General features: G+C 45.8%; 51 protein-coding genes, 1 tRNA gene and 1 pseudogene (2 of these 53 cut by a window edge). 40 read left to right on the forward strand and 13 right to left on the reverse strand.

Annotated elements, in window-relative coordinates:
- From ACYVD3_RS05315 to ACYVD3_RS05335, 5 genes are all read right to left on the reverse strand, one after another.
- Positions 1 to 507: the 5' portion of a response regulator gene (locus ACYVD3_RS05315; RefSeq protein WP_460641472.1), read on the reverse strand. Its footprint begins 204 nt before the window's first position; 507 of the gene's 711 nt are visible here — the first part of the coding sequence; it begins with the start codon at positions 505 to 507; its stop codon lies beyond the left edge, outside the window.
- A complete protein-coding gene (locus ACYVD3_RS05320; RefSeq protein WP_460641473.1) occupies positions 500 to 1591 on the reverse strand; it encodes a sensor histidine kinase in 1092 nt (363 codons plus the stop codon). The genes ACYVD3_RS05315 and ACYVD3_RS05320 overlap by 8 nt, the downstream gene beginning before the upstream one ends.
- A 23-nt stretch (positions 1592 to 1614) precedes the next feature.
- The gene (locus ACYVD3_RS05325) at positions 1615 to 3168 is read right to left on the reverse strand and encodes a serine hydrolase (RefSeq protein ID WP_460641474.1); all 1554 of its coding nucleotides are present in this window, start codon (positions 3166 to 3168) and stop codon (positions 1615 to 1617) included.
- 169 nt (positions 3169 to 3337) lie between these two features.
- Positions 3338 to 4033 (reverse strand): TIGR01906 family membrane protein, encoded by a 696-nt coding sequence (locus tag ACYVD3_RS05330; protein WP_460641475.1) that lies wholly within the window; start codon positions 4031 to 4033, stop codon positions 3338 to 3340.
- A gap of 20 nt (positions 4034 to 4053) precedes the next feature.
- The gene (locus tag ACYVD3_RS05335) at positions 4054 to 4704 is read right to left on the reverse strand and encodes a trimeric intracellular cation channel family protein (protein ID WP_460641476.1); all 651 of its coding nucleotides are present in this window, start codon (positions 4702 to 4704) and stop codon (positions 4054 to 4056) included.
- Between the two features lie 276 nt (positions 4705 to 4980).
- On the opposite strand from ACYVD3_RS05335, the gene ACYVD3_RS05340 reads away from it, so the two are divergent.
- The 18 genes and pseudogenes from ACYVD3_RS05340 (at position 4981) to ACYVD3_RS05425 (ending at position 24856) form a co-directional block, all read left to right on the forward strand.
- Positions 4981 to 6339, forward strand: coding sequence for a citrate/2-methylcitrate synthase (locus ACYVD3_RS05340; protein WP_460641477.1), 1359 nt, complete (start codon positions 4981 to 4983; stop codon positions 6337 to 6339).
- A 184-nt stretch (positions 6340 to 6523) separates the two neighbouring features.
- Positions 6524 to 7531: pseudogene (gene selD, locus ACYVD3_RS05345) on the forward strand (selenide, water dikinase SelD); the annotation flags it as partial.
- A gap of 211 nt (positions 7532 to 7742) precedes the next feature.
- A tRNA-Sec gene (locus ACYVD3_RS05350) sits at positions 7743 to 7836 on the forward strand.
- A gap of 76 nt (positions 7837 to 7912) precedes the next feature.
- Entirely contained in the window at positions 7913 to 9787 is a 1875-nt protein-coding gene (gene selB, locus ACYVD3_RS05355; protein ID WP_460641478.1) for a selenocysteine-specific translation elongation factor, read from the forward strand.
- Positions 9788 to 9800: 13 nt separating this feature from the next.
- A complete protein-coding gene (gene trxB / locus ACYVD3_RS05360) occupies positions 9801 to 10742 on the forward strand; it encodes a thioredoxin-disulfide reductase (RefSeq protein WP_460641479.1) in 942 nt (313 codons plus the stop codon).
- A gap of 1 nt (position 10743) precedes the next feature.
- Entirely contained in the window at positions 10744 to 11076 is a 333-nt protein-coding gene (trxA, locus tag ACYVD3_RS05365) for a thioredoxin TrxA (protein ID WP_460641480.1), read from the forward strand.
- Between the two features lie 118 nt (positions 11077 to 11194).
- Entirely contained in the window at positions 11195 to 11659 is a 465-nt protein-coding gene (grdA, locus tag ACYVD3_RS05370; RefSeq protein ID WP_460641481.1) for a glycine/sarcosine/betaine reductase complex selenoprotein A, read from the forward strand.
- A gap of 209 nt (positions 11660 to 11868) precedes the next feature.
- Positions 11869 to 13407 (forward strand): glycine/sarcosine/betaine reductase complex component C subunit beta, encoded by a 1539-nt coding sequence (gene grdC, locus ACYVD3_RS05375; protein WP_460641482.1) that lies wholly within the window; start codon positions 11869 to 11871, stop codon positions 13405 to 13407.
- A 4-nt stretch (positions 13408 to 13411) separates the two neighbouring features.
- Positions 13412 to 14572 (forward strand): glycine/sarcosine/betaine reductase complex component C subunit alpha, encoded by a 1161-nt coding sequence (gene grdD / locus ACYVD3_RS05380; protein WP_460641483.1) that lies wholly within the window; start codon positions 13412 to 13414, stop codon positions 14570 to 14572.
- 54 nt (positions 14573 to 14626) lie between these two features.
- The gene (selA, locus tag ACYVD3_RS05385; protein ID WP_460641484.1) at positions 14627 to 16012 is read left to right on the forward strand and encodes an L-seryl-tRNA(Sec) selenium transferase; all 1386 of its coding nucleotides are present in this window, start codon (positions 14627 to 14629) and stop codon (positions 16010 to 16012) included.
- A 25-nt stretch (positions 16013 to 16037) separates the two neighbouring features.
- On the forward strand, positions 16038 to 17363 hold the full coding sequence (locus tag ACYVD3_RS05390) for a glycine/sarcosine/betaine reductase component B subunit (protein ID WP_460641485.1): 1326 nt from the start codon (positions 16038 to 16040) through the stop codon (positions 17361 to 17363).
- A gap of 13 nt (positions 17364 to 17376) precedes the next feature.
- Positions 17377 to 18696 carry a betaine reductase selenoprotein B gene (gene grdH / locus ACYVD3_RS05395; protein ID WP_460641486.1) on the forward strand — a complete coding sequence of 440 codons (1320 nt, stop codon included), beginning with the start codon at positions 17377 to 17379 and terminating at the stop codon, positions 18694 to 18696.
- Between the two features lie 225 nt (positions 18697 to 18921).
- Entirely contained in the window at positions 18922 to 20397 is a 1476-nt protein-coding gene (locus ACYVD3_RS05400; protein ID WP_460641487.1) for a glycine betaine uptake BCCT transporter, read from the forward strand.
- 205 nt (positions 20398 to 20602) lie between these two features.
- Entirely contained in the window at positions 20603 to 21508 is a 906-nt protein-coding gene (locus ACYVD3_RS05405; protein WP_460641488.1) for a selenium metabolism-associated LysR family transcriptional regulator, read from the forward strand.
- Positions 21509 to 21581: 73 nt separating this feature from the next.
- Positions 21582 to 22280, forward strand: a complete 699-nt coding sequence (locus tag ACYVD3_RS05410; protein ID WP_460641489.1) for a GntR family transcriptional regulator — start codon at positions 21582 to 21584, stop codon at positions 22278 to 22280.
- 58 nt (positions 22281 to 22338) lie between these two features.
- Entirely contained in the window at positions 22339 to 22896 is a 558-nt protein-coding gene (locus tag ACYVD3_RS05415) for a DUF3841 domain-containing protein (RefSeq protein WP_460641490.1), read from the forward strand.
- Positions 22872 to 23459: a DUF3841 domain-containing protein gene (locus tag ACYVD3_RS05420; RefSeq protein ID WP_460641491.1), complete on the forward strand. Its 588-nt coding sequence runs from the start codon at positions 22872 to 22874 to the stop codon at positions 23457 to 23459. The genes ACYVD3_RS05415 and ACYVD3_RS05420 overlap by 25 nt, the downstream gene beginning before the upstream one ends.
- Before the next feature lie 314 nt (positions 23460 to 23773).
- The gene (locus ACYVD3_RS05425) at positions 23774 to 24856 is read left to right on the forward strand and encodes a substrate-binding domain-containing protein (RefSeq protein WP_460641492.1); all 1083 of its coding nucleotides are present in this window, start codon (positions 23774 to 23776) and stop codon (positions 24854 to 24856) included.
- 54 nt (positions 24857 to 24910) lie between these two features.
- Here the strand turns inward: ACYVD3_RS05425 and ACYVD3_RS05430 are convergent, their stop codons facing one another.
- On the reverse strand, positions 24911 to 25609 hold the full coding sequence (locus tag ACYVD3_RS05430; protein WP_460641493.1) for a GntR family transcriptional regulator: 699 nt from the start codon (positions 25607 to 25609) through the stop codon (positions 24911 to 24913).
- A 187-nt stretch (positions 25610 to 25796) separates the two neighbouring features.
- Between ACYVD3_RS05430 and ACYVD3_RS05435 the strand changes: the two genes are divergently transcribed.
- From ACYVD3_RS05435 to ACYVD3_RS05515, 17 genes are all read left to right on the forward strand, one after another.
- Positions 25797 to 26873 (forward strand): mandelate racemase/muconate lactonizing enzyme family protein, encoded by a 1077-nt coding sequence (locus tag ACYVD3_RS05435; RefSeq protein WP_460641494.1) that lies wholly within the window; start codon positions 25797 to 25799, stop codon positions 26871 to 26873.
- Positions 26874 to 27177: 304 nt separating this feature from the next.
- The gene (locus tag ACYVD3_RS05440) at positions 27178 to 28515 is read left to right on the forward strand and encodes an ABC transporter substrate-binding protein (RefSeq protein WP_460641495.1); all 1338 of its coding nucleotides are present in this window, start codon (positions 27178 to 27180) and stop codon (positions 28513 to 28515) included.
- Between the two features lie 83 nt (positions 28516 to 28598).
- Positions 28599 to 29546 carry a carbohydrate ABC transporter permease gene (locus tag ACYVD3_RS05445; RefSeq protein ID WP_460641496.1) on the forward strand — a complete coding sequence of 316 codons (948 nt, stop codon included), beginning with the start codon at positions 28599 to 28601 and terminating at the stop codon, positions 29544 to 29546.
- Positions 29543 to 30382: a carbohydrate ABC transporter permease gene (locus tag ACYVD3_RS05450; RefSeq protein ID WP_460641497.1), complete on the forward strand. Its 840-nt coding sequence runs from the start codon at positions 29543 to 29545 to the stop codon at positions 30380 to 30382. Before ACYVD3_RS05445 ends, ACYVD3_RS05450 begins: the two co-directional genes overlap by 4 nt.
- Before the next feature lie 9 nt (positions 30383 to 30391).
- Positions 30392 to 31516 (forward strand): enolase C-terminal domain-like protein, encoded by a 1125-nt coding sequence (locus ACYVD3_RS05455; protein ID WP_460641498.1) that lies wholly within the window; start codon positions 30392 to 30394, stop codon positions 31514 to 31516.
- Entirely contained in the window at positions 31513 to 32253 is a 741-nt protein-coding gene (locus tag ACYVD3_RS05460) for an SDR family NAD(P)-dependent oxidoreductase (RefSeq protein WP_460641499.1), read from the forward strand. Before ACYVD3_RS05455 ends, ACYVD3_RS05460 begins: the two co-directional genes overlap by 4 nt.
- 21 nt (positions 32254 to 32274) lie before the next feature.
- Positions 32275 to 32940, forward strand: a complete 666-nt coding sequence (locus ACYVD3_RS05465; RefSeq protein ID WP_460641500.1) for an RraA family protein — start codon at positions 32275 to 32277, stop codon at positions 32938 to 32940.
- A gap of 14 nt (positions 32941 to 32954) precedes the next feature.
- Positions 32955 to 33290, forward strand: coding sequence for a UxaA family hydrolase (locus tag ACYVD3_RS05470; RefSeq protein ID WP_460641501.1), 336 nt, complete (start codon positions 32955 to 32957; stop codon positions 33288 to 33290).
- A gap of 10 nt (positions 33291 to 33300) precedes the next feature.
- Entirely contained in the window at positions 33301 to 34521 is a 1221-nt protein-coding gene (locus ACYVD3_RS05475) for a UxaA family hydrolase (protein WP_460641502.1), read from the forward strand.
- 3 nt (positions 34522 to 34524) lie between these two features.
- Positions 34525 to 35295: an SDR family NAD(P)-dependent oxidoreductase gene (locus tag ACYVD3_RS05480; RefSeq protein WP_460641503.1), complete on the forward strand. Its 771-nt coding sequence runs from the start codon at positions 34525 to 34527 to the stop codon at positions 35293 to 35295.
- A gap of 28 nt (positions 35296 to 35323) precedes the next feature.
- Positions 35324 to 36724: a glucuronate isomerase gene (gene uxaC / locus ACYVD3_RS05485; RefSeq protein ID WP_460641504.1), complete on the forward strand. Its 1401-nt coding sequence runs from the start codon at positions 35324 to 35326 to the stop codon at positions 36722 to 36724.
- 442 nt (positions 36725 to 37166) lie between these two features.
- Positions 37167 to 37757, forward strand: a complete 591-nt coding sequence (locus ACYVD3_RS05490; RefSeq protein ID WP_460641505.1) for a TetR/AcrR family transcriptional regulator — start codon at positions 37167 to 37169, stop codon at positions 37755 to 37757.
- 220 nt (positions 37758 to 37977) lie between these two features.
- Positions 37978 to 39522, forward strand: a complete 1545-nt coding sequence (locus tag ACYVD3_RS05495; protein WP_460641506.1) for a sodium/proline symporter — start codon at positions 37978 to 37980, stop codon at positions 39520 to 39522.
- Positions 39523 to 39665: 143 nt separating this feature from the next.
- Positions 39666 to 40082 carry a MarR family winged helix-turn-helix transcriptional regulator gene (locus ACYVD3_RS05500; RefSeq protein ID WP_460641507.1) on the forward strand — a complete coding sequence of 139 codons (417 nt, stop codon included), beginning with the start codon at positions 39666 to 39668 and terminating at the stop codon, positions 40080 to 40082.
- 22 nt (positions 40083 to 40104) lie between these two features.
- Entirely contained in the window at positions 40105 to 40785 is a 681-nt protein-coding gene (locus ACYVD3_RS05505) for a DUF554 domain-containing protein (protein WP_460641508.1), read from the forward strand.
- Positions 40786 to 41012: 227 nt separating this feature from the next.
- The gene (locus tag ACYVD3_RS05510) at positions 41013 to 41945 is read left to right on the forward strand and encodes a DMT family transporter (RefSeq protein ID WP_460641509.1); all 933 of its coding nucleotides are present in this window, start codon (positions 41013 to 41015) and stop codon (positions 41943 to 41945) included.
- Complete coding sequence (locus tag ACYVD3_RS05515) at positions 41878 to 42516, forward strand: lactate utilization protein (protein WP_460641510.1); 639 nt, start codon at positions 41878 to 41880, stop codon at positions 42514 to 42516. Before ACYVD3_RS05510 ends, ACYVD3_RS05515 begins: the two co-directional genes overlap by 68 nt.
- A 78-nt stretch (positions 42517 to 42594) precedes the next feature.
- Here ACYVD3_RS05515 and ACYVD3_RS05520 read toward each other — a convergent pair whose 3' ends face one another.
- Positions 42595 to 43185 (reverse strand): class II aldolase/adducin family protein, encoded by a 591-nt coding sequence (locus ACYVD3_RS05520; protein WP_460641511.1) that lies wholly within the window; start codon positions 43183 to 43185, stop codon positions 42595 to 42597.
- 45 nt (positions 43186 to 43230) lie between these two features.
- On the reverse strand, positions 43231 to 44505 hold the full coding sequence (gene otnK, locus ACYVD3_RS05525; protein WP_460641512.1) for a 3-oxo-tetronate kinase: 1275 nt from the start codon (positions 44503 to 44505) through the stop codon (positions 43231 to 43233).
- A gap of 278 nt (positions 44506 to 44783) precedes the next feature.
- Between otnK and ACYVD3_RS05530 the strand changes: the two genes are divergently transcribed.
- From ACYVD3_RS05530 to rpoN, 5 genes are all read left to right on the forward strand, one after another.
- On the forward strand, positions 44784 to 46694 hold the full coding sequence (locus tag ACYVD3_RS05530) for a sigma 54-interacting transcriptional regulator (RefSeq protein ID WP_460641513.1): 1911 nt from the start codon (positions 44784 to 44786) through the stop codon (positions 46692 to 46694).
- A gap of 301 nt (positions 46695 to 46995) precedes the next feature.
- Positions 46996 to 48321 carry a GntP family permease gene (locus ACYVD3_RS05535; RefSeq protein WP_460641514.1) on the forward strand — a complete coding sequence of 442 codons (1326 nt, stop codon included), beginning with the start codon at positions 46996 to 46998 and terminating at the stop codon, positions 48319 to 48321.
- Positions 48322 to 48380: 59 nt separating this feature from the next.
- Positions 48381 to 49370: a zinc-dependent alcohol dehydrogenase gene (locus ACYVD3_RS05540; RefSeq protein WP_460641515.1), complete on the forward strand. Its 990-nt coding sequence runs from the start codon at positions 48381 to 48383 to the stop codon at positions 49368 to 49370.
- A 76-nt stretch (positions 49371 to 49446) separates the two neighbouring features.
- Positions 49447 to 50814, forward strand: coding sequence for a homoserine dehydrogenase (locus ACYVD3_RS05545; RefSeq protein ID WP_460641516.1), 1368 nt, complete (start codon positions 49447 to 49449; stop codon positions 50812 to 50814).
- Positions 50815 to 50930: 116 nt separating this feature from the next.
- On the forward strand, positions 50931 to 52310 hold the full coding sequence (gene rpoN / locus ACYVD3_RS05550; protein ID WP_460641517.1) for an RNA polymerase factor sigma-54: 1380 nt from the start codon (positions 50931 to 50933) through the stop codon (positions 52308 to 52310).
- 81 nt (positions 52311 to 52391) lie between these two features.
- Here rpoN and ACYVD3_RS05555 read toward each other — a convergent pair whose 3' ends face one another.
- The 5 genes in view from ACYVD3_RS05555 to ACYVD3_RS05575 are tightly spaced (at most 16 nt apart) and all read right to left on the reverse strand, a layout consistent with a single transcriptional unit that may run on beyond the window.
- Positions 52392 to 53192, reverse strand: a complete 801-nt coding sequence (locus ACYVD3_RS05555; protein WP_460641518.1) for an ABC transporter permease subunit — start codon at positions 53190 to 53192, stop codon at positions 52392 to 52394.
- Positions 53193 to 53194: 2 nt separating this feature from the next.
- Positions 53195 to 53992 carry an ABC transporter permease subunit gene (locus ACYVD3_RS05560; RefSeq protein ID WP_460641519.1) on the reverse strand — a complete coding sequence of 266 codons (798 nt, stop codon included), beginning with the start codon at positions 53990 to 53992 and terminating at the stop codon, positions 53195 to 53197.
- Positions 53993 to 54002: 10 nt separating this feature from the next.
- The gene (locus ACYVD3_RS05565) at positions 54003 to 54875 is read right to left on the reverse strand and encodes an ABC transporter ATP-binding protein (protein WP_460641520.1); all 873 of its coding nucleotides are present in this window, start codon (positions 54873 to 54875) and stop codon (positions 54003 to 54005) included.
- Between the two features lie 16 nt (positions 54876 to 54891).
- The gene (locus ACYVD3_RS05570; RefSeq protein ID WP_460641521.1) at positions 54892 to 57372 is read right to left on the reverse strand and encodes a phosphoenolpyruvate synthase; all 2481 of its coding nucleotides are present in this window, start codon (positions 57370 to 57372) and stop codon (positions 54892 to 54894) included.
- Positions 57372 to 57671: the 3' end of a TetR/AcrR family transcriptional regulator gene (locus ACYVD3_RS05575; RefSeq protein WP_460641522.1), read on the reverse strand. The gene runs 312 nt beyond the window's last position; only the last 300 of its 612 coding nucleotides appear in the window; its start codon lies off the right edge, out of view; it ends in the stop codon at positions 57372 to 57374. The genes ACYVD3_RS05570 and ACYVD3_RS05575 overlap by 1 nt, the downstream gene beginning before the upstream one ends.

Genomic DNA, 57671 nt, shown 5'->3' on the forward strand with positions numbered 1-57671 from the left:
GGAAACCAGCTTGTATTCGATCTGGGTCAGATGAATTTTATTCCCTTCCAGTGTGACCAGGCGCTTGGCAAAATCAATGACCAGGCCGTCGCTGCTGTATGGAGTGGGTATGACAGAACCGTCCACCGTACTGACCGTAGGCCTTCCGTGGCGCAGGGCAGTGCGGATCCTGGCTAACAGTTCGCTGGTTCCAAAGGGCTTGGTAATATAATCGTCGGCGCCGAAATCAAGGGCTGCCACCTTTTCATGCTCCTGTGTCCTGGCGGAAATGACGATGATGGGAATGGAAGTCCAGCTTCGGACGCTTTTTATGATATCGATTCCGTCCAGATCCGGAAGTCCCAGATCCAGAAGGATCACATCCGGGCAGAGGGAGTTGATCAGGGCCAGGCCATCCCGGCCGTTATGGGCCGTATCCACTTTATAGTCATGTCTTTCTAAAGCGCTTTCAATAAAGTTGCAGATATTCTTTTCGTCTTCAATCATGACGATTGTAAACTTACTCATATGCATTCTCCCCTAATGGTAGTGTAAATGTAAAAACTGCGCCATGCTCTTCATTGGCTGCTGTGATTTTCCCGTCGTGGGCAGTGACAATGGCCTTGCAGATAGAAAGCCCGATCCCCATTCCCTTATGGGAATCATAGCTGCTGTTGGGTGATGAGGTATAGCCGTCAAATAATGTGTTCAGCCGTTCCGGGGAAATTCCCACGCCATGATCCCGTATCTCAAACCAGGCATACCCATCCCGCACGAAGATGGACAGGCTGATAGGTTCCGTTGAATTGGAATGATAGACGGCATTTTCCAGAAGATTCATGATGACCTGTTCGATCAATATGGCATCCATGGGAACCATGACAAACTCATCCGGAACTTTCACCCGGACAATGGATTCAGGAAGTCTTTTGTGAAAGCGTTCAATGGCTTCGGAGGCCACCTCTTCCAAAGGCTCAGGGCGCTTTGAAACCGGGGTGACCGTATCGCGGATCCTGGTGACGCTTAAAAGGTTTTCCACCATATTTAAGAGCCAGTTGGCATCTTCACGGATATTGGAAACCAGGCTGGTTTTTTCTGATTCAGGCATGTTGCTGGAATTTTCCAGGTATGTGCTGCTGGCACCGATGATCCCTGTAAGAGGAGTCCGGAGATCATGGGAAATGGCCCGTAGGAGATTTGCCCTCAAGGCTTCCTTCTCCGCCTCCATCAACAATTTTTCCCGTTCATTCAAAATACGGCTTTGTTCTTTTAAGTGGGTCGTCGTAGCGCTTGTAATGGTTGAAATGACCAGCAGTGCAATGAAGGTAACTGGGTATCCTTCCATTGTAAAGTTAAAGGCCATAAATGGGTAAGTAAACACAAAGTTTACACAAATCACGCTGATAAAAGAGGCAATGACTCCCGGTATATAGCCGGTGGAATAGCGGGAGATCAAAACCACTGCCATCATATAAATAATTCCTACATTGTTAGTGTACCCTCCCAGTATGTGCATCATGTAAGAGAGAGCGGTGGCCAGCAGGAGGGAAATAAAGGTGATCAGAAAGTTCCGAAGCACGTCCTTTCTGGATAGTTTTTGATGTTTGTTCATGAAATCCCCCTTGGTATCTAAGGTCATTTGAAACGGCCGCCCCGCCGTCTTTTCCGCTTTGATGAATAGGAACTGCGCCTTTGTTCCATAATGCTGTTGAATTCATCGGCTGAAACTCCTGAGTCCTGAAGACGTTTCATGCGCTGCTCCCGCCGGATAAGGAAATCATGTTCATCCCTGTGCTTCTGGTATAAAAAGAAGACAATGGCTCCGCCGATGACTGCCGCGGCTCCCACACTTCCTAATATGAGCCAGGCCGCCAGTGGAATCTCAAAGGGCCTTAAAGCCTTTTCCCGGTAATCTTCCGCTTCTTTTTCCAGGCTCTTCCCGGTAGGTCTGGTGGAAGTCTGGGCAGCAGACGGATCCAAAGCTTCTCCGGATCCGGAATGGGTTTCGGCCTGGGGAACGGTGGCTGCTTTGGTCTCCTGTGCCTTATTCTGGAATAAGGCATCATTAACCTCCAGGAAGGTACAGCCCACCACACGGTCGTTGTAACGGTAGTTTATTTTTGCGATGGCATTTTCAGGGTCGCCGGAAGAGATATCATAGCTGAGCTCCGGCTTTGCATCGGAAAAATTTGCTGTTTTAGGCAGGATGATCCGGCTGTCGTGGTCCAGTATCAGGGCCTCCGGCTTTGTGATGGACAATCCGCTGAAGTTTAAGTCACTGGTAATGGAGCTGTAGGTTTTTTCATAATCCGCAGCCTTTAAGGAAACAAAATTTTCAAAACCAAAATCCAGGAGGTTTTTGGTATCAGACCAATACTGGGGGGTTGATCCCTTTAAGATGATGGTAATCAGCTTTAACCCGTTTTTTTTCGCACAGGTGATCAGGGTGTTGCCGGCCAGTGTGGTGTAGCCTGTTTTGCCGCCGACAATGCCCGGATAGTAGTAAGGCGTGCTTTTTCGCATCATCTTATGGCCGGGATAGATGGTAAGCCCTTCCTTATTAATGGAGTTAGGCGGAAGCTTATAATAGGTTGTGGAGTCGATCTCTTCAAAAACCGGATTGTTAAATGCTGCCCTTGCAATAAGGGCCATGTCGTAAGGGGAAGTATAATGCTCCGGGTTATTTAAGCCGCTGGGATTGGAAAAATTGGTGTTTGTACATCCCAGTTCCTTTGCCCGGGCGTTCATCATATCGGCAAAGGCTTCCGTGCTTCCGGCCACATGCTCTGCAAGCGCGTTGGCTGACTCATTGGCTGATTTCAGCAGCAGGGCATAGAGACAGTCTTTCACAGACAGCTTGTCCCCTTCATTGATTCCTGCGTTGCTGCTTCCGGATTCCACATTGAATACGGCGTTATGGGAAAATGTTACGGTTTCGTCCAGACTGCAGTTTTCGATGACCAGAAGCGCAGTCATGACCTTGGTAATGCTGGCGGGAAAATATTCGTTGTGTATGTTCTGGCCCCACAAAACGGTCCCGGTGTCCGCATCCATCACAATAGCCCCCTGGGCCTGGACCGACATGCCGGAAGGCCAGTCTGCAGCCGCAAGAGAAGTCCTTGTATAGGAGGAGACAAGAAAAAGCAGGCACAGAAAAAATATAGAAATCTTTTTTGTATATTGAGTCATATTGAGCAATCTCTCCATAAGTGTTCCTTCGGTTTCAGGCAATACTTCAACCTACAGTATAGGTTATTTGATGTTACAAGTAAAGATTATTTGACATTTTTCCCGTATTTATATGGGAATGAATCCAGGGGATCTGCCTGCATATCCAGACGGTTTACATGCTTTTGGCTCAGAGTTGTTTTCTTTTAGCCTTGCCCATAAGAAAAAGACAGGCAGCGAAGATGAGCAGGATGGAGAAAAGGTAGATAGAACCGATGAGAAAAACCGTGTCCCTAAAAAAGCCTTCCGGAACGATGTTAATCAGCATATCTGTGGAAGGATCCAGCATCCATAAGTCATTTTTGAAGAAGATATGGTGGAACAGGATAAAATACCTGGTAAAGTCTGTGGAAATTATAAAAGCTATGACAGCAGCCAGGAAAAAAAAGATCCCGGTTCCCGCGCACACGGCCTTTGGAAAGGTACTCTTAAAGCTGGTTCTTAATAAAAGCAGGATCATAAGGCATAAAGCCATGACCATGAGACAGCCTCTGCGTATGGAAAGGGCGCCCAGAAACAATCCCCGGACATCCTCCATATGGGCGATTTCCCTGGCATTGAAAAATTCCCGTTTCACGCCCCCCATGGTGGTTTCCACGTGGAGATCATCTCTCGTTCCACGGAGATAGGACATCATTTCACCCGTAACATCAAGAAGATCCTCCATTTTCATTGAGACGGATTCGGTCACGTTATATTTGGCATATTCTTTTTCAAAGTATCCCGGCACCCAGTAAACGGCTGCCTCCACGGAGGTAAATAAAAGCACGGTCATGAGACAGAGGGAAAAAATGATTCCGGCAGTATATTGAAGCAAACGGTTCATAGGAGTCCTCCTTGAGGAAATTATTTTTTTGTTGCGGTAGGCAGATTCCAGCAAAAACGGGTGGCCAGCAGACGGATCAAAACCACGGAACAGGCGCCGGCCAGCATGGCGATATTGCCGTTTATGCAGTTCATAAGCTTTGCATAAAGGATTGCGCCTGCAATAGAAGCACAGGCATAAATGTGTTTTCTAAGGACATAAGGAGTTTGTCCGGCCATAATGTCCCGCAGAATGCCGCCTCCTACCCCGGTGATGACGCCTAAAAAGATAATGAGAAAATCATAATCCCCATAGCCGGAAAGCACCGCCGTATCGATTCCCACTACGGTAAAAGCACCAAGGCCAATGGCATCAAATATGTTCATGACCTTTTCATAGGTTTCTATGGAACGTCCGGCCAGGATCTTCTGGTTCATCCTTACGATGATAAATAGAAGCATAACCGTTATAAAAGCCAGCAATACATAAATGGGGTCCTTAAAAAGGGCAGGAGGTACATTTCCTATGATAATATCCCTTAACATACCGCCTCCCACGGCGGTGGTGACGCCAAGAACAATAACACCAAGAAGATCCAGCCGTTTTTTAATGGCAACCATGGCCCCGGAAGAGGCAAAAGCAATGGTTCCGATGGCTTCTACAAAGAAAAACAGGGAAAGATCTATTTTCATGAACAACCTCCGATAGATTCCCATAAGGGAAATTAAAGCAAGTATAAGTTTTGGAGGGACATTTGTCAATATATCCTGGAGTCATAAACGGCAGCATGATCAGTATGCTTAAAATTTACTTGCTTTTTTAAATAAAATTATATATTATATTGAAAAGTTCAAAAATGAATCTTTACATAATTCTGTAATAAAAGGAAAGGGGTTGACGCAGGCATAGGGAGCCAATGGGAGGAAAGCAGTGAAACTTGACGACCTGATTTGAGAAAGAGGTGTTGCATGATGAACCAGAAAGAATTTATGAAAAATGTGGAAGAGTGGTCCGATATCTGTTTAAATGATGAAAGGATCGACCTGGAAGCATATGACAGGTTTGAGGTAAAGCGGGGACTTAGGGACAAAAGCGGAAACGGTGTTGTGGCAGGCTTAACCAAGGTGTCGAAGATTTTATCAAACAAGGTCGTAGACGGGGAAAAGGTCCCATGTGAAGGCCAGTTGTTTTACCGGGGATATAACATTCATGACCTGGTAAACGGTGTTGTGGGAGAAGCTCGTTTTGGTTTTGAGGAAATTGCCTATCTCCTTCTTTTTGGAGATCTGCCGGACGAGAGTCAGTTGCAGCACTTTACCGAGACCCTGGGCTACAGCCGGACTCTGCCTACCAATTTTGTCAGAGATGTGGTCATGAAAGCGCCCAGCCAGGATATGATGTCCTGCCTTGCCAGAAGTATCCTGACTCTGGCCTCTTACGATGATAAGGCCAGCGACATATCTGTTCCCAATGTGCTCCGTCAGAGCCTGATGCTCATCAGCGTCATGCCTATGCTGGCGGTTTATGGATATCACTCGTTCAATCACTATGAAAGAGGGGAAAGCATGTACATTCACAGGCCGGATGAGAAGCTGTCTACGGCTGAGAATATCTTACGGCTTTTAAGGCCGGATATGAACTATTCCATGGTGGAAGCCCATGTTCTTGACCTGGCCCTCATCCTTCATATGGAGCATGGAGGCGGAAACAACTCCACCTTTACGACCCATGTGGTCACTTCCTCCGGTACGGACACATACAGCGTGATTGCGGCTGCTCTCGCATCTTTAAAGGGGCCGAAGCATGGCGGCGCCAACATTAAGGTAGTGGAAATGATGGATGACTTAAGAAAGGAAGTCCAGGACTTAAAGGATGAAGAGGAAGTAGAGAATTACTTAAGAAAGCTTCTCCATAAGGAAGCATTTGACAGGAAAGGCCTTATTTACGGTATGGGACATGCAGTTTATTCCAAATCCGATCCCCGTGCAGAAGTATTCAAAGGCTTTGTGAAACAATTGTCAGAGGAAAAAGGCCGTATAGATGACTTTAATCTTTATTCCATGATCGAGCGCCTGGCGCCCCAGGTGATCGCAGATGAAAGAAAGATTTACAAGGGCGTAAGCGCCAACGTGGACTTTTACAGCGGTTTTGTGTACAGCATGCTGGACATCCCCAATGAATTGTTCACCCCTATCTTTGCCATTGCAAGAATCGTGGGATGGAGCGCCCACCGGATCGAAGAGCTGATCAACATGGACAAGATCATCCGTCCGGCTTACATCAGTGTAATGCAGGAAGAAGATTATAAGCCCCTGGGAGACAGATAGAAACAGGGGAGATAAGAAACATCCGGACCTGCTTTGGCTGGAAATACCCGGTTAAAAAGGGATCTGCCCGGGAAGGGGCGGGAAACCGGCATAAAATTACAAATATTATCAGTTTTCAGAAAGGCGGTACTTCAATATGGAGCAGAAAGGATTGCTCACGAAATTCGTTTCAGGAGGAGGGTGAGCGGCTAAATTAGGGCCGGGAGCTCTTTCAAATATTATCGGCGATCTGCCGAAGCTGTCAGATCCGGCATTGATCGTTGGCTTTGATACGGCGGATGATGCCTGTGTTTATCAGATCAGTGAGGATATGGCAATCATACAGACGGCGGACTTTTTTCCGCCCATGGTGGATGATCCTTATTTATTCGGAAAAATTGCGGCTGCCAACGCCTTTTCAGATGTCTATGCAATGGGCGGGGTGCCCAAGTTAGCCTTAAACCTTCTTTGCGTAAACCCCTGTCTGGGAGATGAGGTGGTAAAAGAAATCCTGCGGGGAGGATCGGATCAGGCCATAAAGGCTGGGTGCATCATAACCGGAGGACATACCATTGAGGACAAGGTTCCCAAATACGGATTAAGCGTTACGGGATTCGTCCATCCGGGAAAGGTACGGAAGAATGTGGGAGCAAAACCCGGTGATGTGCTGGTTCTGACCAAGCCTATTGGTTCAGGGATCCTCTTAACTGCCTTGAAAGCGGAATTTATTGAACCAAAGGACTGTGAGGTCATGTTTGAGAGCATGGCTGCATTGAATCAGGAGGCAGGAGCCGCCATGGAAGGTCTTTCCGTCCATGCATGCACCGATATTACGGGCTTTGGCCTTTTAGGGCATCTATATGAAATGGCAGCAGGCAGTGAAGTTACTATATCTGTTTTTGCAGATGAACTGCCCCTGTTTCCTTTGGCAGAGGAAATGGCACTTACCGGCCTGGTTCCTGTCGGTGCTTACCGGAATTTTGATTATATCAAACCCTTTGTTAAAATTATGCCAGATGTAAACCAGGCATTGATTGATATTGCTTCTGACGCACAAACCTCAGGAGGCCTGTGCATTGCCCTGCCGGAAGAAGAGGCGGACATCCTAATAAAGAGGCTTAAGGATGCCGGGGTCATGGGATATAGAATAGGGGTGGCCAAGGCGGAGTCTGATAAAAAAATTGAATTGATGAATATACAAAAACACAAGTGATTTTAAGCTTGTGTTTTTTTGATGTTTAAAAATATACTAAAAATGTTTTTGATATTCCTTATTTTATAAGTTTTTACCTATAAAAGTTTTTGACTTATAAAAAAATGGAATAAAGGCTGTCGAAGATATAAAAAACACTTTCTTGATATGGATAGGAAAAATGGTATAATGTAAAAGTGGATTGTAGACAATCTACAATTTAATACTTCAAGGAAGCAGACAGGTAACTGGTGTGCCTACCGGTCTTCAAAACCGTGTTGCGGCTAATGGTCGTGGGTGGGTTCGATTCCCATATGCTTCCGCCAAAAATAATTTCCATTAACATAAATTGCGGCCATATTGTTAAAAAAATATCAATACGTGGATCTGGGTGAGGAAAGAATGGACAGCATAATTATAGGAACGGCAGGACATATCGATCATGGGAAAACGGCATTGGTAAAAGCCCTTACAGGTCATGATACGGACACCCTGGCCGAGGAAAAGAAAAGAGGGATTTCCATTAATCTTGGATTTACCGGATTTCAGCTTCCTAACGGGCGCACTCTTGGCATTGTGGACGTTCCGGGGCATGAAAAGTTTATTAAGAACATGCTGGCCGGAGCCACAGGCATTGATGCCGCTCTCATCATTATTGCGGCCAATGAGGGGATCATGCCCCAGACCAGGGAACATATGGACATTCTCAGTTACCTGGGGATACAAAAATATTTGATCGTGCTCACGAAAATTGACCTGGTAGATGAGGAATTTAAGGAACTGGTGATCGATGATATCCAGTCGTTTATAAAAGGAACCTTTTTGGAGGGGACAAAGATCGTTGAGGTGGATTCTGTCAGCAGAAAGGGTTTTGACGGATTGATCAGGGAGCTTGAGATCCTGACTTCCCATATCCGGGAGCGGAGTTTCACGAAAAAACCCCGGATGAACATAGACCGGGTTTTTTCCGTAAAAGGATACGGGACCGTAGTCACCGGGACCCTGATGGAAGGGATTTTAAAGGCTGAGGATGAACTGGTGGTCTATCCTCAGGGGATCCTGACCAAGGTAAGAAATCTGCAGGTCCATGAACATAACGTGGAATCTGCATATGCCGGACAGAGGACGGCCATCAACCTATCTAACATTGCGGTGGATGAATTAAAGAGAGGAAACACGGTTGCAACAAAGGACGGCGTGTACGTAACGGACAGGATTGATGTCAGGTTTTCCATTGTAAAGACGACAAAGCTTGAAATGGGCAGGTTTTATAAGTTAAAGCTTTATGTGGGGGCAGCGGAGGAAGTGGCCAGGTTTGTTCCCATCACCCATAAAAAGGTAAAGGCAGGGGATGAGGGATATGCCCAGATTCTTCTGGATCATGAAATATCCGTTTTAAAAGGCGACCGTCTTGTGCTCAGAACCATTTCTCCGGTGACCACCATCGGGGGAGGGGTCATCATAGATCCCAAAGCCGGGAAATATAAAAATAATCCTGAGGAACGGCTTAAGTCCCTTCAGATGAAGGATTCGGCATCTTCCAAAGAGATCATGGAAGAATATATTAAAAACAATCCGTTTTCCACCTTTGAACAAATAGCCGCCTTTTTAAATAAGGATATTCAGGAAGACGAGCTGAAGGAGCTTGAAGGAGATGGAACTGTTTTATTCATAGAAAAGCAGTACATACATGCAGAGTATCTGATGCATTACAGGTATATGGTGGAAGACATCTTAAGGGATTATCATAAGAAAAACAGGCTTCGGCGGGGGATTCCAAAGGCGGAACTGCTGGAAAAACTGGATCTGTCCCATAAGAAACAATGTGAATCCATGCTGAAATATCTGGCTGGAAAGAACCTGGTGAGGCTGGAGCAGAACCTGGTTTCCGGCTTTGATTTTGAGCCTGCCCTTACGGAAGAGCAAAAGAAAGTGATGGATGGACTGGCTGAAAAGATCATGGAAAGCGGCTACACACTTGTGACGGCCTCAGAGCTGACGGAAAATGCCAGGGAAAAGCAGCAGGTGCTTGAATTCATGCTGCAAGGAGGCTACATGATCCTTCCCGGACAGTATATTCTGGCAGAAGACCAGTATAAAAAGGCCAGGGAAACGGCAAAAAGGCTCTTTCAGGAAATGGGTGTGTTAAAGCTTCCGGATTTCAGGGATTCCATCGGAACCAGCCGGAAGTTTGCCTTAATGCTTCTGGAACGGTTTGATCAGGAGAAGTTCACCAGACGCCAGGGAGATGACAGGATATTAAATACTAAAAAATAAATGGAGGTGCGCCTTGAAGATTTACGATGTCGTAATAATAGGTGGAGGGCCTGCCGGCTTGTCCGCAGGTCTTTATGCAGGAAGAGCAAGATTGAATGCGCTGCTGATCGAGAAGGAAAAGGATGGAGGACAGATCGTCATTACTTCTGAAATCGAGAATTATCCGGGATGTCTTCCCGAGGAATCAGGCAGTTCCCTGGTGCAGAGGATGACAAGGCAGGTAGAGAAATTTGGAATTGACCGAACATCTGACTGCATTCAGGAAGTGGACTTTTCAGGAAATATCAAGATATTAAAAGGAAAAGAAAATGAATATCATGCCAAAACTGTGATCATTGCCACAGGAGCCTTTCCAAAGCCCATCGGCTGTCCCGGGGAAAGGGCATTGATCGGAAAAGGGGTATCTTACTGTGCCACCTGCGATGGAAACTTCTTCGAGGATTTTGATATTTATGTGGTGGGCGGGGGAGATACAGCCGTTGAAGAGGCCCTCTACTTAACAAAATTTGGCCGGAAGGTGACCATCATCCATCGACGGGATGAGCTTCGGGCCGCAAAATCCATTCAGGAAAAGGCATTTGAAAATCCGAAAATCGATTTCATGTGGGATTCTGTGGTAAAAGAGATAAACGGAGACGGAATGGTCCAGAGCATGTCCGTGGAGAATGTGAGGACAGGAGAAGTGACGGAAGTTGTTGCCGATGAGGATGACGGTACTTTCGGGATCTTCGGATTTATCGGATACCTGCCCCAGTCAAAATGTTTTGAAGGCATTTTGGACATGGAATACGGGTATATCAAAACAAATGAAAATATGGAAACAAACATACCAGGAGTTTTTGCCGCCGGGGATATCAGGATTAAGAGCTTAAGACAGGTTGTTACCGCATGTGCAGATGGAGCCATCGCAGCCGTTATGGCTGAGAAATATATAGAAAATAATGGAGGAGATTAGGATGTTAGTTGTAGATAAGGATACCTTTGTACCAGAAGTGCTGGAAGCGGAAGGAGTTGTATTTGTAGACTTTTTCGGAGACGGGTGTGAGCCATGCAAGGCTCTGCTTCCTCATGTTGAGAAATTTGCCGAGGAGTACAGTGATAAGATCAAATTCACAAAGCTGAATACCACAAAGGCCAGAAGGCTTGCCATATCCCAGAAGATTCTGGGGCTTCCGGTCATGGCCATCTATAAAGGAGGGGAAAAGGTGGAAGAACTGGTAAAAGACGATGCAACCCCTGACAGAATCGAAGAAATGATAAAGAAATATGCATTGTCCGCACCAACTTAAGTTTTTTTGTAAAACCATTTGGAACATAGCGTGGAACATATGATGTTTTCAGTCTGCAAAGCGGAGCAATCTGCCTTGGGGACACACGTTATAATATATGAAAAAAGGAGGTAATAAGATGCTGAAAGACAAAAAGGTCATCATTATCGGTGACAGAGACGGCATTCCCGGTCCGGCCATTGAACAGTGTATCAAAACAGCCGGTGCGGAAGTAGTATTTTCGTCAACAGAATGCTTTGTCTGAACGGCTGCGGGTGCTATGGACCTGGAGAATCAAAAGAGGGTAAAATCTTTGGCGGAACAGTACGGCCCTGAAAACATTATCGTTGTTTTAGGAGCCGCAGAAGGTGAGGCTGCCGGCCTTGCCGCTGAAACTGTTACGGCAGGAGACCCTACTTATGCAGGACCATTGGCAGGAGTCCAGTTGGGACTAAAAGTATACCATGCTTGTGAGCCGGAAATCAAAAGTGAAGTGGACAGCGATGTCTATGACGAGCAAATCAGTATGATGGAGATGGTATTGGATGTTGATGATATCCGAAAAGAAATGTCAACAATAAGGGACGAGCATTGTAAATATTAACATTCATCCCTTCACAGATCAATTCTTGTGAAATGGTGACCCAGTTTTTCCGTTTGAATAAAAATGGTATATTGGCACCGCATTTTGCAGGAATTGATTTATTATTAGGACCTGATATAAGGTGCAGGGGTGAAAACATTTTTCAACCTTGAATTTGAAAATCAAATGAACAGGGTTTCCTGTCAATTTGATTCAGTAGGAGGCAAAATATGTACAGCGTCTTAAAAGGGGCAAGCTACATCCTTGCCCATACGCCGGATATGGTAATTCATAATGGCACAACCCAGACGACCCAGAGAACCATTGATCCGAATTCGGAATATTTAAAAAATCTGGATAAAAGTCTGCGTTCTTATGAAGAGTGTAAGGCATATCTGCCGAACCAGACTTACATAGGAAATGTTACGCCTGATGAACTGGCCGGTTATGCGCAGCCATGGTTTCAGCAGAAATCCGATTACGATCAGAGAGAAGGCAGGTTTGGAGAAATCATGCCGGAAGATGAATTCATCGGCCTGATCGCAATCTGCGATGTATTTGATCTTGTAAAACTGGAAGTTCAGTTTGCTGATTCCGTGAAGAAAAAATTAGAATCTCACAGCCTTATTGATCCATTGCTTTTAAAACCCTTAGAAAAAAGCTTTGAATTATCAGAAATTAACCGTTTGATCACAGAGGAACACGGGGAGCCCTTGTATTACCAGGGTACCATTGTGGGCTGTATCAAGGCGGCACATGATATTGACGATACCCTTTCGGCCCACGTCATTTTTGAAAATCTCGTTTCAAAAGCTTCCTGCGTTTTATCGCTGCTGCATTTAATCCATAAGAATGATATCAAAAAAGAAGAAATTGAATATGTGATCGAGTGTTCGGAAGAAGCCTGCGGTGATATGAACCAGAGAGGCGGAGGAAACTTTGCAAAAGCAGCGGCTGAGATCGCAGGTTTAACCAATGCCACAGGCTCTGATGTAAGAGGCTTCTGTGCCGGCCCGGCCCATTCCCTGATCCACGGGGCGGCCCTGGTAAAGGCAGGGATCTTTAAGAATGTGATCGTTACGGCTGGAGGGTCTACCGCAAAGCTTGGGATGAATGGAAAGGATCACGTAAACAAAGGGATGCCCCTGCTGGAGGACTGTGTAGCCGGCTTTGCCGTGCTCATCAGTGCCAATGACGGCATCAGCCCGGAGATCAATACGGATATCGTGGGCAGGCATATGGTGGGGACCGGGTCTTCCCCTCAGAATGTCATTTCTTCCCTGACGGCAGCGGCTCTTGAAAAAGCAGGGCTGAAGCTGACGGACATTGATAAGTATTCTGTGGAAATGCAGAATCCGGATATTACGAAACCTGCAGGAGCCGGCAACGTGCCGGAGGCAAATTATAAGATGATAGGGGCTCTTGCCGCCATGCGGAAAGAGATCGAAAAATCCCAGTTGGCAGATTTCGTGTCAAAGCACGGCATGGTAGGCTGGGCGCCCACTCAGGGGCATATCCCTTCCGGAGTTCCTTACCTGGGATTTGCCAGACAGGAGCTGATGGATAAGAAAATCACCAGAGCCATGTTTATTGGAAAGGGAAGCCTGTTCCTTGGAAGAATGACCAATCTCTTTGACGGGGTGTCCTTTGTCCTGCAGCAGAACAGCGGCGCAGGCCAGGAGGAAACCGTGTCCGAGGAAAGGATCAAAAAGCTGATTGCAGCATCCTTAAAGGACTTTGCCAGGCATCTTCAGGAAGACGAGGGGTGATGGTATGCAGGAAGGTAAGATGAAACGCATAATTGCAGAGACCTTTTTGGATATGGCTCACATGCTTGAGACAGGCCAGTCCGGCAAAAAAATGCCCATCGCAGTTACTGCCATAGGCAGTGAGCACGGGGAAGAGGCCATTTATCAGGCAGCCTGTGCAGCGGCAAAAAAAGGGATATTTGTGAAAGTAATCGGAACCATGGCAATGGAAGGGGAAAACCTGGAGGTCATACCGGTCGCTTCGGAAGAAGAGGGCCATAAAAAGATGGATGACATGCTTAAGAACCAGGAAGCTTACGGGGCAGTAACCATGCACTATCCTTTTCCCATCGGAGTCTCTACGGTCGGCCGGGTGATTACCCCGGCAGCCGGAAAACAGATGTATATTGCATCCACAACAGGAACGTCAGCCGTGAACCGGGTGGAGAGCATGGTAAAGAATGCCATATACGGAATCATTGCGGCTAAGGCCAGCGGGGTGGAAAACCCCACCGTAGGCATTTTAAATGTGGATGGAGCCCGTCAGGCAGAGATTGCACTGCAAAAGCTTAAGAAAAATGGATATGACATCCGGTTTGCCGTTTCCCAAAGAGCGGATGGAGGCATTGTCATGAGAGGTAATGACTTACTGACAGGTTCTGCGGATGTAATGGTCATGGACTCTCTCACCGGAAATGTACTCACAAAGGTGTTTTCCGCCTATACCACAGGAGGCAGCTATGAGTCGGTTGGTTTTGGATACGGTCCGGGAATCGGCGAAGGGTTTGACAAGCTGATCCTCATTGTTTCAAGGGCATCGGGAACACCTCTGGTCACAGGGGCCATTGAATTTGCAAAAGAACTCCTTGACGGCAATTATCAGAAGGTCATGGCTGAGGAGTTTGGAAAGGCGAAGAAGGCAGGCCTTACTGAGATTCTGGAGGAACTAAAGCCCGGTAAGGCTTCAGAGCCGGCAGAGGAAGTAAAAGCGCCTCCAAAGGAAGTGGTAACAGAGGAGATCCTTGGAATTGAGATCATGGATTTAGAAGCTGCGGTTTCCTGCTTATGGGCTGCAGGTATTTATGCGGAAAGCGGAATGGGCTGTACAGGACCTGTGGTTCTCATGGCGGAACACAATCTTAAAAAGGCCAGGGAAATCCTTTCCTGCAATCAGTTTATCGGCTGACCCAGCCGGAAGACAGCTTTGAAGGTTTGAAAAACAATTTGAGAGGTTCGGAAAATGACAGATAAAAACAGTCTCATGAGACAATTGCCTAAAGTGGATGAAATGATGCGTTCCATGGCTTTAGAAGGAATCACCAATGTTCCGGCAGTTTTGGTAAAGCTTGCCTGTCAAAAGGAAATCGAGCTGGAACGGCAAAAAATTTTATCCGGAGAATCCTGTCAGCTCTCAAAGGATGATTTAATCAGACGGATCAAGGCTGAAATCCAAAGGCAGAACCAGCCCCATCTGCGAAGGGTGATCAATGGGACCGGCATTGTGCTCCATACCAATTTAGGGAGAGCAAGGCTTTCCCAGACGGTTTCGGAAAGCATGAAGGAAATCAGCGGATCCTACTCCAATCTGGAGTATCATCTGGAAACAGGGGAAAGAGGCTCCAGGTACGACCATGTGGAGCAGCTTCTTACCTTTTTGACCGGCGGGGAGGCAGCCCTTGTTGTCAACAACAATGCGGCGGCCGTGTACCTGGTGCTGAATTCCATGGCAAAGGGAAAAGAGGTCATCGTTTCAAGGGGAGAGCTGGTGGAGATAGGCGGAGCATTCCGTGTTCCTGAAATCATGACGGCCAGCGGATGCAGGCTTACAGAGGTGGGAACCACCAACAAGACCCATGAAAGAGATTATGAAGATAACATCAGTGAGAATACCGGGGCATTATTAAAGGTCCACACCAGCAATTATAAGATCATCGGCTTCACAGAGGAGGTTTCTCTGGAACAGATGAAGGCGGTGGGGGAAAGACACGGGCTTCCGGTGATATACGATCTGGGATCAGGGCTGTTGGCCGACTTAAAGGCGTATGGGATCGGTGATGAACCAACGGTCAAAGACTGTCTGGAACAAAGGGCTGATATTGTATGCTTCAGCGGTGATAAGCTCCTTGGCGGACCTCAGGCCGGTATCATAGTAGGGAAAGCCCGGTACATCAATGAGATGAAGAAAAATCATCTGCTCCGGGCGCTGCGGATCGATAAACTGACCTTGAATGCCCTGGAATTAACTCTCAGGCAGTATTTGTCCCCGGAAACGGCAATGGAGCAGATCCCTACCTTAAAAATGATCACAGAGCCTTTGGAACGTTTAAGGGAAAAAGCAGAGCATTTACATAGCCTTCTGGTGAAACAGCCGGGGGTACAGGCCCAGGTGCTGGAAACGGAAGGGCAGATCGGCGGAGGAACCATGCCGGGTGTCAATCTTCCATCTTATGCAGTAGGAATAAGCGTGGAAGGGGTATCCCCGGATATGCTGGAAAGCATGCTTAGAAATAACCCCGTTCCCATGATAGCAAGGATCTGGAAAAACAAGGTACTGCTTGATGTAAGGACCATGAGTGAGGAAGACCTTTTGGTGGCGGCGGATTTTTTTAATAAGACAGTATTTTAAGTATTAATTTGAAAGGAGATATGGAATGAAGCTGGAATTGGGAAATTTTTATGTAAAAGATATTTGCTTCGGCGATCAGACTTCTTTAAAAGACGGGCTTCTTACGGTGAATAAAGAAGAAGCTCTTGCAGTAATAAAAGAAGACGAACATATCACGGAAGCAGAACTCTATATAGTATCGCCTGGGGATCAGGTCAGGCTTGTTCCTGTAAAGGAGGCCATTGAGCCCCGTTACCGTGTGGGAGGAGGCCCGGTATTTCCGGGAGTGACCGGCGAATTGATGCAGGCCGGAAACGGAACTACCTATGCACTGAAGGATATGAGCGTTCTGGTGGTGGGAAAACACTACGGCGGTTTCCAGGATGGACTGATTGATATGGGCGGAGAAGGTGCCAAATACACCTACTTCTCACAGTTGAAAAACCTGGTTTTGGTTGCCGATTCTGATGAGGTTTTTGAGCAGAAGGAACAGCAGAAGAAGAACAGGGCCTTAAGATGGGCAGGCATGCGCCTTGCCGAATACATCGGCGCCGCAACAAAGGATTTAACGCCGGATGAGGTGGAGACTTTTGAACTGGAGCCGGTTACAAAAAGAAGCGAAGAAGTAAACAAGCTTCCAAGCGTGGTATTGGTGCTTCAGCCTCAGTCTCAGATGGAAGAAGGCGGCTATAATGACTTAAATTACGGATGGGATACCAACCGGATGCTTCCCACCTTCATGCATCCCAATGAGGTGCTTGATGGGGCAATGATCAGCGGATCCTTTATGCCATGCTCTTCCAAGTGGGCTACCTATGATTTCCAGAACCTCCCCATGATCCGCAGGCTTTATAAGGAGCATGGAAAGACCATTAATTTCCTTGGAGTGATCATGTCCAACTTAAATGTGGCCCTGGATCAGAAGGAAAGAGCTGCCTTATTCGTAGCACAGATGGCAAAGAGCCTGGGAGCGGATTCCGCCATTGTTGCGGAAGAAGGATACGGCAACCCGGATGCAGACTTTACGGCATGCATCGTTGCCCTGGAAAATGCAGGCGTTAAGACCGTAGGACTTACAAACGAGTGTACGGGAAGAGACGGCGCCAGCCAGCCGCTGGTTTCCTTAGATGAGAAAGAGGATGCCATTGTTTCCTGCGGAAACGTATCCACACTCATCAGGCTTCCAAAGATGGAAACAGTACTTGGAGAGTTAGAGGCCCTTGCAAGGGACGGAATGTCCGGAGGCTGGTCCAATGATGAGATTTTAGGGGCTTCCGTAAAAGAAGATGGTTCAATTATTATGGAAAACAACGCCATGTTCTGCGGGGACCAGGTAGTAGGCTGGTCAACCAAGAGGATGGTAGAATTCTAGAAGGAGGGACGAAATGAAAGGTATTTTATACTTAAATCAGTTTTTTGGGCAGATCGGCGGAGAAGAACTGGCTGATTTCAAACCGGAAATCAGAGAAGGCCTTGTTGGTCCGGCTATGGCACTGCAGCAGGAATTAGGCGATGATGTTGAAATCACACATACCGTCATCTGCGGCGATAACTTTATGGGTTCCAATACAGAGGAAGCGGTAGAAACCATCCTTTCCATGCTGAAGGGAAAAGAAATGGATGTGTTTTTTGCAGGACCGGCTTTCCGTGCAGGACGTTACGGGTCAGCCTGCGGTCACATCTGCAGCGCTGTTAAAAAGGAGTTGGGAGTGCCTGTTCTCACCTCTATGAACGATGAAAACCCTGGGGTTGAAATGTTCAGAAAGGACATGTACGTATTTAAAGGCGGAGCCAGCGCGGCAGCCATGAAAAAAGACGTAAAGGTCATGGCAAAGTTTGCTCTTAAGCTGTTAAAGGGAGAGAAATTACTTCCCGCAGCAGAGGAAGGTTACTTTGGAAGAGGGATCAGGGACCAGATCTGGCTGGATCCTCCGGTAACGGCGGCTGACCGTGTCATTGACATGCTTCTTAAGAAAGTTCACGGAGAGCCATATGAGACAGAGCTTGTCATTCCAAAGTCTGACCGGGTGGCAATCGCTCCGGCCATCACTCCGGAAGAACTGAGCAAGCTGGAGGTTGCCCTCATTACTTCAGGAGGAATCGTTCCCGTAGGAAATCCGGACCGCATTCAGTCAGCCTCAGCAACCAAGTGGGGTAAATATGACATTTCTGAAAAGGATGACCTTGTGAAGGGTGAGTATATGACCATTCACGCTGGTTTTGATCCGGCAGCAGCCAATAATGACTCTGACGTAATCGTTCCCTTAGATGCCATGAGAAGGTATCAGAAAGAAGGAAAGATCGGCGGAGTATACAAATACTTCTTCTCCACCGTTGGTACTGGAACGACCCAGGCCGAAGCTGCGAGAATGGGAAAAGAAATCGCAAGAGAATTGAAAAAGGATGGAATCAGAGCTGCAATTCTGACCTCCACATGAGGGACCTGTACACGTTGCGGTGCAACGATGACAAGAGAAATTGAAAGAGAAGGCATCACCATCGTTCAGATGGCGAACCTGATTCCCGTAGCTAAAACAGTTGGAGTGAACCGGCTTGTTCCCACCATATCCATTCCATATCCCCTTGGAGATCCTGCCACACCAAAGGAAGAGCAGTTTAAGCTTCGCTATCACAGAGTAGGGGTTGCTCTGGATGCATTGACAGCAGATATTAAAGAACCCCAACTCTTTAAAGTTAAAATTTAATTTCATTATAACTGAGGATTCTGTAAATGGATTCTCCGCCTGAAGGAAGACGTGCAAATGATACCTTCCCCTAAAATGCGCCAGGCCTTCAGTGCGAATCCCATGATCTGTACGTTATTCTGAATGAAAAATTTTTATGTGACAGGATAAAAAATTATCCTGTCACGTAAAAATCGGATTGCAAAAAAACAGCAAACGATTATATTTTAAAGAGGAGGGTATTACATGAAGAAGAATCAGGTTTTTTACATATCGTTTCTTATTACCATGGCAATTGTTGCATTTGGTCTGGCAGCGCCCCAGCCATTTGCAAAAGCCACATCAGCGGCAAATGATTTTCTTGTCAACAATTTTGGATGGTTCTATTTGATTTCCATGTTTGTATTTGTTGCATTTTCTTTAATTATTGCATTCAGCAAATACGGAACTATTAAACTGGGGCCGGATGATTCCGTTCCGGAATTCAGCAACCGGTCATGGTTTGCCATGCTTTTTGGTGCAGGAATGGGAATTGGGTTGGTTTTCTGGGGTGTTGCGGAACCGCTGAATCACTTTATGACATTTGGAGCAACAGAGGAAGCAGCAAACTTTGCAATGAAAAAATCCTTTATGCACTGGGGATTTCATCCCTGGGCAGCCTATGCGATCATCGGTATGGCACTGGGATATTTCCAGTTCAGGAAAAATGCTCCCGGCCTGATCAGCAGCATCTTTCTTCCCATACTGGGTGAAAAGGGAGTCAGAGGACCCATTGGAAAGCTGATCGATATTTGTGCGGTTTTTGCCACGGTAGCAGGAATCGCCACCTCTCTGGGACAGGGAACCATGCAGATCAATTCCGGGCTGAATTTTCTGTTCAATGTTCCAACAACACGCTTGGTCCAGATCGTTATCATCATTGTTTTGATGGTCATCTATACCTGGACAGCCGTAAGCGGAATTGATAAAGGCATTAAACTCCTGTCTGACATTAACCTTGTGCTGGCAATTGCAATTCTGGCCGGTGCCTTTCTTGTAGGTCCCAAGCTTCTGACCTTAAATGTTTTCACAAACTCCATCGGCAGTTATGTGAATGACTTTGTAAAGGACAGCTTTGCTATAAATCCTTTTGGGGATAAATCATGGCTGGGTTCATGGACTATTTTCTACTGGGCATGGTGGATCGCATGGGGCCCCTTTGTAGGTACGTTTATTGCCAGAATTTCAAAGGGAAGGACCATCCGGGAATTTGTTTTCGGAGTGATACTGGCTCCATCCTTAGTATCCTTTATCTGGTTCTCCGTTTTCGGAAGCCTTGGCTTAAATCTGGATAAAGGCATTATTTCAAAGGCAATTGAAACAACGGAAACCGCATTGTTTGTGGTCTTCCGCCAGTATCCTTTTGGAGGCATTTTCTCTGTCATAGCAATTTGCCTTTTAGGAACATTTTTTATCACATCGGCAAACTCAGGGATCTTTGTTTTATCCATGTTTTCTTCCAATGGCGACATGGAACCGGCCAACAGTAAAAAGATATTCTGGGGAGTGATCCAGGCTCTGCTGGCTCTGGTACTGTTAATGACAGGAGGCCTTGGAGCGCTTCAGACCTGTTCCATCGTGGCAGCGTTCCCTCTGGCAATTATCATGCTTTTATGCTGCGTGTGCCTGGCCAAGGAACTGATGAAGGAAAAACCAAAACCAAAAGCTCCTAAAAAAGAATAAAAGCTTTTTTCATTTTTGTATACTAATGGATCAAGGGGATATGCCTGCATATCCAGTAGACGCCCGGTGAAGCGGGGCGCGCTGTTCACAAACGCAAGATTGAAAGCTGTTTTTCTTTCAACCTTATAGCCTAAGGCGCCTGCACTTTGTTTTTGTCAAACAGCAGGCGCTGTCTGGCTGTGTTCTTAAGAAAGTAGAGAATCATATGGAATTTAAACAGTTAGAAGCATTTATACAGATTTCCAAGCTTCAAAGTTTTTCAAAAGCCTCCGAATCCTTATTCTTAACTCAGCCTGCATTGAGCAGTCAGATCAATGCCCTGGAAAAAGACATTGGAACCCAGTTGTTTGTCCGTTCCACAAAGAGGGTATTTCCCACCAAGGCAGGGATTGATTTTTATGAATATGCTCAGAAGATGCTGGCTATAAGGGATCAATCCCTGTATGAGATGGGCAGGTATTCCAAGGAATGCAGCGGAGAAGTCAACATTCTGGCTTCCAGTGTTCCTGCACAGTACATTTTGCCCCAATTGATTGCTGATTTCAATAAGGAGTACCCGAATATCGTCTTTCGCCTGTATCAGAAGGACAGCGGCGGAGTATTTGAAGATCTGATTAAATATCAGTATGATATCGGATTTGTAGGTACAGAGAATGAGAACTGCCGTTACATTCTGACCTCCCTGTGCAAGGACCAACTGGTTTTAATACTCCCTAAAGCTATGAGGTATGAGGGCAGTCCGGATGCGTCTGAGGTCATAAGATTTATCTCGGATAAACATTTTATTATGAGAGAACAGGGATCTGGTACCAGGGCGGAAACGGAAGCATTCTTAACCAGGTACGGTCTTTCGGAAAAAGATTTAAAAGCGGTGGCATATTTCGGCAATACCCAGGGGATTGTGGAAGCTGTTTCTCAGGGAATGGGCATTTCCTTTGTATCAAAAACAGCAGCAAAGATTTATACCCGGCTGGATCTGATCAATGTTGTGGAAATCCCATCGGAGCTGTTAAGCAGGAATATCTTTTATGTGCAGAAAAAAGATATGATATTGACACCTGCCCAGGAGTTATTTGTTAATTACGCAAAGAATTGTTATCAGAATATTTAATTGTCGTATGATTTGTCTTCCATCTATAGTATAATATTCTGTTAGAAAGAGTTTATATTGAAAGGTGGATATCATGGTAATTGATTCTTACGATAAATTAAGCCATATGATTACATATTCAAAGGCAAATCTAAGTGAAATTGTAGTTTCCTACGTGAAAAATAAGATCCTCACAGGGGAATTAAAAAGCGGAGACCGGTTAGTGGAAACAGATATGTCGGAAGAGCTGCAGATCAGCAGGGCGCCCATAAGAGAAGCTCTAAGAGAGCTTCATATGCGGGGGATCCTGTCCTTTTCTCCTAAAAAAGGCAGCCAGATCCTTGAAATGAATTATGAAGACATTGCGGAGATTTTTTCCATCCGGATTCCCCTTGAAATGCAGGTTCTTTCCATAATTTTTGAAAAATCCATGTTGCAGGAACAGGACCTGGATTATCTGGAGACTTTAAATGACAGCATGATAAAGCCGGAACATGACAGCGCCGTTGATGACATGGAAAAGACCTTTGTTTTAAATACCAATGACCTGGCTTTTCATGATTTTTTCTGGAAAAAGTCAGGGAGTTTCCGAAGGGCTGAAATATTAGAAAATCAGTATTACCAATTACTGATAGCCATGAATAAGGACCTTTCCACCTTAGGCTCCAAGAAAGAAAAATATGATGAGCATAAAGCCATTATTGAAGCGTGCCGTACAGGATCTCTCGAAAAAACCTTATCCGCGTTTCAAGCCCACATGGACTCCTATTTAAAAGCCATTACAACGCTTTAAAAGCAAACGTAATTTGTCTTTGACTCTTAAAGATCAACGGATCGGAAGGAGGAAAAATTTGACTGAGAAAGTAAAAGTGTGGACAAAGCAACATGAAAATATACGAAATGACCTGGATCAAAATGGAAGGTATCTTGTAAAAAAAGAGTATATCGTCAATAAGATGGAAGAGCATGCAGGTATATATCTGGATACTTACAACTGGCTGTATCATTCCGCATCTAAGTTCATGGAAATACCAAAGGATGCAAAATATCCCATATGGGTATCTGTTACAGAAGAATCAAAAATACAAAACAGCGAAGGAAATGTGCTTCTGGAAATTCTGGTGGATCCTGAGAAACTGTTTATTATGGACCTGGACAAGTGGGGGTATATCGTGAATTATATGTATATCCCAAAAGACCCGGAGGATGCCGGGGAGCATGAGGCGCTTTTAAAAAGATACGGCATTGATGACAGCGCGGCATACATGTCCCCTTTTTATCCCAACGTGAAAAATAAGATCAGAAAAAGCTGGGACAGGCTTTTTGATGTAGAGATCGAACTGAGCCCTGCCAGGGTGGGGATCATCTGGGAGGTGAAAAAAGAGTGGATTGTAAAGATGGATGCATAGAGCTTTATACGGTTCAATTAAATGAGATTTCGGATTCCATAAAAGATGGCCATTGCCATTATGTAAAGATGAAATACATTGAGGATAAATATAGAGAAGTGAAAGGTGTTTTTTTAAATGCCTACCGTTGGTATGTCCGGCAGGCGGCCTGCCTGGTTGAAAAGCCGGAACAGGCGGAATCTGCCGTATGGACCTTTGTCAATGACAAATATGCGGAATGGCATCCCGGATATACGGTGATGAAGCTTAAGGTGCCGGTGGATGAGGCCGTATTTTTCCGGATGTCCGACTGGAATAAAGTATTGAATCTAAGATACATTGGCAGGACAAAGGAAGAGGAAGATCAATATTCCCAGAAGCTTGAGAAATACGGGATAAAGTATGAAGGGGATGTTTATGAAACCGCTTTTTACCCTCATTTAAAAGGAGAGCTGGTGGCAAGCTGGGCCAATCTGTTCCGTTTTGACTGTGAGATTAAACATGGAGGTTTCCCGGAATTTGAAGATATGCAGGCAGGGCTTTGGTGTATAAAAAAAGAGTGGGTGGCCGGGGAAAGCAGGTGACCCGAAAGCATCATTCATTTTTGAATTTATTATTTCAGCAACGTTGGCATTTCTAAGGGAATGGTACAAGAATGCAAAATCCATGCCTGTAAAAGAAACTGTTGAATTACTTCGACCACTGGTTGACGATACCTTGTTTACAGTCTGAGCTGTCCCGCTTGAAAACGGACAGCTTTGTTTTTTGTGTCCCAAATAAAAACAGAGCAGGTCAGGATGAGCATAATGGAAAATGTGATTGATAATTGTGGATAGATTGTTTAATATATAATATATCAGGTTGCAGGTTTTAGACTGTAGAAAAACGGGGTGAAGCAATGAGATCACAGATTACGATGAAGGATATGGCCAGGCACTTTGGAGTATCGCTTAACACGATACATAAGGCAATTGCCGGGAAGCCGGGAGTCAGCGAGGCTACCAGGAAAAAAATAATGGATTACGCCGATGCCAATGGATATAAATTAAATGCCATGGCCTCTTTTCTTAAGCGGAAAAATATTAAAATCGCAGTTTGCCTTCCCGAACTGGATGAGGACAGCAAGTATTTCTACAGTTATATCTGGCAGGGCTATAGGAAGTATATGGCGGAGTGGGGGGACTTGAACATTCAGGTTCTTGAAGTTCCATATAAAAAAGGAAATCTTACCGAAACACTCAGGCAGTTGGAAAAAGAGTGTGAGGGCAGTGATAAGCTGGATGGTCTGCTGACTGCACCTCCCAGAGATGAGGCAGGAATTTATGCTATCAGACAATTCACTGATAAGGGCGTATGTGTTGTGTTCGTTACCGGCGATAACGATGAATGCGGCAGGCTGGGTACTGTAGTCGGAGATTATTATGCGGCAGGCCAGATTATGGCAGAGCAGATATGCAATATTCTGAAAGAAAAAAGCCGCATTCTTCTGATGGCAGGAGACCAGTATAAGGATTCTCACTATCTGGTTGCAAAGGGATTTCACGAGTATATCAGGCAGACCCAGGCGGAATATGCCATAGAGGATTTATTTGGCTATTACGAATCGGACCGGCTGGACGAAAGTATTATGCAGACTCTGAAAAAGAATCCGCCGGATGCAGTATGCTGTGTATTTGCCAGAGGAAGTGCAGTTTTGTACAGGGCTCTTAAATCCAGCGGCATGGCAGGAAAGCTTCCGGTAATTGCAAACGATGTGTTTGATGAAAATGTCGCGGCTTTAAAAGACGGTACGTTCACGAATCTGGTTTTTAAGGATCCCTATAAACAGGCGTACCTGGCAATGAAGATGCTCTGCGAGTATCTGCTTAAGGATATGGAACCGAAAGACAGGGTTCGCAAGGTGGAAATCGTCCTTATTTTTAAAAGCAATGTGAATTATTATTGGAAGAATATAGAGGATATGCAGTATTTAAGATTGTAGAAATACATGGAAGATGGTTATCCGGCGGCGCCTGGAAACCATCTTCTTTTTTTGTTAAGAGTTTGCTATATTCTGTTCCTGAAATGTCTCATCCGGTATGCCCTCAAGGGCCTTTGACAATGTGATGAGGGAGTGATTGATATGCCTGTTTACTGCCATGGCAATCTGTTGGTCGTTTTCTGTCATCAATGCCTCGATGATCTGTTGATGCTGGGGAAGGTTATCTTCACGGCAGGAGCAGTGATGGATTGCAGCAAACACGGCCAGGCGATAGGTCTCGATCATAATATTTTCATAAAAAGCAATGAGTGATTCATTTTTCGTCCTTTCGATGAAGTACATATGGAATTGAATGTCTTTTTTATAAAACTCAATGTCATCTAATTGGGAACTGTTTTGAAGCTGGTTCTGGAACTCTAAAATAGTGTTTTTGGAATAAGCTCCTTTGAACTGTGTGATGATGGCAGGTTCCATAATTTTCCGAATCTGATATATCTCATTAATATATTCCTGGGTAAAGGGGCGGACCCGCATCCCTTTTCTGGGGTATACCATAATCAGATTCTGGCTTTTTAAAGCCACCAGCGCTTCGCGAATGGGGGTTCTTCCGAAAGACAGTTCCTCATTCAGCATTTTTTCGGAAATATCCTGTCCGGGAAGATACTGGCAGGAGAGGATTTTATCTAAAAGATAATTGTAAGCCAGTTCGGTTTGAGACAGGGTACGATTGGGGGATGCATTTTTGAAAATCATGATTGCCTCCTAGAGCTTGTATTTTTAGATATATCACGGATAAACGGTGCTGATAAAGCTATTATATATCAGATGGGAATTAAATTCAATTGGTTTGAAAGTATATGAATATATTTTGTTGACAGATATATCACATGGTGATAATGTTGTAAATAAATATATCAGATACAACAAGGAGGTAAATGACATGAAAATCAGGGAGATGAGGATTTATAAAGCCTTATCAGAAATCTCAAAACCCATTGCGGATGCAACACATAATATATCAGAAATTGCATTCTATGTGGTGGAGATAGAAAGTATGGATGGGGTAATCGGTCAGGGATATTTGTTGTCGTTTCATTACTCGCCCAATGGGATCGAAGGTGCACTGAAGGATATTAAAAAGTTTATTGAGAGCAGGGATTACAGTATTTTTCAAACCCAGGATATTCAGCACGATTATGAAACCGAATCAGAGTATTTTGGAATCACGGGACTGCAGAGGTGGGCTCTGGCCGTGCTGAATATCGCCCTTTGGGATGCTTACGCCAGGACTTTAAAGCAGCCCATCTGGAAGCTGCTGGGCTGCCATACAAGAAAGATTCCGGTATACGGCAGCGGTGGCTGGATCTCTTATTCCGAAAAGGAACTTGTGGAAGAAGTGGTTGATTACAAAAGGAGAGGTTTCCAGGCTGTGAAGATCAAAGTCGGATCTCCGGAAATGAACCGGGATATCGAGCGGCTGACAAAGGTAAGAGAAGCAGTGGGCAATGACTTAAAGATCATGATGGATGCCAACCAGGGAATGGATGTCCCATCGGCAGTAAAACTGGCAAATTCGGTAGATCATCTGAATATCCACTGGTTTGAGGAACCTGTTGTTAATACAGACTTTGAGGGGTATGCCACCATCCGTACAAAGACCAGGGTTTCCCTGGCAATGGGAGAGCGGGAATACAATACGGTTGCCCTGCGGGAACTGATCATGAGAAGAGCTCTGGATTTATGGCAGCCAGACATCATCAGACTGGGAGGCGTAGAGGAGTGGATCCGCTCGGCAGCACTGGCAAATGCATTTCATATTCCAGTGCTGCCTCACTACTACAAGGATTACGACGTACCGCTGCTTGCAACCGTAAGGAATCCTTACGGTGCGGAATCCTTTGACTGGATCGACGGGATCATTGATAATAAGATGGTCATTGACAATGGCTATGCCAGGCCCAGGGAAGGCGCCGGATGGGGATTTAACTTTCTTCATCAGTATCTGGAAAAAGTATAACTGTCATAGGAGCACTTGCAGAAAAATTGGAAAAAGAGATAAAAGGGTAACGTTTCACAATGTTTGTATCGTTTTAAACCCCGTCTGGGATCTGGAAAAATGCTGACACATATGATGAAATAAGGGATGATTCGCGAATATATTACCTACAAAAAGCAGCTTGAAGGGCTGCTTTTTGTATGAATAAAACAAAATGGGGAAATGTTTTCCTGAAAAAATATTGACAGTTACGTATAAACGTGGTAGCATCAGAACATGAAGCAAGGGAAACGTTTCTTCAAAGCTATATTATAGGAGGTTTTTTATGAGATCAAAGAAGTTATGGTCAGTTATGCTGGCAGGTACTATGGCAGCATCAATGCTGTGGGGGTGTGGGGCACCTTCCACTGACAGTAAGAAAACGGAAGCAGTGACTGCGAAAGACACGGTGGCACAGCAATCATCTGAAAGCGGGGATCAGACATTGCGGGTGACCGTTCAGGCATGGATGATGGGCAAATATGATTTTGAACGAATTGCAAAAGAATTTGAAGCCGAAAATCCGGGGGTCAAGGTGGTATACAGTCAGGTAGATAACGTGGACGTTACGACCAGTATGTTGGAATGGTCCCAGGGCAAGACAACCTGTGATTTAGCCCTCGGCGGTGACCGCTCAGAGACAGTTCCCTATGCGGCCAACGATTACGTAGTAGAATTTACGGATGAAAATTTCTTTAACGGAGATTATACCAGAGATAAGTTTATCGGTGCTTTCTTAGAAAGCGGAAATGCAGACGGTGTACAGTACATGATTCCCCTGTTAGGCGAAGTTCTGGGCTGTGTTGTCAATATTCCCATGATGAAAGAGGCCGGATATGTAGATGCAGACGGCAAGATCATTCCAGCAAAGTCCTGGGATGACATGTATGAATATGCAAAGAACTTAACAAAAAGTGGTCAGACAGGCCTTGCCATCGACTGGGGCAATAATATGGCAGTAAAAGCCTATGACGCCTGTGTCATGGGAGTCAATGGAAATCTGTATGAGTCCGATGGAAAGACACTGAATTTCACTGCAGAACCGGTGAAGGGCATGCTTTCTGTATGGCAGAGTTTGGTAAAGGACGGCTATACCACCACCGATGTATTCGCAGACGCAGAGGCCAACAGGACGAATTTCAAAGCAGGCCATGTTGCCATGCATATTGCTCCGGCTTCCCGCTGGATCGAGGCTGGTGAGATTTTAGGTGCGGATAATGTAGGCATCATGCCCATACCCGGAACAGATACCAATGGATCCATTTCTTATATTCATGGTGCGGTAATTCCAAAAGCTTCCGATAAACAGGAGCTTGCAATAAAGTTTATCAAGGATAAGCTGCTTCAGGCACAGTTCCAGATGGATTCTATGGGCGCCTATGGAAAAATGTCACCCCTAAAGGCACACTATGAGGACTTAAAGAATCCATACTGGCCTGACGTTATGGAGTTTACAGAAAAAGCATCTACTCCGCCTCTGTACAAGGATTATACGAAGCTGGATACCAATATGCAGATTGAACTTCAGAAAATGCTGACCGGAGGCTCCACAGCAGATGAATTTTCTGCTAATATGAGTAAGTTTATGACTACGATTGACTTAGAGTCAGGAATGAAGAAGTAATAAGAAACGGATAAGAGCCGGTTCAATTGCCTTTGCAGCCATTGCACCGGCTTTCCTATTAAATATAAATAGAGGAGTAAAATATGGGGCATAAAAAAAGTTTTGGCTTAAGATTAAAAAAGATGATACCTGGTTATGCGTTTGCGGCTCCCGGTATTCTGTTTGCAGCCATATATATGGGATATCCCCTCATACGGTCATTTTATTTAAGTTTTACAAAATATAATTTTGCATTTGACAAAAATCCGGTTTTTTGGGGTCTGTCTAATTTTGCTAAGATGTTTTCAGATGCTTATTTTATGGATTCCCTTAGGAATACAGCAGTATTTTCTTCTTTGTTTTTCCCCTCCCTCATGATTTTTTCTCTGATTATTGCCATGCTCTTAGACAAGGGAGTCAGGGGAGCCGGGGTTTTCAGAACCTGCATCTTTCTCTCCATGATAGTTCCGTTATCACTCACCGGTATTATCTTCCAGTGGATTTTAAATAACCAGTACGGGCTTTTAAACACCGTACTAAGGGATGTGTTTAAGCTGGATTTCCTTGCCCATAACTGGCTGGGAGAAGGGAAATGGGCCATGGTCTCCATTGTCGTAGTCAGTCTTTGGAAAAACATGGGCATGCTTGTAATATTCTTTATGGCAGGTCTTGCCGCAATTCCGGGGGATATCATTGAATCAGCAAAGATCGACGGCGCCAATGCATACCAGAGGATTTTCCTGATCATTTTGCCCAATTTAAAGGAAAGCTATGTTATCTGTGGATTATGGGCGATCATTCAGTCTGTAAAGGTGTTTGAGCAGCCCTTTGTCATGACCAACGGCGGTCCGGGTACGGCTACTCTGGTGCTTTACCAATATACCTGGATGAATGCGTTTAAATACTATGAAATGGGTTACGCTTCGGCAATTGCATATTTTATGGGAGCTATCATCCTGCTTCTGTCAGCCCTTAACATGTATTTAAACAGGGATAAGGATGTGGATGAAGTAAAAGGGAAAAGATCAAAGAAAAGAGAGGTGAAAGCATGAACGTGAAGAAGGGCGTAAGTGATATCGCTGTATTTGTTTTGTTATTTACCATCTCATTTATTTTTATCATTCCGTTTTTATGGACATTTCTTACTTCAATAAAGCCGGATGAAGAGATTTATTCGGCAGCACTGACCTTGTTGCCTAAGGAATTTTATATAGGACATTATACGGGAATATTCACGAAGCTGGGGAATTTCTTTAAATATTTTTCAAATTCTGTGATCGTATCCTTTTGGAGCGTTTTTCTAAATGTATTGCTGGCATCGACCCTGGGATATTCCTTTTCCAAGTTCCAGTACTGGGGACGGGACTTTTTTCTGGGATTTGTATTGCTGATCATCACTCTTCCCTATGTAATTTACCTGATTCCCATCTACATCATGCAGTCACGGTTTGATTTAATCGATACCAGACTGGGGTTGATTCTTCCCTATACTGCTACGAACCTGCCCATGTCCGTGTTTATCATGCGGGGACAGTTCAATGGTGTACCAAATGAGATGATGGAGGCTGCCAGAATTGACGGCGCGACCCATTGGCAAACCTTTACCAGGGTAATGCTGCCGATTGTAAAGCCCGGTATTGCCACCGTGATCATCATGACATTTATTACTGTGTGGGGCGAGTTTACATATGCAAGGACCCTGTGCACAACAGCAAGATCCCAGACTCTGGCTGTGGGAATCACATTTCTAAGGGATGAGGCCGCTTCCTGGCAGTACGGTACATTAACGGCCACGATCATTCTGTCATTAATTCCTGTCCTGATCATCTTTCTGTCCATGCAGAAGTATTTCATCAAAGGAATTATGGCAGGAGCAGTGAAAGGATAAGGACAGCTTATGAAAATCATAAAGTTTGAAACATGGTGGGTCAAGAGGGATAAATGCCTGTTTGACCAGAAGAGAAAAGGCAAAAGCAATATGGATTGGGACGTGGTTGTCCTAAAGCTGACCACGGACACAGGAATAGAAGGAATAGCAACAGCCCTTGCGGCCCGTTCCGGCCAGGTTACGGAAAGCTATCTTCATGATAATATTGCACCGGTTGTATTAGGGCAATCCCCTTATGACAGGGAAAAGATATGGCATGAGCTGTGGAACATAGACCGTCACCTCACCTTTTTCCCGGTCTACCTTCCGGGGCCGGTGGATGTGGCCCTTTGGGATATTTGCGCAAAGGCGGCAGGATTGCCGTTGTATAAATATATCGGAGCATACAGAACTCAGCTTCCTGTTTATGCCAGCGGCCTGTTCCATGAGGATCCGGAGGAATATGTAAGAGAAGCACTGCATTACCAGTCCAAAGGGATCAACTGCTATAAGGCTCATCCGTCGGGGCCTTATGAACTGGATATGAAAATCCATGAGAACATTCGAAATGCCGTCGGGCCTGATATGAAGCTCATGAGTGATCCGGTGGCAGAGTACACTCTGGAGGAGGCGATCAAGGTGGGGCGGCATTTGGAGAAGCTTAATTATGAGTGGCTGGAGGAGCCTTTCCGGGATTTTGAGCTGGATAAGTATTCCCGTTTATGTGCTGCCCTTGATCTTCCTGTTGCGGCTACAGAGACGACCCGCGGCTGTCATTGGGGCGTGGCCCAGGTGATCAATCAGAAAGCGGCCGATATCGTCAGAGCAGATGTGTCCTGGAAGTGCGGTATCACCGGAACCCTAAAGATCGCTCATCTGGCGGAAAGCTTTGGTATGCAGTGCGAGATACATACAACAACTATGAATTATATGGATCTGGTGAACTTACATGTTTCCTGTGCCATCCGAAACTGCAAATATTTCGAATACTTTGTTCCGGAGGAGGACTTCTCTTTCCCGATGAAAGGTCTGCTGCCCATTGATGAACAGGGTATGATCAAGGTCCCGGAAGGTCCTGGCGTAGGCGCTGAACTTGACTGGGAATTAATTGAGAAGCTTTCCGTTTCTCACCGGACGGAGGTATTGGAAGCATGAATTTAACAGGAAAAACCGGGATCGTAACAGGCGGATCCAGCGGAATCGGATTTGCAACAGCGAATGTGCTTGCAGAAGCAGGGGCTCTGGTTTATGCCGTCAGCAGAAGCGGGAAATCTAAAATCCAGGGAGAAAAAGGCCATCCCGGCGTCATCCATATAGCAACAGATGTCTGCGACTATGAGGCGCTTTCAGAGCTGGTAAATAAGATAGGTGTGGAACACGGGATGGATTTTTTGATCAATAATGCCGGAATTACCGTGAAATGCCGGGCGGAAAATTTTCTGGATTCCGACTTTGAGCGGATCCATCAGGTTAATGTAAACAGTGTATTTAAGCTGTCCTGCCTGTGTTTTCCCTATTTAAGAAAATCTCTTCACAAAGGCAGGATCGTCAATATCACTTCCATGGCTGCCCACCTGGGATTTTCGGAAGTAGTGCCGTACTGTTCCAGCAAGGGCGCTGTGCTTTCCATGACAAGGGGGCTGGCAGTTGAATGGGCCGGTGACAGGGTCAATGTTAATTCCATTGCCCCAGGCTGGTTTCCCTCGGAAATGAGCCGGAATGTCATGGATGAAGAACGGAAACAGAAAATCTTATCCAGAATGCCGGTCCATCAGTTCGGTGATCCCAGGGACATTGGAGAGATGGCGAAATTTCTTGTGTCAGATGGCTCTGAGTATATTACAGGCCAGGATTTTGCAGTAGATGGGGGAGCGCTGGCATTTGGATATTAAGCAGATAAAGGAGAAGCGATTATGAAATTATGGAATGATGAGAATGAGAAGTTTGCGCTGATGAAAGAACGATTATACACGCCTGTAGTGGGTGATATTTTAGATGGGATGGGATATTACCACCAGTTTCTGCCTCAGGATATCCGTCCCTTAAGGGACGATATGAAACTGGCAGGTAAGGCTATGCCAGTGCTTATGATCGATGTGTTCGGTCCTCAGAAAAAACCGTTCGGCTATTTAACAGAAGCCCTGGATCAGCTTGAGGAAAATGAGATTTATCTGGCCACAGGAGGAAGCAAGCGCTGCGCCTATTGGGGAGAGCTTCTGACAGCAACCGCCCGCACCAGAAAAGCCGTGGGCGCCGTGGTAAACGGCTGGCACAGGGATACCCCCCAGGTGCTGGAACAGAACTGGCCGGTATTTTCAAACGGCTGTTATGCCCAGGATTCCAGCGTCCGGACCCAGGTGGTAGATTACCGCTGTGACATTGAAATTGGCCAGGTGACCATTCATGACGGAGACTTAGTATTCGGTGATGTGGACGGCGTTCTGATCATTCCAAAAGATGTGGCGGATGAGGTCCTTGAGAAAGCGCTGGAAAAAGCGGCAGGTGAAAAGGTGGTAAGGAAAGCAATTGAAGGCGGCATGAGCGCAACCGCTGCTTTTGCTAAATTTGGGATTCTATAGAACCGGAGGTCACTATGGAAAAAGAACAGAAGGCATTCCAAATCGTGGAAACGGATAATGTGGCAACGGCACTGGAGGACATCCTTCCGGGAATCGTGAGCCTGCTGGGCGATACCCCTATGGGTGAGATACCCGCAGTAACCGATGTGCCCAAGGGGCACAAAATATCTCTTAAGGATATAAAAGCCGGAGAAGATATAAAGAAATACGGGATTCGGATCGGCAAAGCTACTCAGGCCATTAAAGCCGGAGAATGGGTACATCTCCATAATATTCACAGCGTATATGACCAGCGGTCCAGTCATTTGGATGTGTTAACCGGTGCACCGAAGGATACAAAGTATGAGTAGGAGGGATCAGATGTCAGGTGAAAAGCTGGAATGCAGTTGGCAGGGTTATGTGCGGAAAAACGGTACTATGGGAATTCGAAACAAGGTCCTGGTCATCTATACGGTAGAGTGTGCCTCCTTTGTGGCTAAGGAAATCGTGCATAAGATCAATGACCCGGAAACAGAGGTAGTGGGATTTTCAGGATGTACAGATAATGAATATGCAGTGCGCCTTTTGATTTCCTTGATCCGCCATCCCAATGTAGGTGCCGTACTGCCGGTAGGCTTAGGCTGTGAATACGTTCAGCCGGAATGGCTGGCTGATATTGCAAAAAAAGAAGGAAAGGAAGCCGCCTGGATGTTCATCCAGAAAGAAGGCGGTACCAGAAAAACCATTGAAAAGGGTGTGCAGCTTGTTCGTGAGATGCAGGAGGCCTTAAAGAAGACCAAACGGGCGCCCATGGGCCTGAAGGACTTAATCATAGGCGCAGAATGCGGCGGCTCCGATTATACCAGTGGTCTGGCCGGCAATGTAGTGGTAGGACGTTTCAACGACCGCCTTATTGAAGCCGGAGGAACCGCTGTTTTTGAGGAAATCGTGGAGGCCATAGGTTTAAAAGAGCTTTTGCTGGAACGTGCAGCAGATAAAAAAGCTGCGGAGGAGATCTCCGACACCTATGATAAGGCTCTGGAGTATTGCAAATCCGTGAGACAGTATTCTGTTAGTCCCGGAAACTTTGCCGGAGGGCTTTCTACCATTGAGGAAAAGAGCATGGGTGCTGTTGTAAAGAGTGGAAGCAAGGCCATCCAGGGCGTCCTAAAGGTGGGAAAGGTTCCGCCTGGCAGGGGGCTGTGGCTTTTAGACTCCACACCGGATCCCTACTGGATGCAGTTTGGGATCACAAACCCAAATGACAATGAAGGTTTGATGGATTTAATCGCCTGCGGCTGTCATGTGGTATTTTTAGTTACAGGGAGGGGGAGCGTGGTGGGTTCAGCCATATCTCCCTGCATCAAGGTGACGGGAAACTCGGCCACCTATTGGGCAATGGAAGAGGATATGGATTTTGATGCCGGTCCTGTTCTGGCAGGCAGATGTTCCCTGGAGGAGATGGCACAGAAGCTGCTTGAAATGGTTGTGGATGTGGCAGCAGGAAAACAAAGCAAGAGTGAGGCACTGGGACATAAGGAATATTTCATCCCTTATAAATACCAGAACACAGAGGTTGTAAAAAAATGCGAGGAGGCATGAGCCATGTTTGATACAGGTAAATATTTTTCTCTGGAAGGTCAGACCGCTGTTGTAACAGGGGGCTCTACCGGACTGGGGCTTGCGATTACCAGATGTATGGTGGGCGCCGGAGCGAAGGTGGTTGTCTTAAGCTTTGAAAGCGGGGAACAGGGACAGGAAGCCTTAAAAGAGTTTGGGGAAAAGGCTGTTTTCTATCATTTTAATATCACGGATACGGACCATACCCAGGAAATGGTGGATCGTATTATTGCAGAACATGGGTCTGTGTCCATTTTGGTGAATAATGCAGGAAACCACTGTAAGAAGTTTATTGAGGAAATGACGGTAGAAGATTATGTGAGCGTGCTGAATGTCCACCTGGTAGGCGCATTTGCCCTGACAAAGGCATTATTCCCTCATATGAAAGAACAAAAAAAAGGCAGTATCCTCTTCCAGGCCAGTATGACCAGCTTTATCGGGCAACCCCAGGTGGCAGGCTATGCAACAGCCAAGGCAGGATATCTTGGCCTGGTACACACGCTGGCAGCAGAAGGCGGCTCTTACGGAATCCGGGTAAATGCCATAGCTCCGGGCTGGATCGATACGCCCATGTATCACAAGGCAACGGATCAGGATGAAATAAGACGCAATAAGATTCTTGGAAGGATTCCCATGAATAAAGTAGGTGACGCTATGGATATCGGTATGGCTGCTGTATTCTTATCCAGTGATGCGGCAGGTTATATATCAGGCTCCTGCCTTCCTGTAGACGGCGGCGCTTTAATCGGATTCTAATGAGGCAAACAAAGAAAGGGGTAGCACGGTGAACCATCAATTTTCGGAGGAACTGCTTTTAACGAATCAGACGGGAAGTTATTTCTATCACACCTATGCCAAACACCTGCCCATCATTGATTACCATTGTCATCTGGTTGCCAGGGAGATTTATGAAAATGAAGAATTTGAAGACTTAGGTGAAATGTGGCTTGCCCACGACCATTATAAATGGAGAGCCATGAGGACTTTTGGGATCGATGAATATTACATCACCGGAGGCGCCGGTTATTACGAGAAATACTTAAAATTTGCAGAGATTCTGCCGAGGCTGATGGGGAATCCTGTTTACATCTGGTGTGCTTTGGAGCTGAAACGTTATTTTGACATAGAAAAGCCTTTGGGGCCGGATAATGCGGAAGAGATCTATAAGAAAACGAAGGAATTGATCAAAGGACGCCATATGACGCCAAGATGGTGTATGGAACAGTCAAAGGTAGAGATTGTCAGCACTACGGAGGACCCTGTGGATACTCTGGAATATCATATCCGGATGAAGGGGGATCCGGCTATTAAGACCAGGGTCCTCACAGCCTTTCGGCCGGATCAGGCATTTTACTGCGAATGGTCCTCCTTTTCGAACTATATGGGAAAGCTTTCTCAGGCAGCAGAACAGGAGATAACAAGCTTTTCCTCCATGATGAATGCTCTGGAACAGCGTCTGTCTTTCTTCGCGGAATTTGGGACCAGAGTGAGCGATAACGGTATGGCGGATATTACATGGTGTGATTACACGATGGAAGAGGTAGAATCGGCTTTTGATAAAGCGGTGCGGCAGAAAGAGCTGTCACCAAAAGAAAAAAACCAGTATAAGTCTGCATTTGTCATTGAGATGGCAAAGCTTTATAAAAAGTATGGATTTGTTATGCAGCTCCATATTGGGACCTACCTGGATGCCAATCAAAAAAAGGTGAAAGAAATCGGACAGTCCACCGGCTTTGACTGTGTGGATGATACCACTTCTGTCAGATCTGTAGGGGCGATTCTTAACCGTTTAACGGAACTGGATGAGCTGCCAAAGACAATCCTTTATCCACTTCATGCGTCACAGGTGGAGTCCTTTGCCATTCTGGCCGCTGGATTTTGCGATGGTACGGTAAAGGGAAAGGTACAGTTGGGCGCTCCGTGGTGGTTTAATGATCAGTCCTATGGGATTGAGCGCCAGTTCTATGCGGCAGGGAATCTTTATCCGGTCAGTTTATCGGTAGGTATGCTGACAGATTCCAGGAGCTTTTTAAGCTATCCCCGCCATGAGCTTTACAGGAGAGTTCTTTGCAGTTATTTAGGAGAGCTGGTGGAGCGAGGGGAATATTTCTCTGATGAATTATATATAAAAGAGATGATCGAATCAATATGTTATAAAAATGTAAGGGAATATTTTGGATGGTAGGGGCAGGAGAGATTATTCTTTTCCCAAGTATTCGGCATTACGGGTAGTCAGCAATTTGCCTGATTTATAATTGATATTCTGACATTGTAAAGTAGTTTGCCTCCTTTCATCTATAAAAATTCAAAAGACTTAAGAGCGTCATTTGCCGGCTTGCCAGCCAACAAATGACGCTCTATGTGTGATCTTGATGTGGCCACCACAAGGGTTGACCTTGAGAATGAGCTGCAGCTTCAGACAGCCATGAAGAACTGATAAAGAAAAACAGCAGGTACCGGGAATTTTACAGGTCAGAAAGCAGGCTTTTGGCTGGAGCCTGAATAAGACTTTTTTCAAGTCAGATGAGCTTTAAGCTGTCATAGAGAAATGGACAGCATCTCCTATCCTGTGGTATACTTGCTAAAAAAGCAAAGATTAAAATGTTTGAATGCAAGGAGGGCCGGGCATGGCAAAAAAGAATATTCGGAATACCAGGGGGAAGATCGTGAATGCGGCCTGGAAATTATTCTATGAACAGGGATATGAGGATACTACAGTAGAAGAAATCATTGAACTCTCCCAGACTTCCAAAGGATCTTTTTATCATTATTTTGATGGTAAGGATGCGCTGCTGAGCACCTTAAGCGTCCTGTTTGACGATAAATATGAAGAGCTGACCAATACCATTGAACCAGAATTACCGGCAATGGAAAAGCTGCTGCTGCTCAACAGCGAGCTGTTTGGTATGATTGAGAACAGCATTTCCATTGATCTGCTGGCAAGGCTTCTTTCTACCCAGCTTATCACCAGCGGGGAGAAACATCTCCTGGACCATAACAGGATTTATTATAAGCTTCTTCGAAAGATTATTGCACAGGGACGGGAAAAAGGGCAGATAGGTACCCGTTTCAGTGTGAGTGAAATGGTTAAGCTTTATGCTTTGTGTGAGAGGTCTCTCATGTATGACTGGTGTTTATGCGGCGGTGAATATTCGCTCTGCCAGTACAGTGCATCTGTCCTTCCTTCATTTTTAAGCGGTTTTCTACCGGAATCATGACCGGAAACAAGGATTGTCTTATATTTATTATAAAATATCGTATCGTATAAAATCATTATAAAATAAAGAGTTTTTGCATATTTAATATAAAACGTCTAGTATATAGTCTATACTTCGTTCTGCGTTGCGTTCTATTTCCCCCCATGCTATAATACCCCCATTATGGCCTTTTGGTTTATGTAAAAGGCCGTCTGAACATTTTGACAACAGGAGGTAAGTTATGAGCATAGGGCAGGTTGGGATTTTATTATCCATCATCATTTATCTGGTCAGTATGGTCTACATAGGATTTTATTACAGCAAAAAGGGGGGCGGTGATTCTGCCGACGAGTTCTACTTGGGAGGGAGGAAGCTGGGGCCGCTGGTTACTGCCATGAGTGCAGAAGCCTCCGATATGAGCAGTTGGCTGCTTATGGGACTTCCCGGAGTTGCTTATTTAACGGGAATCGCAGATGCAGGCTGGACCGCCATTGGTCTGGCTGTGGGTACCTATTTAAACTGGCTGCTTGTTGCAAAACGCCTTCGCCGATATTCGGTTGTGTGCAATTCCATTACCATTCCGGACTTTTTTTCAAGACGTTACCGGGATGAAAAAAACATTTTGATGTGCATTTCTGCTGTCATTATTCTGATCTTTTTCATTCCTTATACCGCATCCGGATTCAAGGCAATAGGCACGCTGTTTAACAGCCTGTTTCAGATTGATTATCATGGAGCCATGATTGCAGGTGCGGCCGTAATTGTGGGCTATACCGTGATGGGCGGATTTATGGCTGTGTCGACCACAGACTTAATCCAAAGTATTGTCATGAGCATTGCACTGGTTATCATTGTTTTTTTCGGAATACTGGTATCCGGCGGCTGGAACAATGTTATGGAGAATGCCCGGTCTCTTGAGGGATACTTAAGCATGGTCCAGGTTCACGACTTGTCAAATGACAGCGCCTCTCCCTACGGAATTCTTTCCATTATTTCCACTCTGGCCTGGGGACTGGGTTATTTCGGGATGCCCCATATCCTGCTGCGGTTTATGGCTATCAATGATGAAGATAAGCTTAAGACTTCACGCCGGATTGCTACTGTATGGGTGGTTATTTCCATGTTTGTTGCGGTGCTCACTGGAATCATCGGATACAGTGTTTCAGTTGCAGGCCATATTCCCATGCTGTCCACCGGGTCTGAGGCAGAAACCGTTATCATCAGGCTTGCAGATCTTTTAGGGAAAAGCGGATTTTTATTAGCCATTGTTGCCGGTGTGGTTCTGGCGGGAATTCTGGCATGTACCATGTCAACGGCAGATTCCCAGCTTCTGACTGCCGCTTCCGGTGTATCCCAGAATCTTATGCAGGACTTTTTAAAGATTAAGATGAGTACAAAGGCCTCTATGGTGGCTGCAAGGTTTACGGTTATTGGAGTTGCACTGGTGGGTATGATCCTGGCCTGGGATCCTGACAGCTCGGTGTTCACCATAGTATCCTTTGCATGGGCGGGATTTGGTGCCTCCTTTGGACCGGTGATGCTTTTTGCCCTGTTCTGGAAGCGGAGCAATTTATGGGGCGCCATTGCCGGTATGGTATCAGGAGGCATTATGGTGTTTATCTGGAAATATGCTGTACGTCCATTGGGCGGCATATGGAATATCTATGAATTGCTTCCGGCCTTTACCACAGCATGTGCAGCAATCGTCATCGTATCACTGGTTACCTCTCCGCCTTCCAAAGAGATTTATCAGGAATTTGAGTCAGTGGGTAGAAAAATGAAATAAAGTTTTATATTGGCAATACCAGGAAAGCACGTTTTTCCTGGTATTGTTGTCTTTGAAGCTGGGTTTGCTAAAATCAGATTGACAGAAAAAAAGATTAGAAATATAATAGTTAGAAATCTAACTATTCAAAGGATGATAGTATCATGACATTTCACTATCTGCTGATGGCAAATCAGGCGATTTATCAGAGGAGGCTTATGGAGATCCTGAAGGATACGGAATTGACGCCGGGTCAGCCCAAGGTTCTGGATTATTTAAGAGACCACGATGGGGCAACTCAGAAGGAGATCGCAGCGGCCTGTTATATTGAAGCGGCGACGATTACAAGCGTATTGAACGGGATGGAAGCAAAGGGCCTTATTGAAAGAAAACGGATGAACGGAAACATGCGTTCCTATCATGTGTTTATGACTGGAAAGGGGCAAAAACTGGAACAAAGGGTACATGAAGTCTTTCTTAAGCTGGAAGAAGAGACTTTTGAAGGCATTGCACAAGAAAAAAGAAAAGAATTTCTGGAACTGTTTTCTAAAATACACAGAAACATAGTACCATCAGAATGAATTGTTAAAGGAGACAAAAGATATGCCGCAGGGAGTCATAATTAATTGCATTGTTGTTTTTCTGGGAGGGATCCTGGGAGCCTTTTTAAAGAACCATTTTCCGCAAAAGCTAACGGAAGCACTTCCCAATATATTCGGGCTGTCGGCCATCACCATGGGTATTTATCTGATCATCCGGCTGGAAAGTCTGACAGCGGTGGTTCTTGCCGTGATTATTGGAACGGTTATCGGTGAACTTCTGAGTCTGGAAGAGCGTCTGCTGGCGGGGCTTCGGAGGCTGGAGACCAGACTTCCGGTCCAATTAAACGAGGACCAGCTTGACGTTCTTATCAGCCTGATTATTCTGTTTTGTTTCAGCGGGACGGGAATATTTGGAGCTATGAATTCCGGTATGACAGGGGATCACTCCATTCTTTATGCAAAGTCTGTCATGGATTTCTTTACGGCCATGATCTTCGGCACAACCGCCGGGTATCTGGTGGGATTTATTGCGGTTCCCCAGCTTATGATAGGGACCTTGCTGTTTTACGGGGCAGCCTTTATCCTTCCCATGGTGACAGATATCATGCTGGCAAATTTCAAGGCCTGCGGCGGGATCATCACCCTTGCCGTGGGGCTTAAGATTTCCAATATTAAGAAGACCAGGGTGCTTAACATTCTTCCGGCGCTGGTTCTGGTCTTTCCGTTTTCTCTGTTGTTGTAAGACTCTGAGTATTAAAGTGCTGCGGAAAGGATTGTTTCGGATAAATCCTTTCCGCAGCGTTTTGATGCCTGGAGCTTTTCCTGCCAGTTTCTCTTTTGTGCTGTATTTTTGCGCCTTGTTTCCACAACCTTTGTTACATTTCTTTCTTTTCTTTAAGGTATTTCCATGGTAAATTATAGGGAAGCAGGAAGACAACCGTAATAAACAGCTAAAAGGCAGGTACAAATATGAAATGGAAAGATAGCTTTCACCCTTATGCGGCCACAACCATTGTTTTCTGGTCACTGGCCTATGTGTTCACAAAGCTGGCGCTTGGGTATTTTTCCCCCTTTTCCCTGGGATTTCTCCGGTATGGGGTGGCCTCCCTGGCACTGTTGGCAGTGGCCGTCTTTACAAAGATGAAGCTGCCGGGGAAAAGGGATGTTTTGTGGTTCATGGTTTCCGGGGCAACCGGTTTTTTCCTGTACATGATTGCTTTTAACAAAGGGCAGGGAATGGTAACGGCTTCCACCGGCAGCGTTGTGCTTGCCACGGTTCCGGTCATAACCGCGCTTCTTGCCCGTTTCATTTACGGGGAAAGGTTGCTGGGCTTCCAGTGGGCAGCCATTGGGATCCAGTTTGCCGGCGTATTGGTTCTGGCGTTGATGAACGGGATATTTTCTATTAACCCCGGTCTGTTCTGGCTGTTCCTGGCAGCTTTGCTGGTCAGCATTTACAACCTTTTGCAGAGAAAACTGACGAAAACCTATCAGGCGCTCCAGTCCAGTGCCTTCAGCATTTTCTTTGGCACGCTGTTTCTTGCCATATTTCTTCCGTCATCTGTAAATGAGGCGCTTCATGCCCCTGGAATTCAGATATTCTATGTCGTGACCCTGGGCATAGGCTCCAGCGCTATCGCCTATGTATCCTGGTCAAAAGCATTTGCAAAGGCGAAGCAGACGTCACAGGTCAGCAATTATATGTTTGTGACCCCCTTTTTAACAAGCATTTTCGGTTTTCTCATGGTAAATGAGGTTCCGGACAAGGCAACCCTGACTGGCGGGACCATTATTTTGTCAGGGATCCTTATTTTTAACTTTGGAGGAAAAATTTATGAGTCTTTATTTGCCCCAAAAAGGAGTGGACATTCCGTCATTGATAAAAAGCCTTCATCAGAATAACATGGCTGGTTTCCATGTCAGGGATAAGAAAGAGCTTCTGAGGCTTTTGAGGACGTTTATAGCAGATGGAACCACCGTAGGCTGCGGGGATTCGGTTACCCTTGAGCAGACGGGAGTATTTGATGATTTAAGGGAAAGGGAGATTAACTTTCTGGATAAATTTGATCCGGCCCTTACCCGGGAAGAAAAACGGGAGATTTACTTAAAAAATTTTTCTGCAGACACGTTTGTTACCGGAGCGAATGCAGTCACCATGGACGGAAAGATTTTTAACATTGACGGCAATGGGAGCCGGGTCGCCCCCATGCTGTATGGACCAAAGCAGGTGATTGTTGTTGTGGGGACGAATAAAATAACAGAAGATGCAGAGGCGGCAGTGAAGAGAGCCAGGCAGATTGCGGCTCCCCTGGATGCAAAGCGGCTTAATAAGGCAACTCCCTGTACGGCTCTTGACCGCTGCATTGACTGCAGACACAAGGAGAGGATCTGCAATGATTTTGTTTTGATCGCAGGACAATTTGTGAAGGATCGGATCAAGGTAATTATCGTAAATGAGGAATTGGGGTATTAAAAAATCACAACGGTTTGTTAGAGGCCGTTGTGATTTTTTATTATGGTTTTAATAAAGGAAACTGTGGTGATGTACCTTCTATTTCAGCCCGGCCTTATATAATTCCCAGGCAATACGCGCAGTTTCCTCCAGTTCTTCCAGACAGTAGAAGGCATCCATTACCGTCTTGCCCGGAACCACCGGGCCATGATTTTTCAGCAGGAAGCCGTCACTTGCATTTACCCGTTCCCGAAATATAGAAAAAAGTGCCTCAGAGCCTGGCTTTTCATAAGGAATCAGGCCTACAGAACCAAGTTTCATCTTCAGGTACGGAGTATGGTCCGGGATGCAGTCATGCTCTGAAGAGGAAGGGACAAAACTCCAAAGCACAGAGTAAGTACTATGGGTATGGATGACTGCTTCTATTGCCGTTGATTTTTCATAAAGTGCCAAATGAAGGGGCCATTCCTTACTTGGTTTTTTGGAGGGTCCAAACGTTCCGTCCGGGTCAATGGTTGTAAAATCCTCTTCTTTCATGGTTCCAAAACAAGAGCCGCTGGCACTGATATAAATCTGATTATTATGGCGGAAGCTCATATTTGCGGAAGAACCGGTGGCTTTTCCCCGGTCAAACAAGCTGTGAGCCGTCCATACTGCTGCTTTTAATTTTTCTTCTAAAACAGAGTCCATCTTTTCCTCCAAGTCTGAAGTGAATCCACGTATCACTTCCTGATTTTACTTTAATGTCATAGCCAAAGCCCGTCCAAAAAAATCTTCCTGCCCAAAGTTTCCGCTTTTAAGAATCAGACGAACATTGGGCTTTTCCACAGGAACCATAACCGGTACTCCGGGAGCGACACTTTCTCCGATCCAGTAGGAAGAAAATCCCAGCCCTTTTGTAACAGCACCCGAGGTTTCTCCTCCGGCGGAAATGATTCTGGTATACCCGGATTTTAATGCATGGACTGCCAATGCAGCGGTTGCACCTTCCAGCATATCCGCTACTTTTTCCTTTCCAAGCTTCTGGAATTCTTTCACCTTTTCCGGGGTATCAGAACTGTATACCAGAACAGTATCTGATTCGCTGCTATGTGCCTCTACAAACTTCCAGACTTCCTCTGCTGTCTGCCGGCCTTCCATCATTTCTTTCGGATCAAGCTTATAACAGGGGTTTCCCTGACCCTGATACCATGCAATCTGTTCCAGTGTTGCTTTGGAGCAGCTTCCTGCTAACAGAAGGGCCTTACCTTTTGTACCGCTTTCCGGAATTCTTCCTTTTGCGGAAAGCTTCCTTGTCCAGACTCGCGCCAGGGGCTCCAAAAGTCCGCTTCCCCCTGTTAAAAGAGGAAGCTGTCCAAATGCAGCGGCAATCTTTTCCCCATCCTCTGTATTTTTATAGTCAGGAATGAGATAAAACGGTTTCTCAGGCAAAGCTTCCAGTAAAAAATCCTTCCATTCTTCCAATGCCAGATTACGGCATGGATACCGGCTCTGGGGTTCCATTAGCTTGTGGATCCTGCTGTCCCACATGGGAGTAAGAGGGTGGTTTTTCATATGGCTTTCATGAAGAAAAACTCCATTTACCATAAGGTTTCCATGTTCTACCGTTCTTCCGTTAACTGGAAGAGCAGGGCACAGCAGTGTATAAGGAGCCTTCAAAAGGTCTATGAAAGCATCTGCTACCGGGCCGATATTGCCTTTTGGTGTGGAATCAAAAGTAGAACAGTATTTAAAATAAATTTGTTCCACGCCCTGAGATAGCAGAAAGCGGGCGGCCTTAAGGCTGTCTGCCACAGCCCGGTCTGTTTCCTGGGTCCTGGATTTTAATGCGATGACGATTGCCTGAACTTCGGCCAAATGAATGACAGATGATTCAACCGTATCTATTTCCGGCACATGGTTATCCGGAATCCCATTATAAAGCTGAATACTCATTCCTCCCTTTACCAGAAACGAAGCCGCATCACTGGCGCCGGTAAAATCATCGGCAATGCATCCAAATACAGCCATAGTCATCCTCCCTTTCTTTGATTTTCCTTCGTTTGTATATATTATACAGCAATTTTCATGCCAATTTATCATAATATTCATTTTTTATATTCAAAGCTTTCCATATTCTTGACTAATCTCCCAGACTCATCATATTACTCGCCTGTTATACTTAAAGAAATATGAATCAAGGGTTCTATGCAGTATTGACCACAAATGTTGCAATGTTGTACAATTGTAGCAATGCAACGCATTCTGCATCACTAATAGCCTTTCTTACCCATACCAGGAGGTATCTTATGATTCGTCTTTTATTTATTGTTCCATATCCTGAATTAAAAGAAAAAGTTGAACATGTCCTTTCTCATCATACGGAAAAGAATCGTCTCAATGCGAATATCCAGGTCATGACGGTTGAAGAAACACCTGATGTTCCCACAGATGAGTATGATGCTATTATAGCCAGAGGGTATACTGCCCGGAAAACGTCATCCATGTATACACAGATTCCCACCATAGGGCTGTCCATCTCAGGGTATGATGTGGTAAGGGCAATTTCTGAATGCTGCGAAGCATATCATCCCAAAAAGATCGCTGTCTGTGGGTTTAGCGGACAGATGTATGAAGTAAAGAATATCTGTCAGTTTTTCCATATCAGTGCAGAAATCTATGCTCCTGTCCATCACGAAGATTTGCCGAAAACTCTGGAAAAGGCACTGGCTGCAGGCTGTGATGCTTTGATTGGCGGATATTCCGCTAATATTCTGGCCCGTCAGTACGGGCTGTCTTCCGTCATAATCAGGACCGGGGAAGATACGCTTCTTCAGGCAATTGATGAAGCAATCAATACGGTGGACCGGATCCGCCATGAACGGATTACTTCCCAGATGTATAAAACGATTATCTATTCCTCCAAGGATGGTTTACTTTATGTGGATACAGCAGGAAGGATTCAGGTCCGCAACCATGCCATCCGCCAGATGAACGGAGACGTCAGCCTGATGAACCGTCCATTAAAGCAGGCGCTTCCATATCTTTATAAAATTTTCCGCTCTGTGATTGCCAGCGGTCAGCAGGAGACAGGAAGAATCCTTACGATTCCAGGAACCAAAACCACGGTTTCTGTAAGCTGCACGCCGGTAATTGCCAATAAAGAGATTTCAGGAGTCATCATTAATCTTACTGACATTACCATGATCCAGGATTTGGAAAGCCAGATCCGGCGGAAGCTGAGTGAACGGGGGCTTCAGGCAAAATATACCTTTCAGGATATCATCCATCAAAGCAGTATCATTGACAATACCATTGAGACAGCCAGACGCTATGCTGCGTCTGATTCCAATGTAATTATTGTAGGCGAGACCGGTACGGGCAAAGAGCTGTTTGCCCAGAGCATTCACAACAGCAGCAACCGGAAAAACGGTCCGTTTGTAGCCATTAATTGCGCAGCACTTCCGGAAAATCTTCTGGAAAGTGAGTTGTTCGGCTATGTGGAGGGTGCTTTTACCGGAACCAGCAAAGGCGGTAAAATGGGGCTTTTTGAACAGGCCCACGGAGGCACCCTGTTTCTTGATGAAATCGGTGAAATCTCTCTGTCTACCCAGAGCAAACTGCTGAGAGTCCTCCAGGAGAGGCAGGTGAGGCGGGTTGGCGATAACAAGGTTATTGCTGTCAATGTGCGCATCATTTCCGCAACCAATAAAAGCATACTCCAACTTTCCCAGCAAGGCGAGTTCCGAAGAGATCTGATGTACCGTCTGGATGTGCTCCGGCTGTTCCTTCCTCCTCTTCGCAGCCGGGAAAATGATGCAGAACTTCTGTTCCTTCATCTATTGGAAGTTCAGAGCCAGGAAACCCGGACTCCGCTCCCAAAACTGGATCCCAATGCCCTGCCCCTCCTTCGCCAGTATCCGTTCACCGGAAATATCCGGGAACTGAAAAATATAGCGGAACGTGCCAGTGTCTTAAAGACGGGAAGTTTTATCAGCAAAAAGAATCTGCAGGAGGCTCTCTATCCTCAGGATCTGGAAGCAGCTTCTGTTTCCCTTCCGGGTTCCGGCAGCTTCCTACCGGAGGGAGACTCACTCAGTGAACCTGAGAAGCTGCGTCTTGCCTTAAAGCAATGCGGCGGCAACAGAACACGGGCAGCAAAGATGCTTGGCATGGACCGTACTACCCTGTGGCGTAAACTGCAGAAATATCAGATCTAGTTATCTTATGATGCAAAAGCGATGCAATACGCTGCATTTGTTGCATCGCTTTTTGTTTTGCAACAATAACACCTCTATTTTGTATATTTTCAAATCCCCAACGGGTTTTATTTTATACAATGTTTATAATCCTTTTACTCCGACTTTAAAAATTATTAAAAAGTTGGCATAAATATTGCTTTTTAATAGAGTATCAATCAATTGTTTTCTAATTTCCTTTGGTTTGAGAATCAGATCGCCCGTCTCTATCCAGATCAAGTGAAATTGGACAGCAGCAAAATATTAATGGAGGGTTAATCTTATGTCAACATCCTATGTACTTATCGTTTTTGCTATGGTCATTGTGTTGATGATCGTCCTGATTTCCAAGTGCAAGGTCAATGCAGCATTTGGTATCCTGATTTCTGCCTTAATCCTGGCAATTGCGCTGGGAACCCCATGGAGGGAAATTGAAGATACCATAAACAGCGGTTTCGCCGGAACAATCAAGAGCGTGGCAATCGTAATCTTCTTAGGCTGTACCCTGGGCACGGTACTGGAGAAGACCGGTGCAGCGATCCGGATTACCAAATGGGCCATTGGCCTGGTCGGTGAAAAAAACATAATCTGGGCGATTGCTCTCAGCTCGGCAATTCTCGGCATTCCCATCTGGGCAGATACCGTAGTAATTCTGTTGATTCCAATCGTATCGCTTTTGGCTGTTCAAACGAAGAAATCCATGATGAGCTACGGCACTGCTCTTTACGTGGGCGCTTTGGTAACTGCATCTTTAGTACCTCCGACTCCCGGTCCTGTATCTGCGGCAGCCTTGCTGCACGTACCCTTAGGGCAGGCAATCCTGTGGGGAGCTATCGTTGCCGTTCCAAGTGTGATCGGTGCTACTTTTTATTGTATGACATTAAAGACTCCCGTTGCCCCGAAGGAAGAGTTTTTGACAGCGGCAAAGGAAAGCGATCATATGGAGCTGCCGACCCTTTCCAAGTCTTTGCTGCCAATTTTGTTCCCCTTGTTTCTGATCCTGGCTAATACCGGTGCATCCGTAGTTGTTCCGGATACTCCTGTTGCAAACTTCTTCGCATTTATCGGAAGCCCTCTGGCGGCATTATTTACCGGCTGCCTTCTTTCCCTGCTTCTGGCAGGCAAGGAATGGAAGAGTAAGAAGGTATTAAATGACTGGGTAAATGAGGGAATCACTGCCGCTGCAATGCCAATCATTGTAACCGGTATGGGCGGCGCTCTGGCTGTCTTTGTAAAGAATGCAGGCGTTGCAGAAAAGATAGCAGGGGCTGTGGTACAGTCTCCATTCCCGGCCATTTTAATTCCCATCATCATTGCAGCCATTATCCATGCGGTTACCGGTTCCAATGCTTTAGGTGTAATGACTGCAGCCGCATTGGTAGAGCCGATGCTGACAACTCTGGGCATCTCCCCCATAGCTGCTTTCCTGGCCTGCGGTACCGGCGCCCTGATGTTTAAGCATGCAAATTCCTCCGGATTCTGGGTAACGGTTTCCATGTCAAATATGGATGTGAATCAGGGGATCCGCGCCGTAGGAGGTGCTTCTACCATAGCCGGATTTATAGGAGCAGTATTTACCTGGATCCTGGTCGCCCTGCATGTTATCTGATCTTTAAAATAAATCCGCTGAAACAAGACGGGAATTACATACAGAAAGGAAAGGAATCAATGGAAAAATTTATTACAAGGGCAGCACGCTTAAACAAGGCTTACGACATTGAGTTGATTGAACGTGAATTAGTATGTGAAGAGGATGATATCATCGTCAAAAACCATATGATGGGAATTTGCGGTTCTGATAAGAGCTTTTACCGGGGATTTATGCCTCCTCAGACAGCGGAATTTCGCCAGCCGCCGGAATTTCCATTTCTGCTGGGACATGAGAGCGGAGGTACGGTAGTTGCCGCAGGAAGCCGTGTCAGCGATTATAAGGTGGGTGATCAGGTCATCGCATTCGGCTGGAACAATAACTTTGCTGACTACTTTAAGTCAAAGTCCTTTCAGCTCCAGCCGGTTCCGGAAGGGTTGGATATGGACATCGCAGCACTTGGTGAGCCGACGGCATGTGCAATGTATTCCGGCTTAAATACCGGCGTACAGCTTGGCGACATTGTCGTGGTCATGGGCGGCGGCTATGCAGGACAGATCATTGCCCAGTGTTCCAAGCTGAAGGGGGCTTACCAGGTAATTGTAGTCGATGTTCTGGATGGCAAGCTGGAGCTGGCAAAAACTTTGGGCGCGGATATTGTAATCAATTCCAAAGAAGAGGATCCGGTTGCAAGAGTAAAAGCGCTGACAGGAGGGCGGGGAGCCGACGTGGTGATAGAAGCAGCGGGTACGGCAGAATCCTTTAACGCTGCAAGTGCTCTGATTCGCCATAACGGAAAGTTCGTATTCTACAGTTGGGTGACCACTCCGGTAACCTTGAACATCAGCCGCTGGCATGATGATGGTCTGGAATTTGTAAATACCTGCATGGTTCACCATACATGGCAGCAGCGTTATGTCTGGGTTCCCGAAACACTTCGCCCGATAATTCAGGGTACCGTAAAGATTAAGCCCTTAATTACCAACGAATTTAAGCTGGCTGACATTAAGGAAGGCTTTGATTTAGCTGACAAGGATGACGCTGCGATCAAGATTGTGTTCCGTCCTTGATTCTCCCCGTTTTCTGCCGCCGCTGCAAAGCTGATGCAGATCACTATTTCATACCAGTAAAGGAGTAATGCAAAACATGGATTATACAAATTTAATGAATGACAATACCGGAAAGAAATCAAAAGTAGGTATCATAGGAGCTACCCGTGGTTATGGTTATACGCTGCTTGCCCAGATCCCAAAGGTCAGGCTTATGGATTTGAGAGTCATCTGTTCCAGGCATCCGGATGAGTGCCTGGAAGTGCTGAAGGAAATCGGGTATGAGGAAGACAGGATTGTTTTCTGCGAAGAGAAAGCCCAGATTGAGAGCACACCGGAAGATGCCGTTATTATTGTCAGAGATTACCGCCTTGTTATGGAAAGCGGGATTACCGCTCTTGTAGAATGTACCGGCAATACTGCGGTAAGTTCTGATGCGGCTCTTTTAGCGCTTCGGAAGGGAATTAATGTTTACATGGTTTCCAAGGAAACGGACAGTGTGTGCGGCCCGGTTTTAAATCAGGTGGCTGTTGAAAACGGTGCCGTTTATGCTCTCGTTAACGGTGACCAGCCCCGTAACCTGTTAGACCTTTATTCCTGGGCTATGCTCTTGGGACTGGAAGTGGTGGCTGCCGGAAAATCCAGTGAATACGATTTTGTCTGGGATCGGGAGACAGGGGAATTCACTTACTTAGATGGAAACAGTGCCAGTGAAAATCTGCCGGAAATGTTGGAGCATTGGCGTTATCGTGGAGTGAAAACCCTGAATGAACGGCGCAAAATGCTGGAAAAGTATACCGGGGTTATTTCAGCGGATCTCTGCGAGATGAACCTTGTATCAAACATCACCGGACTTGTGCCGTCTGCTCCATTTTTAAGCTATCCCATCGCTAAGACCAGCGAACTTGCCAATATTTTTATTCCGGAAGAAGATGGAGGTATCCTGAAAAAGACGGGAGTTGTAGATGTGTTCTACAATTTAAGAGGTACAGACGAGGCAAGCTTCTGCGGAGGGGAGTTTATCATCATTAAATGCGAAAATGAAAAGATGTGGGATATCCTGAAAAGCAAGGGACATGTGATGAGCAGCAATGGCAAGTATGCATGTATTTATTATCCTTATCATTATATGGGACTTGAAACCCCGATCTCTGTTTTGTTAGGAGACTTTATGGGAATCGGTACTCATCCGGAATGCCGTCAGGTATCTGTTCTGGCAGGTGTTGCGGAGAAAGATTTGCCGAAAGGAACTGTGCTTACAGTCCAGGGACATCATCATGCGATCGATGGCCTGGTTCCTGAACTTCTTGAAAGAAAATCAGTTGAGAACCTGGCTCCTTTCTATCTGCTGAACGGCATGGCTTTGCTTAAGGAAGTAAAAAAGGGAGAGCCGATTACTCTTGATGACGTGGATTTATCACAGTTGGAAACGTATAAGCTGTATGCGCAAGGCTTAGATATTTAAGAAAGAGAAAGAAGAGGGTGCTGTGGGTGCCTTCTTCTTTGCATGTTACTTTTTCTGTGGAGCAGCCAATTTTCCTTAATGCAGTTCTGAGGTCAGGGAAAGGGGGAAAGAAAAGAATGAACTTAGATTTACAGATGAAACAGGGGCAGACACTATCGCCCCAGATGATACAGTCTGCAAAAATCCTGCAGATGACAGCTCAGGAGCTGGATATGTATATTAATGAGCTGGCTTTGGAAAATCCAACCATAGATGTTGTTGAACCGGTGCTGGCGGATAAACAAAAAAAATCCAAAGAACTGCAATGGCTGGATTCCTTTAATGAACAAAATCATTACCTTTATCAGAAGCAGAACGATGATGACGATGATTTTAAGAATAGCTGGAATTATAACGCCAATGATGGAGAAACGCTGCAGAGTTATTTATGGTCACAATTGATCATGGAGGATTTTTCTTCACTTGAGACGAAAATCGTCAAATTCATGCTGGAAAGCCTGGATGGGAAGGGATACCTGATAGAATCGGTTCATGATATTTCGGTTTATTTCAAAGTGAATGAACCCCTGGTTCAAAAACTTTTGAATAAACTGCAGACGCTGGAACCTGCGGGGATCTGTGCCCGCAGTCTTGAAGAATGCTTAAAATTACAGCTAAAAAGCCGGAAGATGCTGTCTCCGGTTCTTTCTCAGATCATTGACGACTGTTTGGAGATGGTTGCAAAAAATAAGATTCCTGCAATAAAAAGAAAATTGAGGTTGTCTTCTTCAGAGGCAGCAGGATATTGTCAGATTATCAGATCACTGAATCCCAAACCAGGTACCTCGTTTGGTAACCGCGAACAGATGCGTTATATTGTTCCGGATGTAACCATTGTGAAATTCAGAGATCATTTTGATATTCTGCTGAATGAGTCTTCCTGTTCAGGAATCCAGATTAACTGTTATTATCAACAAATGAATCAGCGCAGGGAATCGGAAGAAGTGAAAGCATATCTGGATAGTAAAATCCGGCAGGCGGAATGGATCAGGCATTGTGTCGCACAGCGCACGAAGACAATCATGCAGGTATCAAAAAAAATCCTGGAATGCCAGGAAGCTTTTTTTATGAAAGGGCCAAATCACTTAGTCCCTTTGAGAATGGGGGCTGTGGCGGAAGCTATAGGAGTTCATGAATCAACCGTCAGCCGTGCAGTCAGTAAGAAGTATCTTCAGTGTTCCTGGGGAGTTTATCCCATGAGCTTCTTTTTTCCCAGAAGTGTAATGAAACATGAGAAAGGCCAGTTTCATGAAGAAGCACAGACCCTGACGAATGGGGATATCAAGCGGGTTCTTCAGGATATTATCAAGGAAGAAGACAAGAAGAAACCATACAGTGACCGGATTCTCAGTGAGAAGATTTTGGAATTCGGCATCTCTATTTCACGGCGTACGGTTGCAAAATACCGTGAGGAAGCTGGGATTCCGGATGCCAGCGGACGAAAAAGATATAATTAAAGGAATTCCGGATTACTCATTTCAGCTTCTTGTTAATGGGGAGCTGGGTTATTGATAAACCCAGTTCCGCCATTCTGCCATTTACGAAGCTCGCAAATCTTTTCTTGTGTAAAGCTTGCCTGCCATGGAACAGCTAACCAAAATGATCACGAATGAAAGCAGGATATAGAAAGGGTTTAGTCCCTGTTCTGAAACTGACACCACATCAAAATAACTCACCGGTGTCAGAAAGTTTAAGAAATCCATGTTGCCGGCATAATCCAGCACAAAGCTGATCACATAAAATGTCATGATCGTAAGCATTGTAATAAGGCTTGCGGCCTTATAATTTTTCGCAAGGCCCGAAATGAAAAGCCCTATGGCGAAAAGCACAGTTTGCGTGATAAATATTCCGATGGTTGTGATCAAATGTGTACCCGCGATGCTCCGGTCACCCAGGGGAAGAATGATACACAAATAGGACATGATCCCCACCGTGATCGAAAATATCCCAAGATTTGTTACTGCCGCTCCGATTTTTGCCCAAATGATGGCGGAACGTTTATAAGGCTTTGAGAACAGGAACTCGCTTGTGCCAAATTTTTCTTCCCTGGAAACGGCATATACCCCTGAAAATCCCGCATAAAAAAAGGCCAGTAAGTCAATCCAGAATACCATGCACTGATAGGCGCCCAGGGGAGTGTCAATTCGCACCCCATTCAGCCCGAATAAAATCAATATGATTTTTGGGAAGCCATCTGCCAACTCTGCGATTTCTCCCATTGCATCCTTTAGCACCACAAATTCTATTGCTGCAAATCCTGTAAGCATTACAATCAGCACAAGCCATATGATCAATAGCTTTCTCGTCAATTTCAGCTCTTTTAAATAAATCGTCTTCATGTTCAGCCTCCAAATACAACGTCTTTTTTAAGAAATACTCTGCAGCTGACAAACAATAGCGCCCCGACCAGGATCACATACCACACAACATAATTCCATTGGTAAAATCCGGTTTCAGCGATGCTGACAGGATCAAAGAAGCCAAAGGGGGTGAAATAACCCAGCACCGGTTCATGGATCTTCTTTGACATGGAACTTAAGCAAAAGAAGGCAAACATGACGCAGGAGGATATGAGCACAGGCGTCCGCACATTGGGGAAAAACGTCCCTGCAACTGATCCGAAAACCACAAACATCAGCTCCAGCAGCACAAGGGATTTTCCTATGAGAAAAAATGCCCTCCAATCAACGGAAACGTCTTTGACGGTCAGAATGGCCAGTGCCGCTCCTGTGATATAGGCGGCTCCCACAATCAGGCTGTCTGCCGTACAGGCAAGAAGCTTGCTAAAGAAAATCCTGCGCCTGGAAAGGGGCTTTGTCAGCAGAAATTCTGCTGATTTGTTCCTATATTCCTTTGTGTGGGAGGAAAAGGCAATGCTCATTCCGTGGATCGCTGCTGCTGCCATGGCAAAGCTGTTTAAAAAGCTGAACATGCCAAGGGGGGTCATTACAAAGGCGGCGCTGACTCCTAAGGCTTCAAACATGGGATTGTTTTTTATGGCCTCAATCATCATAGCATCTGTCCCGGAGATAAAACCAAGGTACGTGGGCAGCATAAGAAAGATCAGCCCGCCCATGGACAGGGACCAGATGATGATATTTTTCTTTAACTGTTTCAATTCATACTTAAATACGGTCATCCCCTTCACCTCACCTGTAATAGTGCATGAAAATTTCTTCCAGCGCCGGTTCCTCGATAAACAGGTCGTGGACCTTTAAGGCAGACAGCTTTGCCAGGATCTCTCCCATATTCCCCATGAACATGAATGAGGCAGTATGGCCTTCCTGATGATAATTGGTAACTCCCACAAGGTTAAAATAGCCTGCCGGTATTTCCTCTGCCGTAACACTGATTTTTTTATGGCTGTTGGCCCGAAGTTCGCTGATTTTTTGTATGCCGATGATCTTTCCTTCTTTTAAAATTGCCACCCGGTCGCAGATTTTCTGAACCTCCGACAGGACGTGGGAAGAAAAGAAGATCGTCGCACCACGTTTGTTTTCTTCTTTTAAAATGGTAAAAAACTCCTGCTGGATCAGCGGGTCTAAGCCGCTGGTGGGTTCATCTAATATAATGAGCTTGGGAGAGTGGAGCAGGGCGCACAGGATCCCTGCTTTCTTTTTATTTCCCAGGGATAAGTCGGAAATTTTACGGGACAAGTCCAGACCCAGGCGCCTGGAAAGCTCTTTTATTTTGCCGTCGTTCTTTACGCCGTACAAATCCGCCGCGTAGGTTACCAGTTCCCGGACCGTCATATTGTCATAATAGGCGGACTCTCCGGGTAAATATCCCACATCCTTTGCGATTTCTGCAGCCTGCTTGATGCAGTCCCTGCCAAAGATCTCCGCGCTTCCGGAGGTGGGATGGATCAGTGCCAGAAGGGTGCGGATGGTAGTGGATTTACCGGCCCCATTTGGTCCGATAAAGCCGAAGATCTCTCCTTCTTCTACGGAAAAGCTCACATCCTCAATACCTCTGTGATCCCCATAGCTCTTGGTCAGGTTTTTAATATGAATTGCATTCACTGGTGAGTCTCCTTTCTCATTCCAAAAACTCAATATATCCCATATTGCCGTTCACACGGATCCGATCCCCATCCTTAATGCGTTTTGTGGCATCGGTCACGCCCACCACTGCAGGCAGGCCGTATTCCCGTGTGATGACCGCGCCGTGGGTGGCCATTCCGCCAACCTCCGTGACAAGTCCGCTCACAGAGATAAAGGCCGGTGTCCAGCTTGGGTCGGTGAATTTGGTCACCAGGATGTCGCCCTTTTCTATTTTTCCTGCTTCCTTTATGTCCAGGATGACCCTGGCCCGGCCCTCTGCCACGCCGCCTGATACGGCAAGCCCCGGCAGTGCTCCGTTAGGGACCTTGCGTTTGTATTCCCCTTCCACCACTTCTCCGTCGGAGAAGATGAGGCGGGGCGGTGTTAAAGAGGCGTACTTTTCATAATCCGCCCGCAGTCCATCGATTTTTCCATAATCAAGCTCCTGCTCTCCGGCAAATAAGACAGCCAGCTCCGAAAGGCTTAAGTAGAACACATCTTCTACCTTTCTTAGCCTGCCCTCTTTCACAAGCTTTTCAGATTCCCGGATGATCGCCTGCTTGTATTCCCAGTACCGTTTCATCCAATAATATTTCGGGGATTCCCGCAGTCCTAAGAAATTCCGGTAAAAGGACAGTTGCTTTGCCAGTTTTCTGGCTTTCCTGGCGCCCCATTTCTTTTTAGCAGCCAGAACCATGGCCTTTACCGCTTCATCGCTTTCTTTCTTTCCCTGAAGGAGCTTTTGCTCCGTATGGCCTTCAGGGAGCCTTATGTCGGCCAGTACGGTGGGAAGGATCTTTTCCGGTGCCTCTGCAAACCGGGGCTTTGCAATGTCGATTTCTCCGGGACAGCGCATTCCGTACCGTGAGAAAAATTCTTCAAAAGCCTTTGCGGCTTCCCCGCCGCCCGGCTGTTTCCTCAATTCGTCAATGGAAAACGAATCTCCGGCTGTTTCAAGGTATTTTACGGCCTCCGGGTAATCTCTGGCTGCATCTGCAATGCGGCTGACGAAAAATCCCATTTCTGAGGTGATATTCCCCTTTATGGATTTTGACACTTCAACGCTTATATTGTCCCGTCCAAGGAGGAGCTTTCCTGCTTTATCAATGGACTTTGTAAGGTAGAAGGCAACCATAAGAGGCCCTAGGCCTTCCGGGTCAAACAGGCTTTTCATCAGATTGTCTGTATCGTTAACAATATAATCGATCACCGCTTTGCCGGTCAGACGGTCAAGTCCCTTTTTTGTCTTTTGGACTGTCGCTTCCATGCGGCGGTTGTAGCCGTCAATGATAGCCGGATCGTTTTTCCGGTAGATCCTGAATCCGGCAGTGATGGATTTGCCCACGTCCTTTGGTATGGCAAAATCGCTTTTCTGGCCTTTTGGGATGGATTTCATATAATCCTTTCTTCCCAGGACCTGATTGAATGCGTTGTTCATCAGCTCGTCGGAATTGGACAGCTTTTGCCGTACCAGTGCTTTGCCTACCGGACTGTTTAAGTTATGGGTGATCTCCATATAGGGCCGTCCGCCGATTTCCGTGATCTTCACGGTCTGTGACATCAATTTCCAAAAGGACATGCCAAGGGGCAGCATGGTGTCGGTCATCATCTGTAAATGTCCGACGGAGATAAAACAGCGCTTAAAGCCGTCGGGAGAAGAGGGGCAGGGAAAAAGGGTGGTGATTGCCCGGGACTGGACGATGTAGAACCGCTCTCCGTCAAAGCACCATTCAATGTCCTGGGGACTGCCGAATTCCTTTTCTGTTTTTTTTCCCATAGCAGAAAGGGCGGTTACCTGGGCTTCGGTAAGGCAGGGTTCTGGGCCGCTTCTTTTCTTTACGATGTCTCCCTTGACTGTCCATGTAACCGGGGTCTTGCGCCCGGACACCAGCTCTTCCCCAAGGCCTTCCACTGCTTCAATGGCAGTTGTAAAACGGTCTGAGGTTATGGGATCGGCGGTAAACATGACCCCTGCCGCCTTTGCATCCACCATTTTTTGTACGACTACGGCCATTTGGACTTCGCTTTCATCAAACCCGTTTTTTGCCCGGTAAGAAACCGCCCGCTGATTATACAGGGATGCAAAGCAGTTAACCACCGCTTTTGTTACGGCTTCAAAACCGGAGACGTTTAAATAAGTGTCCTGCTGGCCGGCAAAGGAAGCATCCGGCAGATCCTCAGCTGTGGCGGAGGAACGAACGGCAACGGAAATGTTGTCCCCCAGGCCGTCATAGGCAGATCGGATCAGTTCTTTGGCTTCGGCGGGCAGGATCAGCCCGGCAACAGTGGATTTTGCATCGTCCCGGGCCTGGTTTACGGCAGGAAGGATATATGCTTTAAAAAATTCCGTTGTAATAATAAAGCCTCCCGGCACGCTTTCCGGGAACCGCCGGATCAACCTTGCAAGACTGGCACCCTTTCCTCCTGATACCTTAAGGGAAGCGGCTTCTTTATCATGGATTTTCAATATATACATCACAGGTATTCCTCCTTATAGAGACTGCTTTTCAGCATGTTCATGATTCTTTCCATTTCTTCCGTTATTTCCCCAAGGCTGTATCGTTCATCGGACATTTCATGGGCGTAACCTTCCGCCATGAGAAACATCAGGCGCATGACCTCATCAATATTCACGCCTTCCTTGAATTTAACTGCATCTTCCTTTTTTAACACCAGGTCATAGGAAAAACGCTGGGATTCCGGCATGATTTTTTTTGTTATATCAGTAACTGCATCGTCGGTTTCCTCAAACATGCTGATAATAAATTTCAATAT

The sequence above is a fragment of the Lacrimispora brassicae genome, assembly GCF_054772055.1.

Bases quoted from the DNA above. Each gene is read 5' to 3' on its own strand.
- ACYVD3_RS05340 (WP_460641477.1), top strand. From the start codon at position 4,981: ATGATGAACCAGAAAGAATTTATGAAAAATGTGGAAGAGTGGTCCGAT.
- ACYVD3_RS05540 (WP_460641515.1), top strand. From the start codon at position 48,381: ATGGAAAAATTTATTACAAGGGCAGCACGCTTAAACAAGGCTTACGAC.
- ACYVD3_RS05425 (WP_460641492.1), top strand. From the start codon at position 23,774: ATGAGATCACAGATTACGATGAAGGATATGGCCAGGCACTTTGGAGTA.
- ACYVD3_RS05495 (WP_460641506.1), top strand. From the start codon at position 37,978: ATGAGCATAGGGCAGGTTGGGATTTTATTATCCATCATCATTTATCTG.
- ACYVD3_RS05530 (WP_460641513.1), top strand. From the start codon at position 44,784: ATGATTCGTCTTTTATTTATTGTTCCATATCCTGAATTAAAAGAAAAA.
- rpoN (WP_460641517.1), top strand. From the start codon at position 50,931: ATGAACTTAGATTTACAGATGAAACAGGGGCAGACACTATCGCCCCAG.
- selA (WP_460641484.1), top strand. From the start codon at position 14,627: ATGACAGATAAAAACAGTCTCATGAGACAATTGCCTAAAGTGGATGAA.
- ACYVD3_RS05405 (WP_460641488.1), top strand. From the start codon at position 20,603: ATGGAATTTAAACAGTTAGAAGCATTTATACAGATTTCCAAGCTTCAA.
- ACYVD3_RS05505 (WP_460641508.1), top strand. From the start codon at position 40,105: ATGCCGCAGGGAGTCATAATTAATTGCATTGTTGTTTTTCTGGGAGGG.
- otnK (WP_460641512.1), bottom strand. From the start codon at position 44,505: ATGGCTGTATTTGGATGCATTGCCGATGATTTTACCGGCGCCAGTGAT.
- ACYVD3_RS05430 (WP_460641493.1), bottom strand. From the start codon at position 25,609: ATGATTTTCAAAAATGCATCCCCCAATCGTACCCTGTCTCAAACCGAA.
- ACYVD3_RS05400 (WP_460641487.1), top strand. From the start codon at position 18,922: ATGAAGAAGAATCAGGTTTTTTACATATCGTTTCTTATTACCATGGCA.
- ACYVD3_RS05520 (WP_460641511.1), bottom strand. From the start codon at position 43,185: ATGGACTCTGTTTTAGAAGAAAAATTAAAAGCAGCAGTATGGACGGCT.
- ACYVD3_RS05545 (WP_460641516.1), top strand. From the start codon at position 49,447: ATGGATTATACAAATTTAATGAATGACAATACCGGAAAGAAATCAAAA.
- ACYVD3_RS05535 (WP_460641514.1), top strand. From the start codon at position 46,996: ATGTCAACATCCTATGTACTTATCGTTTTTGCTATGGTCATTGTGTTG.
- ACYVD3_RS05325 (WP_460641474.1), bottom strand. From the start codon at position 3,168: ATGACTCAATATACAAAAAAGATTTCTATATTTTTTCTGTGCCTGCTT.
- grdC (WP_460641482.1), top strand. From the start codon at position 11,869: ATGTACAGCGTCTTAAAAGGGGCAAGCTACATCCTTGCCCATACGCCG.
- ACYVD3_RS05465 (WP_460641500.1), top strand. From the start codon at position 32,275: ATGAAATTATGGAATGATGAGAATGAGAAGTTTGCGCTGATGAAAGAA.
- ACYVD3_RS05335 (WP_460641476.1), bottom strand. From the start codon at position 4,704: ATGAAAATAGATCTTTCCCTGTTTTTCTTTGTAGAAGCCATCGGAACC.
- ACYVD3_RS05570 (WP_460641521.1), bottom strand. From the start codon at position 57,372: ATGTATATATTGAAAATCCATGATAAAGAAGCCGCTTCCCTTAAGGTA.
- ACYVD3_RS05455 (WP_460641498.1), top strand. From the start codon at position 30,392: ATGAAAATCATAAAGTTTGAAACATGGTGGGTCAAGAGGGATAAATGC.
- ACYVD3_RS05500 (WP_460641507.1), top strand. From the start codon at position 39,666: ATGACATTTCACTATCTGCTGATGGCAAATCAGGCGATTTATCAGAGG.
- ACYVD3_RS05480 (WP_460641503.1), top strand. From the start codon at position 34,525: ATGTTTGATACAGGTAAATATTTTTCTCTGGAAGGTCAGACCGCTGTT.
- ACYVD3_RS05410 (WP_460641489.1), top strand. From the start codon at position 21,582: ATGGTAATTGATTCTTACGATAAATTAAGCCATATGATTACATATTCA.
- ACYVD3_RS05440 (WP_460641495.1), top strand. From the start codon at position 27,178: ATGAGATCAAAGAAGTTATGGTCAGTTATGCTGGCAGGTACTATGGCA.
- ACYVD3_RS05510 (WP_460641509.1), top strand. From the start codon at position 41,013: ATGAAATGGAAAGATAGCTTTCACCCTTATGCGGCCACAACCATTGTT.
- ACYVD3_RS05475 (WP_460641502.1), top strand. From the start codon at position 33,301: ATGTCAGGTGAAAAGCTGGAATGCAGTTGGCAGGGTTATGTGCGGAAA.
- ACYVD3_RS05435 (WP_460641494.1), top strand. From the start codon at position 25,797: ATGAAAATCAGGGAGATGAGGATTTATAAAGCCTTATCAGAAATCTCA.
- ACYVD3_RS05555 (WP_460641518.1), bottom strand. From the start codon at position 53,192: ATGAAGACGATTTATTTAAAAGAGCTGAAATTGACGAGAAAGCTATTG.
- grdD (WP_460641483.1), top strand. From the start codon at position 13,412: ATGCAGGAAGGTAAGATGAAACGCATAATTGCAGAGACCTTTTTGGAT.
- ACYVD3_RS05560 (WP_460641519.1), bottom strand. From the start codon at position 53,992: ATGACCGTATTTAAGTATGAATTGAAACAGTTAAAGAAAAATATCATC.
- ACYVD3_RS05450 (WP_460641497.1), top strand. From the start codon at position 29,543: ATGAACGTGAAGAAGGGCGTAAGTGATATCGCTGTATTTGTTTTGTTA.
- ACYVD3_RS05330 (WP_460641475.1), bottom strand. From the start codon at position 4,033: ATGAACCGTTTGCTTCAATATACTGCCGGAATCATTTTTTCCCTCTGT.
- ACYVD3_RS05515 (WP_460641510.1), top strand. From the start codon at position 41,878: ATGAGTCTTTATTTGCCCCAAAAAGGAGTGGACATTCCGTCATTGATA.
- ACYVD3_RS05490 (WP_460641505.1), top strand. From the start codon at position 37,167: ATGGCAAAAAAGAATATTCGGAATACCAGGGGGAAGATCGTGAATGCG.
- selB (WP_460641478.1), top strand. From the start codon at position 7,913: ATGGACAGCATAATTATAGGAACGGCAGGACATATCGATCATGGGAAA.
- ACYVD3_RS05390 (WP_460641485.1), top strand. From the start codon at position 16,038: ATGAAGCTGGAATTGGGAAATTTTTATGTAAAAGATATTTGCTTCGGC.
- ACYVD3_RS05470 (WP_460641501.1), top strand. From the start codon at position 32,955: ATGGAAAAAGAACAGAAGGCATTCCAAATCGTGGAAACGGATAATGTG.
- ACYVD3_RS05320 (WP_460641473.1), bottom strand. From the start codon at position 1,591: ATGAACAAACATCAAAAACTATCCAGAAAGGACGTGCTTCGGAACTTT.
- ACYVD3_RS05445 (WP_460641496.1), top strand. From the start codon at position 28,599: ATGGGGCATAAAAAAAGTTTTGGCTTAAGATTAAAAAAGATGATACCT.
- trxA (WP_460641480.1), top strand. From the start codon at position 10,744: ATGTTAGTTGTAGATAAGGATACCTTTGTACCAGAAGTGCTGGAAGCG.
- ACYVD3_RS05460 (WP_460641499.1), top strand. From the start codon at position 31,513: ATGAATTTAACAGGAAAAACCGGGATCGTAACAGGCGGATCCAGCGGA.